Here is a 57,671-nt window from a genome sequence, read left to right as displayed (position 1 = left end):
TGATTGAATTGATTGTTTTTACATGATCGAAAATATTCTCGACTACAGTAAATGCCCATTCATCATGCCCATTTTTTGTTCCAAAATAGGTGAATAGATTCCCCTCCTGATAGTCATTCATGGTGTATTTCGAGAGCTTATTTTCAAACTCAGGAGCAATAACAAGGATGTTATTTTCTTCTGCAAGATCAATCCAAGCTTCTAGGTAATCATCTGCATTCCTTCCTCCTCCGTGCATAACAAAAACTATCTTGTCCTGATCTTTCCAGCCTTCTGGTTTGTAAGTCCAAACTCTGATTGATTTCTTTTTGGAATCTTTGTAGGTATATATTACAAATGAATCTTTCTCGGTTTTTAATGGATTAGCAGCAGTGACTTCTGGACCTTTTGGAATAACATAGACGTATATGTATCCCGAAACAGAAATAAATAAGAACAGACACACAAAGTAGAATAGCGTCTTTTTAAAGACCGTATAAACTTTATTCATAGGTGTTGCTGAGTTATTGAAAGATTGATAGTTGTATAGTTAAAAGATTTACTCTTTAACTTCCGTCTTTTTGATTGAAGACTACCTCGCTAAAAGATTACCCGTTAAAAATCAACTTAAAAGTTGTCCCTTCACCCTGAGTGGATCGCACTTGAATATTGCCTTTGTGACGTCGCATAATCTGTTTGGATAAACTCAAACCAATTCCAGACCCCTTGGATTTGGTAGTAAAGAAGGGAATGAAAATCTTGGAGAGTGCTTCCTCTTCGATCCCTTTACCAGTGTCAGCCACTTCAAGTATTATTTTCCCAGCTTCATCAATAAATGCCCTTAGGATTATTCTCCTCACTTCAGAATCTTCTACAGCCTGAATAGCATTCTGAGTAAGGTTGATCAGCACTTGCTCGATCTGAGTTTGATCGCCAAATAGGATGAGTTCTTTAGGGTTAATTTCTTTGATCAATTCTATTTGATGTGTTTCTATCTGGTTTTGTAATAAAACCTCTAACTGGTGGAAAAGCTTTGCGATAGCAATACTGCTGAACTTTGGAGCAGGAATATGCGCCAAACTTCTAAAGTCAGATACGAAGCTGATTAGTCCTTGACTACGCTTTTCTATCGTACTAATTCCCATCAAATAATCTTCCATTTCTGAAGGAGTGATTTGCTCCACCTGTTCGATTTTGCTTTCCATTTCACCTTGGATTGTTCCTGCCAAAGAAGAAATAGGAGCGATGGAATTCATGATCTCATGAGTTAGGATTTTGACCAAATTTTGCCAAGCTTCCATTTCTTTTTCTTCGAGTTCAGATTGGATATTCTGAAGGGAAACCAATTTGAATTTCTCCCCACGCATCAAAAGTTCGATGACATAAACAGAAAGCTGCATGATGCCATCAGGATGTGCGATCTTGATCAATTCACTTCCTCCAGTACGGAGATTATTGATGGCCAGGTGTAGTTCTTTATTTATTCCTTCGATTTCACCAATATTCTTCAATTCCTCTACATCAAGTATTCGCTTGGCTGCAGTATTCACTATTTGGATTCCACCATTTTCACCAAAGGTGATCAAACCTATGCTCAGGTGTTTGAACACGGACCGGAAATACTGATAGTTTGCTTCTTTCTCAGCTTGATCTTCTTTAAGCTTTGCGAGAATCGCATTGAATTCTATATGCAAGTCATCCGTTTCTGTCCCATCAAACTTCACAGGATAGAGTTGGGAGTATTTATCCTGCTTGATGTTGTCGAGGAAAACACGCACTTTCTTGAAGGATCCTTCTGAATAACGGAGCAAATAGATAATTTGAAATACGACCAAAACGAGAAGTAGGGAAATCATAAAGACTCCCCAACTATCGATCATAGCGTAGGCAAGAAGAAAAAGAGAAGCTGCTAGAAAGGCGATTCTCCCAAGTAAGCCAACTTTATAGTCCATATTTTTCCAGCCTTCTATACAAGGATGCTCTGGTCAAACCAAGTTCCTTAGCTGCTTTAGAAATGTTACCGCCATTTTTGTCAATAGCTCGCTGAATGGTTGTTTTCTCCATGTCGTCGAGATTCAATGTGACTGAAGTTGGAGCTTTGTCAGAAGCTGGCTTGGCAGAAAGGAAGAAGAAATCTCTTGAATCCAAAGTGTCACCTTCAGCCATAATGATGGCACGTTCGATTGCGTGCTGAAGTTCACGGATATTTCCAGGCCATCCGTAATGCTGCAAAAGGTCCATACCAGCGGTAGTAAAGCCAGTGAAGTTTTTGCGGTATTTCTGACTGTAACTTTTTAGGAAGTGATTGGCCAAAATAGGAATGTCATCCTGACGCTCGCGAAGTGGTGGTAAGAAAATCTCTACCGTGTTGATTCTATATAATAAATCCTGGCGGAATGCATTTTCAGAAGTGTTCTCGTGAATAGGCATATTGGTAGCACAGATCAGACGAATGTCAACAGGAATGGCTTTGTTGGTACCTATTCTAGTCACCTCTCTTCGCTGCAAAACAGTTAGAAGCTTGGATTGAAGCGGCAATGATAAGTTTCCGATTTCATCCAAAAATAAGGACCCTTGATCAGCAACTTCAAACCTACCAGCACGATCATCTTTGGCGTCCGTAAAAGCTCCTTTTTTATGTCCAAAAAGTTCTGATTCAAATAGGGTTTCGGTGATGGCACCCATATCTACGCCTACAAAAATCTCATCCTTACGAAGAGATCTATCGTGAATTGCTCTAGCAATCAGTTCTTTACCTGTTCCGTTTTCTCCCAGTATCAAGACATTTGCATCAGTCTGAGCCACTTTATCAATAATCGAAAAGATATTCTTCATTGAAGCACTTTGGCCGATGATGTCGGTGTAAGGCTTCTTCATGTCCGTCTGCATCTGTTTTTGCTTTTTCTGCAGCTTGTCTACTTCGTTGTAGCTTTCTTTGAGCCGGATAGCAGCTGATAGGGTAGCGATCAACTTCTCATTTTGCCAAGGCTTTAATATAAAATCTGTCGCTCCTTCTTTTAGCGCTTGCACAGCCATTTCCACATCTCCGAACGCTGTAATCAGGATGACTACAGCTTTTGGATCTATCTCTTTGATTTGCTTCAGCCAGTGGAAACCTTCCTTTCCTGAGGTTGTGTCTTCACGGAAGTTCATGTCCAACAGGATCACATCGTAATTATTGTTGTTGACCAAAAAAGGAATTCTACGTGGATCCTTTTCTATCATGACTTCTTTGGCGTGCTTCTTTAAAAGCATTTTGGCGGCAAATAATAAGTCTTCGTTATCGTCGATGATAAGAATCTTGCCTAAATCTTGAGTTTCCATGGTTAATCGTTTGGTCTTTAGTATGGCAAAATGATGCCAACCCTAATATAAGGCAATAGGATGGGTTTTTGAGGGAGAAGTGTCCAAAAGTGTACGCTTTTATACTAAAATCGGACATTAGTGTCGGATTTTCTCCCTTAATAGATTTTTGTAACTTTGTCCTTTACTAAAAAATAAGACTATGCAAGCTAAAAAAGGGGATGCAGTTCAAGTGCATTACACTGGAAAATTAGAAGATGGAAGCGTATTTGATTCTTCAGCAAATCGCGAACCGCTAGGATTTACCTTAGGCGACGGAAATATGATTAAAGGCTTTGACACTGCAGTTGACGGCATGAAGTTGGGCGAAAAAGTTACTGTAACAATTCCAGCTGCTGAAGCTTATGGCGAGCGCAGAGATGATATGATGATTGATGTGCCTATCGCACAAGTGCCGGCTGATATCAAGCCTGAAATCGGACTCTCTTTGACTCTTCAGGGAGGAAATGGTCAGCCTATGCCAGTAACTGTTGTTGGTGTTGATGCTGAGAAAATCACTCTGGATGCAAATCACCAGTTGGCAGGAAAAGATTTGATCTTTGATATTGAGTTGGTAAAAGTCAACTAATAGCTCTCAATTGACAAAGTGCTAAAGGCCATTTCAGCAATGAAATGGCCTTTTTTTGATATTTCTTTTAACTAAAGAAGGCTCGGAGATTTTCAAATAGCACGTGACGTAGTGCAGTCCTGCTTCTTGTGCAGCTGAACTTTGATGATTTTTGAACATGTTGAATTCTGAATGTTGAATAAAGTATGATGCAGTAACAAGAAACCGCTTTACTTTAATGACTTTATCCAGTCGGGAGTAGGATAAAGGCTAATTTTGTTTTTTGAAATTACAGCTAATCTTTCTTGACCGATTTGAAGGTAAATACCTTCTGGACTATCCAATTGAGCTAAGGTCAATGTTTCGTTGGTAGATAAGGATATTGCCATCAGTTTATCATCAGCGATCCAAAGAAGATGCTCGTTGTAATAGCAAAGTTTATTGACGTCTGTTACTTCTAATTTTCGCATCAGATTCCCTTGATTATCAAAAATATAAATACCGGTATCTGGCACATTCATAAACAATCGATTCTTGAATTCTCGGATTTCAGAGACATTCAAATCGCTTGAGTTCACAATCAAATTAAGAGGCTGAGATTGAATGATCTGATTTCTCAAATAATCCAATGACTTCAAATTCAGATCTGATTCATCCCAAACCCAGACCACATTATTGTTTCCTAGCGTAGATGCTTTGGCTAAGTTAATATCTGCCAGTAGAAATCCTTTTTCTGCCAAAGGATTCAGAAATCTATCCAAAATCCTATACTCTTGAAGATCCTCAGAAAAGCTAAAAATGTTAACTGTCCAGCCTGCTTCTAATTGAGCTAATCTTCCTTGGCGAGCTGGTGAAAATAGGTTGAGTTGCTTGCCTTCTTGGCTGAACAGGTAAATATCTCCTGAAGTGTTGCTGGCAAATAGTTGATCCTTAGTGTCAAAGGAAATTAAGTCAAGGTTGTCAACTGCGATTTCAACTAGAGGAGATCCAAGTGAATTAGGACTTTGAGCCTTTCCAAAAAATGGAAATACATACAGGATCAAAATGAAAAGAGATCTCATCCTTTGAAGGTAGTAAGCTTTGCTTCTTGACCATCAAATGACAGGAATGTGTTTTGGGTAACCCATTCTCCAAGATTAAAATAAGTGGAATTGGATCCTACAGCTAATTCCAATGGCAAATGGCGATGACCAAAAATGTAGTAGTCATGATGCTTTTTTTGTTCAAGTTCCTTGCAATATGTCCAAAGCCATTCCCCGTCTCCCAGAAAGCGATTTTCATCTTTTTTATTATTTGTGATCCGACTATGTCCTGACCATCCTTTTGCTAGTTTGACTCCTAGATCGGGATGAAACCATCTGAATAGCCATTTTGCAACAGGATTCGTAAAAACTCGCTTAAGGATTTTATAAGAATTGTCTCCAGGGCCAAGTCCATCACCGTGTCCAACAAGGATTGATTTTCCTTCTATTTTTAGCTCAATAGGATGCGTGTAAACTGGTATTCCCAACTCTACGGTAAAATAGTCTTTCATCCATAAATCGTGATTTCCTGTAAAAAAAATTATAGGAATACCACGTTCTCTGAGTTGATGAATCTTTGAAATAAATGGAATAAAACCCTTAGGGATTACCTGCCCATATTCGAACCAAAAATCGAAGATATCTCCCACCAAAAAGATAGCAGCAGCATCTTCAGCTATCTTATCTAACCAGCCTATAATCCGTTTTTCGCGCACTTTACTTTCAGCATCATTGGGCGCTCCAAGATGAAAATCTGATGCGAAATAAACTTTTTTTCCATTCAGTGGAAAATCCAACGGGGGTAATTGCATGACTAAAGATAAACGGGAGGAAACTAAATAGAAAAAGCCCCGATTAATTCGGGGCTTATTTTATATGATTCGATTATCAGAATTTGGCTCCGGAATAGGATCTACAAGAGGATCTGAAGATTCAGGATTGCTCTCCTCGTCCTTAGAAATTAAATCTGGCTCCTTAGGCAAATCTTTTTTATTGGTGAACGCCTGATACGTGGTTTCTTTATCAAAAGGTCTCTTTCCAATCAATCGCTCCAAATCAGCTTGGAATAGAATTTCTTTTTCCAATAGCTCTTTAGCCAAGATTTCAAGTTCTTTGATTCTATGAGTAAGCAATTCCTTAGTTCTGTCATAAGCCGACTGAATCAATTTTCTAACCTCCTCATCGATTACTTCAGCAGTAGTTTCGGAGTAAGGCTTGGTCATTTTGTAACCGTCACCTTTTGAATCATAGAACGAAACGTTACCGATTTTATCATTCATACCGTAAACAGAAACGATGGAGTAAGCCAGCTTAGTCACTCGTTCCAAATCACTTAAAGCACCAGTTGAGATCTTTTTGAAGATTATTTCTTCAGCTGCACGACCACCTAGTGTCATACACATCTCATCCATCAACTGCTCTGTTTGATATAAAAACTGCTCCTTTGGCAGGTATTGTGCATAGCCTAAAGCAGCAACTCCACGAGGAACAATACTTACCTTAACCAATGGATCAGCGTGCTCCAAGAACCAGCCAGCTACTGCGTGACCTGCTTCGTGGAAGGCTACAATTTTCTTCTCCTCAGGAGATATTATCTTATTTTTCTTCTCCAAACCACCGATCACTCGGTCAACGGCATCTTGGAAATCCTGCATATCCACTGCAGATTTATTTCTTCTAGCTGCAATAAGAGCTGCCTCATTACATACGTTAGCGATTTCAGCACCAGCAAATCCTGGAGTTTGAGCGGCACATTTCTTTGGATCTACATCGTCTGCCGTTTTGATAGGCTTCAAGTGTACTTTGAAAATAGCTTCTCTTCCTACTATATCTGGCTTGTCAATAGAAATCTGTCTATCAAAGCGACCTGGTCTTAGCAATGCGCTATCCAAAACATCTGGTCTGTTGGTCGCAGCAACTACGATAACCCCAGTATCAGTGCCGAAACCATCCATTTCCACCAAAAGGGAGTTAAGCGTATTCTCTCTCTCGTCGTTAGAGCCTGGCATTTGTCCTTTACCTCTGGATCTACCAATGGCATCAATCTCATCAATAAAGATGATACACGGGGCCTTTTCTTTAGCTTGCTTAAACAAGTCACGAACTCGGGCAGCACCTACACCTACAAACATTTCTACGAAATCTGAACCTGATAAAGTAAAGAAAGGCACGCCAGCTTCACCGGCTACAGCTTTTGCAAGCAAGGTCTTACCAGTACCTGGAGGGCCTACAAGCAAGGCACCTTTAGGTATTTTACCGCCTAGTTTTGTGAATTTTCCTGGATTTTGAAGGAATTCAACGATTTCCTGAACTTCTTCTTTTGCTTCGTCTAGTCCTGCCACATTGTCAAAAGTGATTTTGACTTTGTTTTCAGCATCAAATAATTGGGCTTTGGATTTGCCTACGTTAAAGATTTGTCCACCTGGACCAGATGGTCCAGCCATGCGGCGCATCATAAACCAGAAAAGCACAAATAATAAAATCAGGAATCCAAAGCTGCTGAAATAGCTACCCCAGTTTTCTTCGGTAGCAACAGATAGCTCTATGCGGTTTTCTTGCGGAACTTCTTCCTTAAGTATATCGAAATCCTGTGCAAATTTATCTACAGATGCTACTTCAAATGAATAGTGAGGCCCTTGTGGATTGAAAAAAGTTGAATTAGACTCCAATTCAGTCTTATACTTATCCGTGGATAATGCGGAAGTTTTGAGAGTGACGTCTACACGTTCCATGTTTTTAACCATGGTTACTTTAGAGACATCTCCAGCTAGGTACATATCCTCAAATCTCTTTTGAGTAATATCTACAACTGCATTTCTATTTTGAATCCAAGTAAGACCAAGTAGGACTGCGACTGCAGCTATAATCAGCCAAAGCTGAAAATTGGGCTTTTGAGGGGCCTTTGGAGTAAATTTTTTGTTTTTATTATTCTTAGTATCGCTCATTTCTTATAACGGTAATTTCATAAACTTAAGGTAAACGGAGGGTTAAGCTGAAAGTTCTTGATTTTTATCCAACTCGGGTGACTTTGGCGTCCCCCCAAAGGTCTTCTAATCCATAAAATGCTCTTTTATCTTTAAGGAAAATATGTGCCACAACGTTCACATAATCTACTAAAATCCACTGACGGCTACTTTTTCCCTCAGTTTTCCATGGATTTCCTTGGCCACTTTTAAATACTTGTTCTTCAATCGAATCCGCTATAGCGTCTAATTGTGTATCAGAATTGCCCGAGCATATAACAAAAAAATCAGTCACGGTGTTTTTGATATTTCTTAGATCCAATAAAACAATGTCTGAGGCTTTCTTTTCCTCCATTCCTTTGATGATTACTTTGCTCAGCTCTTCTGCTGTCATATTATTCATTTAATTTTGCAACGTCGCGTATAAAACATCCTTTTTAGACGAATTCAAAATTTATGTATAAAATTCTTGCCAATACGATTTTTTTAGGGAAAGATGTTCATTTCCTGCCAGAGTGTCACTCGACTAATGACATTGCTCTTAATTTGGTCAGGCAAAAGCGTGCCTTAGAAGGGAGCATTGTGATCTGTGACCACCAAAGCAAAGGCAAAGGTCAGCGAGGGAATAGTTGGAGCTCGCAAGCAGGACAGAATTTAACATTCTCCCTGATTCTTAGACCTGATTTCATGGATATAACCGAGCAGTTTTACCTAAATATGGCAATATCAAATAGTTTGAAACAAATGCTTCAAGATTATGTGCCCACTATAGAGGTAAAGTGGCCAAATGATTTGGTTGTTCCTGGGTATGGAAAAATAGGTGGGATTTTGATCGAAAATACATTTTCTGGCAAGGAATGGGAATTTGCTGTAGTTGGAATTGGGCTCAATGTCAATCAGGTTGATTTTGAATCTAATAGAGCTTCTTCGATTAAATTGATCACAGGTAGCGAGATTAATTTAGAAGAATTGTTTCGGCTTTTGATTACTCAAATTGAGCAAGGGTATATACAATTGAAGAAAGGGAAGTGGAAAGAAATAAAACAGGAGTATCTGATGAACCTGTACCGAAAAGAAATTTGGGCTAATTATTCATCAAATGGAGAACAATTCGAAGGAAAAATTGTTGGAATATCTGCGGATGGGAAATTAAAAATAGAGTTAAAAAATGCTGAAATAGCGGTTTTTGGATTGAAAGAGATCTCTTTCCTATAGTCCCTTAAAATTTTAGATTCCAAATATTAAGCGGTACCTTTGCGCAGGTTTTTAGTGAAATTAATACGTTAACTATCAATAATATGTCAGAAATAAAATCTGAAAAATTCGTTCAATACAAGGTTAAAGACATTTCCTTGGCAGAGTATGGAAGAAAAGAAATTAAACTTGCTGAGGCTGAAATGCCAGGTTTAATGTCTTTGCGTGAAGAATATGGTGCATCTCAGCCGCTTAAAGGTGCTAGAATCGCAGGTTGTCTTCACATGACTATTCAGACTGCTGTATTGATCGAAACTTTAGTTGCTCTTGGGGCTGAAGTTACTTGGTCTTCTTGTAACATTTTTTCTACTCAAGATCACGCTGCTGCTGCTATTGCTGCCGCAGGAATTTCAGTTTATGCTTGGAAAGGTTTGAATGAAAAAGATTTTGATTGGTGTATTGAGCAAACCTTGTTTTTCGGTGAAGATCGCAAGCCATTGAATATGATTTTGGATGATGGTGGAGACTTGACAAACATGGTGTTGGATCAATATCCTGAGCTAGTACCTGGTATCAAAGGTCTTTCTGAAGAGACTACCACCGGAGTGCACAGACTTTACGAAAGAATGAAAAAAGGTACTCTTCCAATGCCTGCTATCAACGTGAACGATTCTGTTACCAAATCTAAATTTGACAACAAATACGGATGTAAAGAATCATTGGTTGATGCAATAAGAAGAGCAACTGATGTGATGATGGCTGGTAAAGTAGCTGTAGTGGGTGGATATGGTGATGTAGGAAAAGGTTCTGCTGCGTCTCTTCGAGGAGCTGGGGCTCGTGTAATCGTTACTGAGATAGATCCAATCTGTGCGCTTCAGGCAGCAATGGATGGCTACGCTGTAAAGAAAATGACAGATGCTGTGAAAGAAGCAGATATCGTGGTCACCGCCACTGGTAATAAAAACATTATCACTGAGGAGCATTTCAGATCAATGAGAGATAAGACTATCGTTTGTAACATCGGTCACTTCGACAATGAAATCGATATGGCTTGGTTGAATGGTACTTACGGGGATACTAAAATCGAGATTAAACCTCAGGTGGATCTTTATAACATTGATGGAAATGAAATCATTGTTTTAGCTGAAGGTCGCTTAGTGAACTTGGGTTGTGCAACTGGTCATCCATCTTTCGTGATGTCAAACTCTTTCACAAACCAAACTTTAGCCCAACTTGAACTTTGGAATAATACGGACGCCTATAAGCCTGGAGTTTATGTATTGCCAAAGCATTTGGATGAAAAAGTTGCTGCTTTACACCTTTCAAAATTAGGTGTTGATTTAGAAGTGCTTTCTCAAGATCAAGCAGAATACATAGGTGTAACTGTTGAAGGTCCATTTAAGCCTGACTACTACAGATATTAATAGACGTACAAGTCAAAATAAAGCCCTGAATAATATCAGGGCTTTTTTTGTGCTTATTTATTTTGGGTTCAAAAGTAACTTTCTTCCGTCGGGTAATTTGGTGTTTGCTGCTACTTTGCAACTATCCATCAATTCATAGGTTGTTAAATAAGATACTTCAGAATTTCCTCCTCTGGAAACAAACCAGTCCTCGACACCAGCTGCAGGAAGAATTTCATTTTCCTGTAAGCAAGTGACAAAGCGGTTTGTGGGGCTGTTAATAGCTATTTCGAATTCTCTACCCACCGGATTTGTACCCTTTATACTTCCAATTGAGCTGATACTGGCCAAGGTATCCTTAATGTAGGTTTTTGTGTGGGTGAATTTTCCGGAGAATTCTGTGCTAAGCTTGGTGTCAGTAGTTTCAATTAGATCAGTAAATTCTTCCTTAATCTGGTTGAATCTGTCAGAGGAAAAGGATCTAGTACCCTCTATTTTTTTTGTACCGAAGTAATATTCATCATAAGTTAAAGTCCATCGGTTTAAAAGGCTACTTGAAGAGTTTTCAAAATTGATGGTCAGTTTTCCGCTTCTCCCGTATTCTCCTGATTGAATACAAGTAGTGCTAGCCATAAAATGTAAGGTTACCTCTTTGGCTTCTTGGTTCAAAAGAATTGCTGGACAGCTAGGTAAATTGAGGGAATCAACTAATTGATATTCCTCCCAAGATATCAGTGCGAAATACAAGCTTTCATTCCAGTCCTTAGAGATGCTGAACAATTGAGATGCTTCCGTCGCCAAATCGGTCTGGATTACTTTTTCTTCATCTTCTGCACAACTCATCAAAATTGGAACTAGCAGAATCAGACCGAAAATAAATCTTCTCATTGAATGGTGATTAAAAATATTAGAGTTGGTTTAATCTTCGTCCTTCAATTACCAAGCCGAAATAACTATCTTGGAGTTCGACGATAAACCACAAATTTATGATTTTAGCAGAAGGAATGCTTAAACCGGGAGCATTGAAAGGCAAAAATATTATTATAACTGGCGGAGGAACAGGACTTGGTAGATCCATGGGAGAGTATTTTTTAGAACTGGGGGCCAATCTGGTAATCACTTCTAGAAAGCTTGATGTACTGAAAGAAACTGCTCAAGAAATGATGGCTGCAAAAGGAGGGAAGGTGATCCCGCTGGCATGTGATGTGAGGGAAATTGAACAAGTGGAAGCTATGTGGCTAGATGCTACTGAGCAATTAGGGCAAATTCATGTTGTATTGAACAACGCTGCTGGCAATTTCATCAGTCCTACAGAGCGGCTTTCAACTAATGCTTTTAATACTGTTTTGGACATTGTATTGAAAGGTACTTCCCAAGTGACTCTTACAGCGGGTAAAGATTGGATCGCAAAAAAGCAGTCTGGTACATTTCTAAATATTGTCACTACATATGCTTGGACAGGTTCAGGTTATGTTGTTCCATCTGCTGCAGCCAAGGCGGGAGTACTAGCTATGACACGTTCTTTGGCTGTAGAGTGGGCAAAATATGGTATTCGATCTAATGCCATCGCTCCAGGTCCATTCCCTACCGAAGGAGCATGGAGTCGTTTACTTCCGGGAGATTTGGTTAAGAAATTTGACCCCGCTAAGAAAGTGCCTGTCGGAAGAGTTGGGGAGCATCAGGAGTTAGCTAATCTAGCTGCTTATTTAGTTTCTGATTATTCCAGCTATGTAAATGGTGAAGTAATGACTATCGATGGTGGGGAATGGCTGAAAGGTGCAGGCGAGTTTAATAATCTCGATCAAATACCTGAAGAAATGTGGGATATGATGGAAGCCTCAAGAGGAAAAAAGTAATGAGCCCCAAAGTGATTTGGGGCTATTTAAAAGCAAAATGGAAGATCAGGAAACTTTAAGTTCCTGGTCTTTTTTGGTTAAAATGGAGAAGAATTTGCCTCATTTGATAAATCATTTTCGATGGACTTATTTTTTTGAACAGATTCCTTGATGCTTTTTTTGAGCGACTGATCCAATAATTTTGTTTCTTTTTTAATGAGCTGCACAAGCCTTTTAGATTCATCGTTTTGAGGCTCACTATCCAGTATTTCAAGTATGCCTAGAATATTTGCTACTCGTGCGCGGAGCGTATGAGACTGTTCAAATGCAAGTTCTTTCAAGAAGTAGTGGTGCTCTTTAAGCCAGATTTCCTGTTTTTTTCGATCTGTAATATCCAAAATGCAGCCTAAAATTTTGGTGGGGTGACCAGTAGTTGACCATTCAATAGTCTTACCAAACCCTAAAGCCCAAATAGTCTGATTTGATTTTTGGTTGATCCTGAATTCCTTTTTGAAAGGAATATTACCCGCAGTCTTAAAATGATTACCTAAATCAATTAATAAGTTTGGGAAGTCCTCGGGATGAATATGTTTTTGCCATGAAATAGGAGTACTTCCCATCAATTCATCTTGGGTGTAGCCGAGCATTTGCCCCAGACCTTGGCTTATTTTATCTCCTTTTTTGGACACATCAAATTCCCAAAAACCAAGTAGTTTATCCTCTAAAATGCTGTCAATAATTTCTTTTCCCTCATTGGTAGCGCTATCAAAGAAATCTCCTAAACCTAAATTGTAAGGCATAGGTTGGGAAACTGGATGACCTATCCCCAAGCAAGTGCCAAAATCTTCACTTATAAAAAAGAATTCCCATTTTGTATCAACCAAGTCGCCTCTAGGATGTACAATTTTTTGAAGGTCAACAATAAAAGATTGATGAGAGTTTTTCCAAGCTTTTATTCTCTGGTTCTCATATTTCCCCCAATTAGATGCAACAAAGCAATCAGAAAAATAGATTGGTTTTTCTTTATTGTCGAAAAAAGTCGGTATTGGACCAATGCCAGAATCCGATGTAATGACCCGCCCAGTCTTGTCCAAGGTAACTTGAAGAAAGTACTCGGATACTATAGCTAGCTGACTGAGGCCTTTAATGGCATCGTAATCGTTCATCTTGTAAATTTAAAGAATCCTCAGGTTATAAACTTCAAAATACAAATATATTTATATGAAATACATAAAAATACATTTATTCATCCAAAAACGTTAAAAAGGTTACTTAGTGTCCTGTTTTTCAAACATAGTTTCAAGCGCCCCTAAATGGGGTAAAGTGGATAAATATAGTAGCAGAGATTCAATTGATTTTTCTAGTTTTACAGAAAATGCTAAATATTTATTAGATCATTGATTGATGATTTCCATTTTGTATTCATTTCTTTATATTTAATATTAATTTTTAACTAAACTATACAGTTCGTATGATAAGGAAAATTTGTTTTGGGGCCATATTGATCTTCTTAGGTCATCTAGCTCAAGCCCAAGAGAAAAAAATGGATACCACAGCATTAATGATTTTGGATAAAATGAGTGGTATGTTTGGTGAGTTGGGTTCAGTAGGATTTACCTCGAAAGTTTCAAAGGACGTTGCTTATGCTGATGATTTTTTTATAAAAGAATTTAGTTCAAGTACTGTGAAATTTGTTGGTCCTGATAAGTTTTATGTTCGTGTGACAGGCGAAAAAAGGGAAGACCTATATTCTTACAATGGATCTCAGGTCATTTATTATTCTTTTGCCAATAATATATATACTGTTGCTGATGCTCCTAGTAATTTAATAGAAACAATAGATTGGCTATATCAAGATTTTGGTGTGGAACTCACCACGGCAGATCTCTTTTATCCGACTTTTTCCAAGGATTTTGTAGATGAAATGGATTATATCGAGTTTATGGGTGTCACTCATATCGATAATCAGCGGGCATTTCATATTGGTGCGGCGAATGAGCATGTCACCATCCAACTATGGATCTCTGACGATGGGTTTTACCTTCCGATGAAAACAGTTCTAACGTATTTAGATGGAGCTCAATCTCATCAGCATGAGACAGATTTTTCAAATTGGGAATTAAATACTGTTTACCCTGAATCTATGTTTGATTTTTTGCCGCCTCCAGGAGCAAGACAGATTACATGGATTAAAAAGGATTAAATCATAAAATCGAACGAAATGAAAACATATAAAATAAAATTAGTAGCACTAGCTATTGGGATTTTTGCCTTGCTTGTTTTGCCAGATATGGCAGAGGCACAGCGCATGAGAGGAGCAGCCGCAGGAAGAGGTGGTGCTAGACCCACTACAACTCGTCAGGCACCTTCTAGGACACCGAGTAGAACGGTTTCCCGACCTACACAATCTAGACAAACCAGCCGTCCGGCAGTAAATAAGGCCTCAAACTCCAGTTCAAGATCCACTGTAAATGGCGGATCAAGTCGAGTGACTAATAAAACTACGAACAACAGTAAAGTTGCCAATATCAAGGATAATAAAGTTGGGAATAACTCAGGAAATAATATTGGAAATAAGGCGAATATTGGGAATAAGGTGAACATTGATAATAGTAAGGATGTGAACATCAATGTCAATAATAGCAGGAACAATATCAATGTAAGGAATAATCGAAACGTTGGATATCGTCCGCCTTATCGACCTTATCCACGACCACCCGTGATCTGGGGAGGTTTTGGTTTCTCTTGCTTTAGACCTTACTATTACCATCCTTTCAGGCCATTTTATTGGGGGCCAATGTGGCATCCCTGGGGTTTCTTCATCGCTACTTTAGCAACTACAGCGATCATAGTGTCTGTGGAAAATCAAAAATATCACTACGATGAAGGTGTTTTCTATGAAGAAGCTGATGGTGGCTATGTTGTTGTGGAAGCTCCTCAAGGTGCTACGGTGAAAGTTATTCCAAGTGATGCGCAAACGGTAGAAGTCAGCCCTACTGTGAATAATTATTATTATGGAGGTACTTACTATGAGAAAGAAAATGGAGAATATACCGTAGTGGCTCCACCTGCAGGTGCTACTGTGGATCAACTTCCAGAAGGTGCTGAAGAAGTCAAGATTGGTGATCAGACTTATGTGAAATACGGTGACACTTACTATTTGCCAGTACAGGTAGATGGCAAAGATGCTTATGAAATCGCTCAAGTTGAAGAACAGTAGATCAACTCTCTATTAACCAACAAAAAAGGCCGCAGTTCGCGGCCTTTTTTGTTGGTTAATAGTGGTCAATTATTCTTCGTCTTGAGTAACTTCTGAAACCGGTCTGAAATTACCTTCAGGTAATTGATCTGCCACTTCGTCCCGCTCAAAAGGGAAAACTTCTATAATTGGGCTCTCTACAATATCTGGAACTCTAAAGCTTACGAGCATATTTCCTAAGCTTTCCTGAATTCTATCGTAGGCTTCTTTTACATCGTTTGCGGTTACAATCATATATTGAGTGACTTTTTTCTCTTTTCCACTCTCACCATCTGCCACCATATAGGATATTTTACATTTATGCCAAATGTCAGCATCCTCATAAAAGAATACATCTACTATATTGCTTTTGCTGATACCTGTGACTTGAAAGTCTCCCCTAATCTGAGATGCTAGCCTATCATAAAGAATTGCTTCTGCTTCTGTAAAAGATACCGCATCTACTAAATATGCCTCAGAAATATTCTTAAGCAAACCCTGCTCATTCTCCTTTGCATATTTTACTTTGCATAAAAACCAAGTTCTCATAATTCTTTCTATTTGAGCTTCGAAGGTAAAATATATCCTTTGAAGCGCAAGGGTGTTTTCGGCAAAAGCAACAGCTTGTATGCGCTAGAGTTTAGTAACTCCTTGATTTTCAATTCAATTTATTTGTTAGAATATATAGTCTTCACAGACCAGAATTGGATTGACGAAAAGATTGTGGAGAGTTAAAGAAAAGCAGTAAATTATCGCAAAACCAATTACATGCGAGATAAAATCTGGTACAGTTTTCCAGTCCAATTATTTTTACTTCACCTGAGAAAAAATCTAGGGCTTGTACTCATCTGGTTGGTACTGATGGGGGTGATAATGGAATACTTCGGTGTGATGCTGGGGATTCCATTTCTATTTCTAGATCCTGAATATTTGCATCAAGTGTCTTGGGTGAGTTATTTTTTAATGGGAGTTGGATTTGCTGTTTTGACTATGGCATTTCATATGTCCACCTACATTATGGACGGAAGCCATTTCCAGTTTTTAGCAATTTTGAGCAAGCCATTTATTCATTATTGTGTGAATAATGGAATAATTCCACTCATTTTTTATTTGGTATATATTTTAAGATTTATAAGTTTCCAACTTGGAAATGACCTTCCAAATGATTGGGAAGTATTGTATTATTTTCTTGGTTTTGTGGGGGGGAGTGTCATCACATATGCTGTAATATTTGGATATTTCGCTTTTACAAATAAGGATTTCTTTATTCTTTTTGCTGGGACTGTAGACAAACGACTTCGAAAGGTAAGATTGACACGGGCAAATGTAATTAGCCAGTATAAAGAGCTTAAAACTCAAAATTACAAGGTTCTCTACTATTTAAATCTTCACCTTAGGCCTGAAAAGGTGAGACCGGATATTTCAAGATTTGAGGGTACAAAGTTGCTAAGGGTATTTGATCAGAATCATCTAAACCTCTTTGTAATCCAAGTATTCCTGATCCTCTTTGTCCTATTTTTAGGGTTTTTCAAGGAGAATCAGTATCTCCAATTACCGGCAGCTATGAGTGCCACGCTCCTGTTTGCCATATTAGTAATGCTGGTCGGAGCAGTTAGTTTTTGGCTGAGAAGATGGGCTTCATTTGCTGTGGTGGCTTTCCTCATTCTGGCAAATTATTTCAGTAATTTCAATTTTTTAAATCGCCCACACGAAGCATACGGGTTAGATTATTCAAAGCCTCCAGTTACTTACAGCCTTGCCCATATGGATAGTCTTTTGAGTCCTGAACTGGTAAAAGAGGATAAAAATAATGTACTGAATATTCTCAATAATTGGAAAGCAAAATTTCCTAATGAAAGAAAGCCTAAAATGGTGATGGTAGCATCAAGTGGAGGGGGGCAGCGTTCAGCTTTATGGACTGTAAAAGTTCTACAGAGTATATATGCAATAGATGAGGGAGAGGTTTTAAAGCATACTGAGTTATTTACTGGGGCTTCAGGTGGTGTCTTGGGCCAAGCATTTTTTAGAGAGGTTTATCTTAGATCATTAACTGACTCTTCAGTATATCCTCTAGATGAAAAGTACCTAGATCAAATATCAGCTGATAATCTTAATCCAATTATTTTTACACTGCTCGTTAATGACTTGTTGATTCGAAATCAAAATTTCAATTACAATGGTCGCAAGTACCTAAAGGATAGGGGTTTTGCCTTTGAAAATCAATTAAACCAAAATACTGAAGGAATCCTGGATAAGCCAATCTCTGAATATAGGGATCCGGAATTTACCGGGAGTATTCCATTACTTCCCGTTACTACTTTAATAACAAACGATGGAAGAAAACTTGTGATTTCTCCACATTCCATGTCATTTTTTGGAACATCGATGCTAGGTAAATTTGGTTTGGATGAGAAGAAGCAGTCGATAGATTTTCTTCGTTACTTCCAAGATCATGACTCGAAGAATTTAAGATTTCTCACTGCTTTAAGGATGAGTGCAACCTTTCCTTTTATCACCCCAAACATAGAACTTCCTTCGCATCCAGCGATGGAAACAATGGACACTGGTTTGTCTGATAACTTTGGGATTCAGGATGCGCTACGCTTTATGTACGTTTTCCAATCATGGATTAAAGAGAATACAGGAGGAGTAGTTTTAGTGACTATTAGGGATTCTGAGAAAATCACAGAGATAGCTCCGAGCTTTCCCCCTAGAATTTTTGAGAAGGTATTTACTCCTTTGAAAAACATATATGCGAATTGGGATAATGTGCAGACGATTCAGAATGAAGTGCTTTTCAATTATATGGTAGAGTCAATGCCTTTTAACCTGGAGAAAATAGAATTTGAATATGCTCCAGAAAAAGTACAAGTGGAAGAATTGACAGAAAGTCAGGAAACCATGCAGCGTGCATCTTTGAATTGGAGATTGACAGCAAGAGAGAAGAAATCTATCTTGGAAAGTATTTATACGCTTAAAAACCAAAGGTCTCTTAGTAGGTTAAAAGAGCTTTTTACCAGAACTCAGCTAGAATTGGCAGATAGTGTGGTCGTCAATAAGATGGCTTCTCAATAAGCAAGTCCCCACTTTTTGTATATAAAGTGCATCAACCATGCTGGACCAATCAGCAAAAACTGAAGGTCTTTCAAGAATGTGGGTTTTTTACCTTCAATCTTATGTCCATAAAACTGCATGATCCAGGCCAAAATAAACAACCCAAGGCTAATCATCCATAGTTTCCCTGGAAAATACAGATTTATAAAATTGGCTAATGCTAAACACACGGCAGAAAATAGAAACATTCCTAAGGTAAGCGGTATAGAAAGCATGAGGTAATATATCAAGACAAGGGTCAACACCACCGTCGCCCAATTGGCAAAATTTTCAAGGAATGGAAGGAGATTAGGTAGTGGATCCGAGGGAATACTAAATATAAGCCCGACAATACTGAAAAAAATAGCAGGCACGCAAACCCAGTGAATAAGCTTATTGGTCATGTTTTGATGACTCTGACCATACTCGTGGAATAACTCATCGATTTTTCTCATGGTATTTTGGGATTATATCGCTTAGATTGAATTAAAATACTAAATCTATTTTAATTCCTTTTTTCTTAAAATCGAAATGTTCAGTTATTGGGAGAAAAAACACTTTCTTGAGTACGACCTCATAGTAGTAGGATCTGGCTTTGTTGGTCTTTCTACCGCTATCCATTTTAAAGCGAAACACCCCCGTTCAAATATTCTTGTATTGGAACGAGGTGTATTTCCTACTGGTGCAAGCACCAAAAATGCAGGATTTGCATGTTTTGGGAGTTTGACGGAGATATTGGATGATTTTTGGCACATGACCCAAGATGAGATTCTCGCGCTTGTAGAGCGTAGATATAGGGGCCTTATGGCCATCGAAAAGCAGTTTGGCGCTAAAAATCTTGGATATGTGCAGTCGAATGGATACGAACTTTTGGAGGAGAGCCAGAGCGAAGCGTTAGATCAGATGGGTGCTGTGAATAAAATTCTCAGGCCAATATTTAAAGAAGATGTTTTTTCGCTTGTGAAGAATCGCGAGAAAATGGGTTTTGCTGATCAAATCAATTACATAGTCAAAAATAAATTTGAAGGAGAACTTGACCCTGGGCTGTACATGACCTCCCTATGGAAATTGGCACAGGAACTAGGTGTACGAATATTAACAGGTATATCAGTTTGTGAAATTCTGAAAGATGAAGGAATAGTCTTGGCAGAAGATGGTGCAGGAGAAATCAATATGGAGTTTAAAGCCAATAAAATTGCTATTTGTACGAATGCCTTCACCAAGAAACTTTGGGCGGAGTCAGACATTCAACCTGGCAGAGGGTTGATCCTTTTGTCCGAACCTTTGGATTTTAAAATCCCATGGAAAGGTACCTTCCATATGGATAGAGGTTATGTCTATTTTCGTCAGATTGACGGAAGACTACTTCTAGGTGGAGCAAGGAATAAGGATTTTGAGGGTGAAAAAAGTACTGAATTTGAAGTAAATCCGAAAATAAAATCTCACTTGGAAAAATTGGCAACTGAGGTAATATTTCCTAGTAAAACTATTGCTTGGGATATGAAATGGACTGGAATAATGGCTTTTGGTAAAATTAAATCTCCTATTATTCAACAATTAGGTGTAAATACTGTTGCTGCGGTTCGTTTAGGCGGAATGGGTGTGGCGATTGGTTGGCAAGTTGGAAAGGAGCTTTCTGCCCTTTTGTCCAAGATGTAATTAATATTTTTTCATTAGATTCAACTCCTTAATCCACCAAATCCCTTTTAATGCAAGGCTTTAATCGTTCTCCAAAAGTTTTTGACGCACTAATCCCCCTGGTTTTTTTGATCGTCTTATTGGTTTTAAATATTCAGGTTTTCGGCACAGATGGTCTTTCAGGTTCCAATCAAATAGTACTTATTCTCTCTTCGATGGTCGCAGCTTTAGTAGCGATTTATCGTTTAGGGTTTAATTGGGAGACACTTCAGGATGGGATGATTAAAAGCATAAGTGCTGCTATGTCCAGTATTCTGATTTTGTTTTTGATAGGGGCATTGGCTGGCACGTGGCTATTGAGTGGGATTGTTCCGGCAATGATTTATTATGGACTTCAGATTTTAAGTCCCACAATTTTCTTGGTTGCAGCATGTATAGTTAGCGCCATTGTTTCTGTGGCTACTGGCAGTAGCTGGACTACAGTTGCCACGGTAGGGGTGGCTTTATTAGGGATTGGTAAAGCGTTGGGGTTTGAAGAGGGGGTTATAGCTGGAGCTATAATTTCTGGAGCTTATTTCGGAGATAAAATGTCCCCACTTTCAGATACTACCAATCTTGCACCAGCTATGGCTGGTACAGATTTGTTCACTCACATTCGTTACATGGCGAAAACCACAATTCCATCAATTACAATCACACTCATCATCTTTATTGTGATTGGATTGAATTATGAGGCCAGTGGAGATGTGAATAACGTGCAGGCTATTTCGAATGTTATTCTCGAGAAATTTAATATTACAGGTTGGCTGTTTATTGTTCCTGTAGTGGTAATTTTCATGATTATCAAAAAAATCCCGGCTATCCCGGCTTTATTGACTGGTGCCTTGTTGGGAGGGCTATTTGCAGTGATTTTTCAGCCAGAAATCATTCGACTGATTGCGGCAGAAAATGCTTCCTACGCCTATCAAAGCTTTAAGGCAGTGATGATGTCACTATACGGAGAAATCAGTATTTCGACTACAAATGATGTGGTAAATGAACTGCTGGTGACCAGCGGCATGGCAGGGATGATGTACACTATCTGGTTGATTATCGCAGCTATGGTATTTGGCGGAATAATGGAAGAAAGTGGTATGCTACGCGTTTTGGCAGAAGCTGTTATCCAAAAAGTCCACAGTATAGGGTCATTGATCGCATCGACTGTCGCCACTTGCGTATTCTTCAATATCACTACTTCAGATCAGTATTTGGCTATTTTGGTACCGGGAAGAATGTATGCAGATGTCTATAAGAAGAGAGGGTTGGCGCCTGAAAACCTCAGTAGAACTTTGGAGGATTCAGGGACTGTAACATCCGTTTTGGTGCCTTGGAATACGTGTGGAGCTACTCAAGCTTCAGTTTTAGGAGTTGCTACATTAACGTATGCTCCCTATTGTTTTTTTAATATTATTAGTCCTTTTATGACCATTCTATATGGCTATTTCAAAATAGGAATCACCTATTATGATGAAGTAGAAGAAGTAGAAGAAGAAAAGTTGGTATGATTCCATTAAAAATTACAAAAGAAGAGGTAAATAACCTTCCACTAGGACAGTTTGAGGGTGAGATGTTTTTAATCGATAAACTTGAAGATGTAGAGGAAGTCGCAGAATTTCTGGTTCAGCAACGCGTCCTCGGCTTTGATACAGAGACAAAACCAGCTTTTAAAAAGGGAGTAACAAATCAGGTTTCCTTATTGCAATTGTCAACCTCTACTCAAGCTTTTCTTTTTAGATTGAATGAAATAGGCTTTCCAGATTCTATTCGGAATATTCTGGAAAAAGAAAGTATTGTGAAAGTGGGAGCGGCTGTTCACGACGATATCAAAGGCTTAGCCAAATTGACAGATTCATTTTATGCAAACTCATTTTTTGACCTAAACGATGAGTTGAAAAGAGTTGGATTTATCAATATAGGAGTGAGAAATCTTTGTGCGATGGTATTAGGGATCCGCATTTCCAAGTCTGAACAAGTTTCTAACTGGGAGGCAGAAAAGTTGACTGTTAAGCAGCAGCGCTATGCCGCCACAGATGCCTGGGGATGTTTAGAAATATTCAAAAAGCTCAAAGCTGAAGGGTATTTAGACGAGTTGTTTAAATAACGGTTAACTCCAAATCTTTTATTTCCTCAAGTGAACTAATAATCAGCTCTTCTAATCCTTTTCTGAATTCTAACTTCATTTCGCAGCCTAAGGTCATTTCTTGAGACAGAATTTGAAGGTCATGGATTTTGATGAGTTTCATCACATCGTTCATCACGGGGTAGGGGAATTGAATGGAGACGGAAATTTTTACTCGCTCTTCGATAATTTCATTTGCTTCTATCGCTAAAGCAGCGGAGGTTTTGTAGGCCTGAATTAATCCTCCCATTCCCAGTTTTGTTCCGCCAAAATAGCGAACCACTACGATTAGAATGTTAGTTAAATTATTTGATCTGATTTGTCCCAAAATGGGATCTCCGGCAGAATGATTAGGCTCTCCATCATCATTTGCTCTAAATTGGTCTGCATCTTTACCCAGAGCCCAGGCAAAGCAATGATGCCGAGCGTCATAGTACTTTTTTCTTAGCTCTGCTAGGTGAGTTTTGATTTCTTCTTCATTTTTAACCGGAAATGAAAAATAGAAAAACTTACTACTTCTATCCTTATAAAGCCCTTCACTGCTTCTGCGCACGGTAAAAAATGTATCTTCGAATGTTGACTCGTCTCCGAGGTCTGACATGGATTTCATTAAGTTGATGTGCAGCGAATTTAGAAAATTAACAACTAGGTAACAGGTTATCCATTCGAATTAACTTACTTTTATCGGGAGGAAAAAAAGAAGAATGCCTGAATCTGTTACCGCAAAATCGCCTTATCTTTTCACTTTGCCAGGGAACTCCAAGGAAACTGGAAGTCTTTCCTTTTGGGAGAATTTGGATCTCTTTCCTGAAGGGATTCAGCGATGTTTTTGGATATACGGAGTGCAGGAAGGGGAGAGCCGAGGCAATCACGCTCATTGGCAAGAATCACAGGTAATTGTAGCAGTGGCAGGAAAGATATTTCTGGACATTCAGTCGGTACAAGGCGAGGTCTTTAAGTTCGAACTTAGCTCCCCGGAACAAGCTGTTTATATTCCTCCCTTACATTGGTTAGTTGCCAGATTTACATCCAACTCGGTATTACTTGGTATGTCAGATCAGGCTTTTTCAGAAGATGATTACATCAGAGACCTAGACTATTTTGGAAAGCTTCAAAAAGGGGACAAGTGATCTTCACGAACTAAGGGTTGTTTCCTCTTTGAATGAGGAAAAAGACTTTTTCTTAGGTAATACCCTAATTGGTGACTGTCAGGACCAACTTGATTTTATCTGGGAGAAAAAGAAAAAGACAAAAGCGCTAATCACTTTTGCAATCACTAAAACAGGTGAAGCAATTTCAATTCCCAAATCACCCTTTGGCGGTTTTTGGATAGTAGATAGCCTTAGTTCAGCCTCATTGGAATCTTTTATCTTTGCTGTTGTTGAGGATTTGCGCCATAGAGGAGTAAAATCAATAACTCTATCCCAAGCCCCAAAACCTTACGAGCCTCATACTGATTTGATAAATTATCTTTTAGGGAAGTGTGGTTTTGATCAAGCAAAAGTGCTTAGTCATCATTTTTTTATTGGGAAAAAGAAAATTAAAAAACAGACTCAAAAAGAATCTTCCAAGATTCAATCCAATCGAAAAAATGCAGACATTAAAGTCAGTCACTCGTCGATTTCCAACTTTGGGTTTTTAAAATACATCAAATCTTGGAACACTCAGAAAGGCTATGAGGTAACACTTGATGAAAACAGAATTGTGCAGCAAGTGTCTGAATATCCAAATCGATATTTTCTGATCACGTTAAGCAAAAATGGCCAAGCAATTGGCTATTCGCTGAGTGTAAAACTTACCGGAAATTCCTTGTATTATTTTTTGTCAGCGATCAATCCTCAAATTCCCGTGAAGAATGGAGGTGATTTGATACTAAATGAGCTTTTTCAGCTTGCTGTAGAGCAAAAAGTAGAGTTTGTAGACCTAGGTTCTTCAGATCTTGATGAAGAGGTCAATCATAAGTTGATGTTTTTTAAATCGCGCTTTTCAAATGATATAAGCAATAAAATCACCTGGGTGAAAACGATAAAGAATGTATAGGACTGATCAGGTTACAGTGATATGTATTGCTTTCAACCATGAAAAGTGGATTGAGAAGGCTTTGGTCAGTGTGCTCCTTCAAGATTATCAGCCGAAGAAATTGATTGTAGTGGATAATGGAAGTACTGATAAGACACCAGCCATAATTAGGGAATGGGTAACGAGTAATTCTGAGCAAATTCAAGTTACAGCAATATATAAGCATGAATCTATTCCTTATTGCAAGCTTTTTAATGAAGTTTTGAATCAGGTTGAAAGCCAGTTTGTAATTGACCTATCTGGAGATGATTTTTTGTATTCAAATCATCTTTCTGCCTCTATAGACAAATTAAAGTTGGTCCCGTCAGCCGCATTTGTATTTTCTGATGCTAAGATTTTAGATGAAAATGGAAAAGAAACTTCCTTTTATAATCTTGAGGATTATAGAGAATTAGAAAAGTTAACGCTAGAGAATAAAATGTATGAAACTCTTATCTGCAAAAATTATATCTCAGCTCCTACGGTAGTTTTTAATGCAGAAATTCTTAAAAAAGCTGGTGGCTATGATTCTGAGCTTTCTTATGAAGATTTTGATATTCAACTACGTTTAACTAGAGGTTTTCCTATCCTATTTTCAGATCACATAGGAGTTCTAAAAAGAAAGCATGAGAACTCGCTATCTGCTAGACAATATCAACGCTACCATTCCAAAATGCTTCCGAGTACACTCCGTGTTTGTGAGAAGATCAAGAAAATGAATAAAAATACGGAAGAGGATGAGGCGTTGAAGGCTAGGTTGTTTTATGAGCTAAAGCATGCGCTGTGGTCGGCGAATTTTGGATCCGCAAGAGGTTTTGCAAAACTTGCAGCTGAAATGAATTGTAAGGGGTTTGAATTTAGCTTATATAGACTGTGGATTTGGACTGGGTTAGATATCTCGTGGTTGTATATTAGGCTAACCTAATCAGCCGACTACCACTTCTATATAGGGTGTATTGCTAAAGTATTTTTTTCCTACATTCTTTATTTCTTCCGAAGTAAATTTCTTTAAAAATGCCAATTTCCGAGCATAATAATCGAAATCCATTCCTGAGTGATGAACAGCCTTGAACCTATCAATTAAGTCAAATGAAGTACTGAATTGCTTCAACATTTGTCCGATTAGATAGTTTCGAACCACTTCTAATTCCTGCCCATTGACTCCATCTTCAGTCAATTTTTTGATTTCGTGGTAAATCTCTTCAATCACATCTAAATAAAACTCTTTTTGAACATCGGCTGATATTACCCAATAATGAGCATCTCCAATTTCGGCTAATGATGAAAAAATGCCATAGGTATGACCTTTGTCCTCTCGTATATTTTTAACTAATCGGGAGCCGAAATACCCTCCTAAAATAGTGTTGAACACCGAGAGGGCAATGAAGTCAGGGTGCGTTTGGGGGATAGACCAATTTCCTATGCGAATACTGCTTTGTACAGACTTATCTCTTGGTTCTGTTACTGCCATTAAGGTGTTAATACTTGGCAAAAGTACGGATTCCACTACTTCCCGGTTTGGTAGGTCTCCTAGTAGTTTGCAAAGGCTCTCAAGTTCCTTTGAATCAAAATCCCCTGTAACAAAAATTTCTAAATCTTGCCATAACATATCGTTGTAGTAAGAAACCAAAAGATCTCTAGTGATGCTTTCAACATGGCTTTCGTTAACTTCAACACCATAGGGGTGATTAGCTCCAAAAAGGCATTTTCTGAATAATTGACTTGCTCTCGAAGCTGTTTTCTCCTTTTCTAATTTGATGCTGAGTTTTCTCTGAGACTGGCGTTTTTCCAGCATATCCTGCGGGAAAGTTGCCTCCATGAACAAGGATAAGAACTCTTTTAAAACAACGTTGAGATGTTTTTTGGTGGACAATAGACCCAAACCTTCATGAGAATAAGTTTGAATTGGGTGGACTTCAGAAGCATAAAAATCAAAAAACTCAGCTATTGCACCCGCGCTTTTAGTTTTTGTGCCTTCCTGTAACATCTGAAGAGTGAATGAGGAAACAAGGGTTTGCTCAAGCGGAAGTGATGCTCGCTGACCTTTGCAGAGTACATCAATTTTAGTTGCCTCCAAGCCTGGAGTGGGTACAAAAAAGAACTTAGCACCATTGGAAAGTTTAAGTTCCAAAGGTGGCAATAGTTCAAAATCCTCTGGAACGTTAAAATCCGGAGCCTTTGACCTGTCTAATAACATTATTAATTGGGGATATTATACATCAAAGAGAATCGTAATGTCTCTGCGAGTGGGTGATTTTGTTGTTGGGGTACCAGGTATGAAAAGTCAAATCCAAGCCTTTTTAAGTCGAAACCTACACCCATTGTGAAGTATTTTCTGCCGCCTTTATTTGGATTCTCATAAAAATATCCAGTACGTAATGCAAATTTATCGTCGTAGTTATATTCAACTCCAAAAGAAATCGTAATCTCCTGCATTTCTTCAGAAAATCCCCCTGGAGCATCTGCAAATGAGCCAAACATGCCTGAAATAAGCGGACGATTTGGGTCTTTACCGTTTCCAGGTTCTATGATAAGATTTCCATTTTCATCTGTTTCCAAGGTCCCGTCTTCATTGGTAGCATAGATTGGTGGTGTAGGAACCAAAAGTTTATTGAGATCTAACGCAAAAGTCAAAGTATTCACAGCGTCAAGGTCTATGGAATAAGCAGTTCCTACTTTCAAGTTGGTAGGAATGTAATCTAAATCATCAGCTGAATTATAGGTGATTTTAGGGCCAATATTTGTGATGCTAAGTCCCCAAGAGAAGTTTGCGTCTTTAGCTCCAGCGAAAATTGGTTTAGAATAATAAAGGCCAACATCTGTTCCGACGCTAATACCTGGTTTAGCTTCATTTCCGCCTACTGAAGAGATATTACCAGAAAGATTTGAGTAGATAAATCGAGCTGAAATACCTAAACCTAGGTAAGAAGAAAGCTTTCTAGAATAGGTTCCACCAATTGCAATATCTCTTGGGTTAAACTCACCCAATGGATTACCTCGTCCATCAGTCAATTGTATGTCACCCATATTGAAGTAACGTAAGTCAAATCCAAATGCTGAAACCTCATCAATTCTAAAATATCCGGTCAAGTAACTTAAAGACATGTCATTGACAAGTTTTCCAAGCCATGGCGAATAGGAAAGTGAAAAGCCCATTTGATCTTCTACAAAAGCAAGTTGGCCTGCATTCCAATGAGCTGAACTAGCATCCGGCGATAGGGCTACACCAGCATCCCCCATTCCAGAATGTCTAGAGTCTGGAGCAAAATTCAAAAAAGGAACAGCCGTAGTTATCACTCTTCGATCAGGATCCTGACCAGAAATGATAGTGCTGTTCTGTGCATACACAGATAAAGTAGCCAGGGTAAAAACTGCAATAAGTAGGTTTTTCCTTTTATTAGTGGCTATTTTTTTCATTGAATTAATATTTGTCCGCTTACTGAATCTACAGAATTATCAAGTTCTGATTGTAGCGTTAGTTTGTAAATATAAGTTCCTTTTGCTGGATATTTGGTTTGGTTTTGGAAAAAAAACCAAACCAAATCATCTAGTTTAGCATTGGCCTTGACTAAACGTTCACTTTCTATAAATAGTGTCTTGCCATCCGTTTGGAAAACGGCAAGGGTAAGAATTAAATTTTCACCCGGTTGATTATGTTCAAGTTCAAAACGACTCTCAATAACTGCTGGGTTGGGATAAGTTTTGTGACTAAGTATTCTTAATTTATCACTTCCCTCTACAATAATCTCCTGATTCAATACACTCCCGTTTCCTAAGTTATCCCATGCGCGGATAGTTACCAAATTCTTTCCTTCTTTTAACCCTTCCAATACAAACGTCACTTTACCGAATTTGTATGTGTCATTTTCTGAGGTGAAATATCTATTTAATAGTTCGGGGTCATCATCATTTATTTGAACTGTTAGATTTTCAGATGGTAGAAAACCTGAAATATTTATACCACTGGAGTCTGAAAAAGTTGCTTCCATTTTTATTGTTTTGGAAGGGAATATATAAGGCGATTCTACTTTTCCTCCAAAAGTAGCTGCTATAATTGGCCCTTCTGTATCCAAAGGCGGATTGCTTGTAATACCTCCAATCAATATTTGGCTAAATCCAAAAGCCTCCCAGTTTTGATTCGTACTTTCTCCATAAATTTGGACTTTTCCTTCTCCAAATTCTAAATCTATATTTTTAGGGATAATCATAGTACCATTGATTATTCCAGCTACTATTTTACCCTTGCCTTTGAAAATCAAATTTTCTGATACTTCAAAATCTATCGGATTACTCTCGTCACCCAAGGTTTTTTCCGTGCTAGGTTTGTCATGCAATTCAATCGTGTATTCACCTTCAAACGAAGTAGAAATACCGCCTGTATTTGGATTAATTACTTCTGCTTCAAAAGCTACTTCATGAAGAGCGGAAAGTGTGTCTAGGATAGTTTGATTTTGGGGGTTTTTAAAAGAAGTAAACTCAATTCGAAACTCTGGACTAGCCAGTTTCATACTTGGATCGGCTAAAAGGCTAAAATTTCTGTTTAGCGATCCATTTAAACTTTTGTTTTTAGTATTTCTAAATATGCTCCCCAGATCTTGATAGTGCTCATTTTCCAGTTTAAAAACCTCCTTAAAAAAGGCGGCATTTAATGAAAAGTTCACACTACTAAATACGGGTCTGCCTGTGGTCAAAAGTCCAATAGCACCTTTATTCGCAAAAGTCAAAAGTTCCTCAGCGGCAGATCTCAAGAAGGGACTATCATGCCTTCCAAATTCGCAGGTGGCTGTAACCCATAATGCCAGTTTTTCCTGTTTTGCCCAGTTTGAAATATCCGATGTTAGAAATACTTCTTCAGCAGTTAAAGTAGTTTCATTGCCATGACCAATGAAATTGAGGAGCAAAGTTCCTTTTTCGAGGGTTTCTTCTAAAGCGATTTTTGCCTGTGGAGAAGACTGTCTTTCTCCTGTTTTCTCTTGGGCAAATCGGTCTAGATATAATTTCTGTCTTCTGAAGTCTTGATGATTCTCTTTTAAATAGGATGCATGCGCCTCTGAGTCTCGTAAGTGGATATTGTTATCGCCATCGTCTGCGAAGAAGGTTACTGTTTTTTTCCAGTCCCCCGCGATTGGATTACTTTCGTAATTGATGATTTTATCTACTACGATTTTGGCTTCTTGCGCATTGATTACTGGTAATCTTCCAATACCAATTTGCATAAGTTCGTCTCCTTCCTTGGTTTCTTCCCATTTTCCTTGACCAAATTCAATGAGTGAGAAATAATCGTCAGAGCTAAATGTGGATAGAGGATCCAAACTATTCCTGCTGGTGTAGATAGGAACTAGGTTAGGTCTACCACCCAAAATCCCTTTGTAGTCAAATGTTCCTTTTCCTAAAATCAGGACATTTTGGAGTTTACCACCTTGGTGATAATGCCAGGCTATAAAATTTCGAATGGCATTTAAATCAGGATTACCATAGCCGAATGAATCGTAGATTTCATCTAAGAAGGCTACTTCCGTGTATATACCCATTCCAAGTTTATGGAGGCTCAGTTTATTGGCTGAATTACTCAGGATTTTAGGAGCGATTATAAGAAGATCTGGCCACGCGGATTGGGTTCGAAGAGTAGTTTTAGCCGGTTCTATATCTGAGATGACTTTTACTTTATTTTCATCAAAGACAATTAATTTCTGTCCAGTAACTATACTTCCAGTACTCAAATCAATTGCTTTTGGATTATAAAAATCTCCAACCTCCCAGACTGATAAGCCAGCCAAGCCTGACAGTGAAATTGTAGACTCTTGATTCATAGAATAAACCCCTTCATCCAAAGAATCACTTGAGTTTGGAACTCCAATTCCTATGTATTCAAAATAACCCGCATCATTTGAACTGGAGGCCTGGAAAGAAACTCTCAATCTCTCCACCTTTCTGTCCAAAGGTGAAAAACTCTCATTTACCCATACTTCTTCTCCCTTAATTGCGTAGGTGTTGGAAGGGATTCCCGCAAGTGAATTCTCAGAGATAATCAAATCATCTACAGCTAAACTGATCTGTGAAGCCGAACTCGAACTCCCCATCAATTTGGCAGATAGCTTCCATTCGGCATTAGAATTTGATTGCAATGGAAAAGAATATCCACGAGTTATTCCAGGTGCAATCGCTCGAGAGTACCATGTTCTACCAGAGTTCAGAATATTGTTTTCATCTTCTTTGAGCCAATTCCATTGGTATAGAATAGTTGGATTTAGGGTGCCTGATTTTCCGGGAATTGTCGCTATTCTTTTTGGCTTAGGTGTTGTTCCGATGAGAAAACTTATCGAATCAGAAAATGTATTGTGTAGATATTCAATTCCTTCCTCAATGTGAGCGTAACTATGGGGAGATGGAAGATAGAAGTACAGATGATCATCTTTTTCCAATAAAGGTATTTCTTGCAATGTTAAATTTTCAGGCTTTAATAGTTGTGGTAACATACCCGGGTAACCATAAATGGCTATTTCGCTCAGGGAATTGGCTCCTAAACTTTGAGCCTGAGTTGCACTTAGTCTGTAAATACCTTCCTCGGCAACTTTGAATTTGTAAAATGAATTTTGACCAAAAGCCAATCCAGTCAACAAAATGTTGATAATCAGAGTGAATAGTAGCTTGTGGCAAGTGCAGAACATTCTAGCGAGAAGCGTTTTCTACTACTGACAATCCTAAATAGGCTAAAATCACAATAGGTATGCCCGCCAATCCAAAGATTAAAATCATGGATGCCCCAATAGCTAAAAGCGCGTATCTGAACTTGTTTTGGGTTAGGGAATATGATTTGAATTTCAAAGCTATCAGGGGAAGCTCCAAAAGAAGAAGTATTGAAAAGACCCATGCTATTCCTATAAGGAACAATGGCGAAGTAAGCCAAGTACCAACTTTAGGCCATTGAATTGCAAAATATGGCAAAGTGCTTATAAACAATGCATTTGCTGGAGTAGGTAGACCAATGAATTTATCAGTTTGCCTAGTGTCTAGGTTGAACTTTGCCAATCGAAGTGCTGAGAACAAGGGTACGATCAACGTCACGTATGGGAGCCATTCAATAGATGTGCTGACTTTAGTCATTTGAAAAAAAATTGCCCCTGGAAGAACCCCAAATGAAATCAAGTCAGCTAGTGAGTCAAGTTGTTTTCCTAATTCTCCTTGAACGTGTAATAGCCTTGCAGCAAAACCATCAAAAAAATCGAAAACTGCTGCTAGAATAATAAAATAGGCCCCTGAAACGATATTTCCATTAATCACCCAAATAATCCCTATTACTCCGGACAGTAAATTGAGAAGTGTTATTGTATTTGGGATATGAGATTTAATTTTCAAGGTCTTGCATTTTTACCCACGAATGGGTTGTGAGTTTTTTCGAATCCAATGGTTGTCTCTGGACCATGCCCTGGATAGATCACTGTTTCGTCCGGAAGGGAGAATAGTTCGGATTTTATTTTGCTCAATAATAATTCATGATTTCCTCCAGGTAGGTCTGTTCTTCCAATGCTACCTCTAAATAACGTATCGCCTGCAATGCATTGATTAGAGGCTTTATGGTAAAAAACCACATGACCTGGTGCATGACCCGGCACAAAGATGATTTTCAGAACCTCATCGCCAACTTTAATTTCATCTCCTTCTACGAGAAACCCATCGGCTTGGCTACTTTCATAGCCTACAAATCCATAATTCGGTGCATAAACTTCCACGGCTTTTAAAACAGAAGCTTCTTCTCTATGAATAAAGAGATCGACCCCAAATGTTTTTTTTGCCCACGCGTTACCCAAGACATGATCCACATGGCAATGCGTATTTAAAAGTTGGGTAATTCGAATCTTTTTCTCAGTCACAAAATCAAGCAGTTCTTTTCGCTCAGCTAAATCAAAACACCCTGGGTCTATTAATGTTCCATTGCCTTTTTCATCATAAAGCAAATAGGTGTTTTCTTGAAAAGGGTTGAAGGTAAAAGACTTAATATATAGCATGGGAAATGTATGTGAGAATTGAGACAAAATAAGGAATTAAACCTTTATTTTGGGTTATGAAAATTGATTTTTTGCTCATTGGACAAGGACTTGCAGGAACAGCACTTGCCTATAGACTGAAGCAAGCTGGTAAGAAAATTAAGATAATTGATCAGCCTGGAGCTAATAATTCCAGTAGAGTTGCTGCGGGGCTTTTCAATCCAGTAACCGGAAGAAAAATGGTCAAAACCTGGAAAGCAGATTTGCTATTTCCCAGAATCAAACCCTATTATCGGGAATTGGAAGAAATTACTGGCCACAAGTTCCTTATTGAAAAAGCAATTTACCGGCCTTTTTTGAGTATAGAGGAGCAAAATGAGTGGATGGGGCACAGTGCTGACCCAGCTTTTGAGGCTTATCTGGAAAAGATATATCAAGAAAGTCAATCAGAATATTTGAAAGATCCTTATGGCGGGGTGATGCTTCGCAATTCAGGTTGGCTGAATATCAATAATCTACTTGATGCAATGTCTACGTATTTTAGAGAGGAATTAATTTTAGAAACATTTAATGAGTCTATACTCTTGCAGGATGGAGGGTTTTGGGTTTATCGGGATATCGAAGCAAAAGCCGTTGTTTATTGCAATGGGCTTGGTGCGATGGGCTCCCGGTTTTTCAGTTTTCTTCCTTTTGCCCCAGTCAAAGGAGAAATTTTGGAAGTGAAGCAAGAGTTTTCGCCGAATTATGTTGTTAATAGAGGCGTTTTTAGGGTTCATCTAGGTAATAATATACATCGTGTAGGCTCTACTTATACTAAACATGATTTGGACGTAGGGCCGACAAATGAAGCTAAAGGAGAACTTCTGGGTAAATTGAAGGAGTTGGTCAAGATGCCTGTGGATGAAATTACCAGCCATAAGACAGGAATTAGGCCAGCAACTAGGGATAGAAAACCATTTTTGGGAAAACATCCTACCGAGGTAGGCGTTTACATATTCAATGGATTTGGAGCCAAAGGAGTGTCACTAATTCCCTATTTTAGTGATATAATGGCTGACCACCTTCTAAATGATAAGGCAATTGACCACGAAGTGGACATAGCTCGGTATTTTAATTATATTTAAAGACATCTTTCAGCAAATAGAATGCGATATCACCTTTTCCGAATTTTAGTTTTTGCTGGGTTATGGTTGAATTCATTTATTGCCCTGGCCCAATTTGATCAGGAGCGTTTTGGGAAAAACAGAATTCAGCACCAGCAGTTTGAATGGTATTTTTATTCCTCAAATAACTTTGAGGTATATTACTATGATAGAGGTGGCGCGAATGCCAAAATGGCCATTGATTTTCTGGAAAGTGAGTTTAATCGCCTGACTCAGATGATTGGCTATGTGGCATATACCAAGCCAAAAATCTATATATACAATTCTCCAGAGGAGCTTTTGCAAAGCAACATCAACTTAAACAAGGAGGAATATAGTGAGCAAGGACAAACGAACTTCAATAGACTGCTAGCGGAAGTAGCTTACAAAGGAGAGGTTGATGAATTTAAGGATGATTTGCTCTATGGCACTGTAAAGGTTATTATCGAAGAGATGCTTTATGGTTCATCAGTCTCTGATGCTTTCCAATCCAACCTGACCAATAGCTTCCCAGAGTGGTATGTAGATGGGGTAGCTCTATATTTAGCTAAAGGCTGGAGTCGTGAGATGGATGACTTTGTGAGACATTATTTTGAGGAAGAAGAAACGCCAAAAATCCTCAAATTGAAAGAAAAAGAAGCTGCTTTGGTGGGCCAATCAGTGTGGAATTATATAGCAGAAAGATATGGAAGAAGGTATGTTTCCAGTATTCTTAATCTTTCGAGAATAAATAGAAACGAGGAAAACAGTATAGCCAACACGGTAGGGTTAAATTATAAAACGTTCACCGAAGATTGGAAAAAGTACTACTTGGATATAAACAAGCAGGTTTCGTCGACTTTCAAAGACCCTAATAGAAGCGCTGCAGTAGCTGAAACATCCCCAAGATTTATAGGGGCGATCAATGATATAAAGTTTAGCCCTGACGGATTGAACTTGGCTTATGTGATCAATAATGGAGGGAAATATAAGGTTCAAATAAGAGAGATAAGCTCTGGTCGCGAACAGACAATTTTCGCTGGAGGAACATCCCTTCAAGATCAGGAAGCAAATTTCACTTCCCCAATAATAGCTTGGAGAGATTCCGCAAATATTGCAATTGCATCTTTCAAAAGAGGTTTTACTACACTTAGATTGAGATCAATTGATGGCTCCAATCAGGATAAGATTTTCTTAAGAAATATCACTCAGATCCTAAGCCTTGATTTCAATAGCACAGGGAAGAACATGGTGCTTTCAGCCATTTCTAATGGGAAATCTGATATTTATACCTTAAATACCAGAGGTGCTGGCAAAAGGTTAACCAATGATTCCTTTGATGAATTAACACCTGTGTTTTTGAATGATTCAACTATAATTTATTCCTCCAATGCGACCAGTTTGCCGGATTCGTTAATGGGGAAAAACCTCGAGTTATCATCCTTGCCAGATTATTATAATCTTTACATGGTACAGGTCACCGACACGGTAATCACTAAGCAGCTTACTAATTCCAATAGTAAAAATATTAGACCAAGGAAAATTAATAGTAATGCTATCGTTTACTTAAGCGATTTAAGTGGAATCAATAACCTGATGCGCATGAGTATAGGAAATCAGGTGTCTAATCAGATTTCTGCGTTCAATAAGAGTATTGAAGCCTTCGATATAAACAGTAGAATGAATAGGATGGCTTATTCTGTCCGAGATGGGAGGGAGAGTTTTCTAGTAGTTGAAGGGTTCTCTAGTTCTGATCAGTTTACTCCGAGTACTCCAAGAATACAGCTCGAACAAGCTAAGAGTCTTAATGAAAGAATGGCAGCGAGAAGATTATTAGAGGAAAAGCAAGCCAGTGAAAATCAATCGATAAATCCGCAGCAAGACAGTAAACAATTAATGCAACCTGCGATCAAGCTGGATACCATACCGAAGAATTCTACCTCTTCAATTGATCTTAAGCGCTTAAATTTTGAGTCTAAAAATGGTATCAATACTGATAATTATAGCTTTGATACTTTACCAACTAACCTTGGCACCCAGCCAGTAGTTGCTGGTGCTTCAGAATCTAAAACGAATTTGTTAGAATCGTTTAGGAAAGAAAGTCTAAGAAAAAGAGTGACTGGACCTAGGCAAATGGAGCCTCAGTTTTTTATAAATAGTATCAATACCCGTTTTGTGGTAGATCCTTTAAGAGGGTTTGGAATTGGAATGACTGGTAAAATGACTGATTTACTTGATAACCATGTGTTCCAAGGTGGGGTAATGACCACGCTTGATTTCAGGTCTGGTGGTGATATATTCTTTGAATATGAGTATTTGAAAAGCAGGGTAGACTTTAAAGGAAGATTTGATCGTAGGACAATCAGGGTTTCTGAAGGTGATATTACTATTCAGAAATATGTGTTGACTAAAGCGGAACTGGGTTTTTCTTACCCTTTAAATGCAAATGCAAGAGTCTCTTTATCACCTTTCGTAGCCAAAACACAGTATTTCAATCTTAATCCAGATTCCTTAATTATCAGTCAAAGTCCCGAGCAGAATAGACTAGATGTAAATTATTTAGGAGGAAAAGCGGAATTCGTTTATGATCGTACCCAGCCACTAGGATTGTATTCTCAACGAGGTTTTAAAGGTAAAATAGGCTATACTCAATATCAATCCTTTAATAATAAGGACCGCTCCTTTGGGAATTTCTATCTTGATTTGAGAGAATACAGAGCTATTCACAAGAACATTGTTATTGCAGCAAGACTTTATGCAGGGTCCTTTATGGGAAATAATCCGCAAACTTATATGCTTGGAGGAATGGATAATTGGCTGTTTAATGACTTTTATCGCCCACCTTCCAATCGTCCAGAGTCTTCTCCCATCAGAAACCCTACCGGTGTAGAAAATTCTAATATCCTTTTCGCTGATTTTGTAGATTTGAGAGGATATGATTATGATGAAATTCGCGGTAGAAACATGGTCACTTTCACTGCTGAATTAAGAATACCTGTATTCTCGTATTTGACTAGGGGAAACATCACTTCGAATTTCATTCGTAATTTCCAGCTGATTGGGTTCTATGACATAGGCTCAGCTTGGAATGATGCAGCACCATGGGAGCGTGTGAATGATCAAAACACCGAAGTAATTAACACAGAAGGATCCCCTTTTACGATTACCCTAAATAACTTCAATAATCCTTGGCTTCAGAGCTACGGGGCCGGATTAAGAACAGTTTTACTCAACTACTATGTTAAATTTGACGTAGCGAGACCAATTAGAAATTATGAAGCCGAAGATTTAAAGTTCTATGTAACTTTGGGCTTCAATTTCTAACAACAAACTTTATTATGATCAAATCAATGACCGGCTTCGGAAACGCCGGATTTGAAGATGAGCGAATGGTGATCCAAGTAGAAGTTCGCTCGCTCAATTCAAAATTTTTGGATCTTTCAATCCGCAGTCCAAGACAGTTTAATGATAAAGAGCTAGAAATTAGAAATCTGGTTCAATCTATTTTGGACAGAGGTAAAGTGAGTATTTCGATTGATTTTCAATCCAAAGGATCGGCAGAAATGCCAGTGAGTATTAATGAGGATTTGTTTAACCTCTTTTATCAAAAATATAAGGGGCTTGCAGAAAGTGTAAATGATGATTCTCAAGACATTTTCAAGCTTGCTCTTCAGTCTCCAACGGTAATTACTCAGATAACAGGTGAGCAAAGAGATGATCAAGCGGATTGGGAGGAAATAAAAAAAGTCCTGATTACAGCATTAAATAAATGTGATTCATTTCGTCAGGATGAAGGCAACTCTCTGGAAGAAAAGCTTCAGAGCAATATTAAAGCAATAGACGCTGGATTATCAATCATTCAGGAAAATGAAGGTAACCGCAAGGCTAGAATCAAGCAAAAGATTAGAAATCATTTTAACGAATGGCTAGACGAAAATTCTTTTGATGCCAACAGGTTTGAGCAAGAACTGATTTATTATTTTGAAAAGCTAGACATTACAGAAGAAATCGTTCGTTTGGACACACACTTGAAATATTTTGCCAAGTGCCTTACTGAAGAAACAAATCAAGGTAAAAAACTTGGATTTATTTCGCAGGAAATTGGAAGAGAGATCAATACCATCGGGTCAAAGGCAAATGACGCTGAAATGCAAAAACATGTGATTCTAATGAAAGATGAACTCGAAAAAATTAAAGAGCAATCTTTGAATGTATTATAAGAAAAAAGGGGCTTAGAGCCCCTTTTTCTTGCATGAGTATTTTGTCTAATTAAGTCTAAATCGAATAGGCATAGTCATTCTAGATCTTACCACTCTTCCACCTATCCTGCCAGGAGTCCAGTTAGGGGAGTTTTCAATAACTTCCTTAGCTATTTCATCACAACCGCCACCGATTGTTCTGACTAGCTCTATGTCCTGTATTGATCCATCTGTGTTTACCACAAAGCGTACGATAACCATACCCTGTATATTCATTCTTTTGGCTTGAGCTGGATATTTCAAGTTTTTGTTGAGGTAGGTATACCAAGCCTCCATACCTCCATTAAACATTGGTTGAACATCCACAAAGTTTTCGATGACATCTACGTCTTCTGTATTTGGCGGAGCAGATAGTTCTACTTCAGGAATGTTTGTGTGTTCATTTGTAAATATATCCAATTTAAGATCTTTGATATTATCTATCTTAATCTCGTTAGGGATAGTATTTACCTCAATAGGAGCAGGAGGAGGTGGTGGTGGAGGGTTTTGGATTGTTTGTGGGATATCAATTTCATCCCAATCATCTTTCATTGCATCAAATGTTTTGATTATTCCCTGATCCTTGGCCTTCCATTCAAAAGCTACCAATACTGCTCCTAGACTAATTGCAAGGCCTAGATTAAATAAAGTTCCTGACCATCTTCTGAGGTCCAACTTTGGATTTTTTTTGTTTTCCATGAGTGTATTATTAGAGGTTAGAAAAAAACTACTCTAATAAATTACACTACATAACTCCTTGATACTAATCTTCTAACACTATTTAACTAAGCTAAAAGTTGTTAAGGATAGAGCAAAAAAAAGACCCGATTTCTCGGGTCTCTACTTATTACTTAAGGATTAGCTTAATTTAAATCTAATCGGTAGTCTCATACGAGTACGTACTGGGCGACCACGTTGCTTACCTGGAGTCCATTTAGGTGCTGCACTTACTACTTTTACGGCTTCTTCGTCGCATCCTCCACCGATTCCTCTCAAAACTTCAACATCTTGAATTGAACCATCAGTATTTACAACGAAAACCACAATTACAGTACCTTCTGTACCCATTCTCCTAGCTTGAGTAGGGTATTTTAGATTTTTGGATAGGTATTGATTCCATCCTGCCATTCCCCCTGGAGGCTCAGGCTGAGTTTCTACCACATCAAAGATTTGATCTACTTTTTCCTCTACTGGAGCTTCAGCGATCACTACCTCTTTAATTACAGTAGTTTCCTTCACATCTACATCGAAGTTAACTTCAATTTTTTCTTCGATTTCTACCTCATCAGGAATCTCTTCGATGATAGGCTGCTCTACTGGTGGTGGCGGTGGTGGTGGTGGCTGCTCTGTGATTGGAATATCTAGCAATTCTTCGAAGTTATCAGTTACTTGACCTAGGTCTTTCAATGAACCATCGTCAAATGACTTCCATTCGAAGGCAGCAAGGGTAGCACCTACAGCTACTGCCAAACCTAAGTTCAGGAACATTCCTGACTTTCTGGTTAAATCAGCGCTGGGAGTTTTTTTTGCTTCCATTATACGTTTGGTTTATTAAGGTTAAATTTTTGTTCTTTTTCAGACTAACAATTGTAATAATTAATAGGCACTATTCCAAGCCAATCTTGGTGGTAGGAATCTTAAAATATGCTAATAAACCTGCTAACCCACCTATTTCGTTGACAATCATGTCCATATAATCGAACGATCGGAACGGGATATACAGTTGAGCACATTCTAAAACTATTCCAGCGGCTACACCGAAAATCAAATAGTTTGTTAATACTCTTCCTTGTAAGCCAGTAACTATAGATCGTTTAATACCAACACCACACCAAAGAAAGCTGAGCAGACCAAAGCAAACAAAATGAACCAACTTATCCTCAGCTTGAAATGAAGGTTCTGGAAAGTTGTTTCCTGGAGTAAGCATAGCTACTGCTATGAATATTAGCCAAACTAAAGCAATTCCTAATCTCAAACCAGATGACTTATTCTCCAACTAACTCAGCATATGCTGATGCGGATAATAAATCAGCAGGAAGCTCACCCGTTATTTTCACTTTGATCATCCATCCTTGTTCGTATGGAGACTCATTCACTAGTTCTGGAGCATCTTCCAATTCTGGATTTACTTCCAAAATTTCACCTGCCACTGGCATGAATAAATCTGAAACTGTCTTAACAGCTTCTACGGAGCCAAAAACCTCATTGGTGTCCAATGTATCGCCCAATGTTTCAACTTCTACATACACAATGTCACCTAGTTCACCAGCGGCAAATTCAGTGATTCCAATAGTTGCAACATCACCATCAATTTTAACCCACTCGTGGTCTTTGGTGTACTTTAGTTCTTGAGGAAAATCCATTTTTTAAATAGTTAATATGGGAGTCAAAATTAATAGGAATCGGTCAAGGATAAAATCTATTGGCCTAAATTAAATCGAAGTTGTCCGCCAAATGCTGTAGAAGTTCGCTTGTAGGCGGTAGTTACTCTAGGGTCGTTGATAGTTCTATCAAAATATAGGGTGAGATTTAGATTTTGGTTGATCAAATAAGAAATTGTTGGTCTGATAGAAATGTTCAAATTTCCACTTGTCACCGTACTTCCTTCTTCGATTTTTCTCTGAATCTGTGTTGTACTTACCACTTTAGAATCTAATTTGAATTGAACATCATTTTTCAATACAGATTGCCTTCCTTGAAATTTGAAAGGAATTTTCAATCCTGCCTTGGTATAGCCTAGGGTCAATCCAAAGTCATTGCTTTTCTGTTCAGTCACTTGGGAGTTGGAGAAGTTCAAACCTAATGTGCGTTCCTTATTATAATTTACAGCAATATTTAACCTGTCTTTGGTCAACAGATCTAATCCAACTAAAGGTGCAAAGCGCTCAGTTAAAACGACCTGATTTAATACATAAATTGGAATATACTGTCCCTCATCATTCACTTCCGTTGGTCTTGGAATATTTTGAAGTGTATTGTAAAGCTCAAGTCCTTGTTGATATTGGAGCGAATTTGAGAAATTGCTGGCATCATAAGTAGAAGTATACATGTGTGTGATATTTATACTGCTGAAGATATCGCTCAACCCTTTCAGCCTAGAAAGTCCCCGATAATCCAATCGCCAGTTAGGAAGCGGCGTTTTTGGAAATGGATTCATGTTGGATTCAGATGCATCTTTTCCTCTATAGGCAGCCAAGAAGGCAGGTATTAATACATCTTGGCCATTGATGGAATACTCACCACCGCCTCCGGCTGTTTCTAGCCTGTTTTTAATAATTTCTCTATTTTTCTCAAACTCTGTGAACAACGGTGAAACATTATCAAAACCATCTTTACTAAAGCTGGTGCCTATCATAATTGTAGTTATGCTGTACGCGCCGAGTCGATTGGGGCTTATTGACTCATAGACTCCAGGGTTATCCATAGAATTTCTGAATATTTCCTGGTAATCACCTACCTCTCGCTTTGTGGCATTTAGGGTGATTTTAAAGTCTTGGAATGGTTCTATGATACTACCAAACTTCATATTTACGACACTACTTTGCCTGAAAGTCTGAGTTAGTTCACTGCTTGGGGCCATGATTCCCGCTTGTGCAAATTCATTTCGAATAGTTGGATCTTGACTACCAAACAGGAATGCTAATCCAGGATTGTCAAATGCACGGTCCATTCCTAAAAGTCCGGTATTTGGCATATAACCAGGTAGGAAAGTGCCCTCGATTTTCCCGTAATTAAAGGTGACCTCCTTTACCATCATAAGCGTTTTCAGCAGCCTATTTGTGAATGGAGTTCCAATGGTATCTTCTGCCTGGGTTTCATTCCTGCCAGGAATACTCGGTCGTTTAGGCGCATTTAGCGCAGCTAGTTTTTTGTTTTTATTATAAAGTCTTATGAGATCAAATTTACCATTAAGTGTTTGGTCCCTTGTGTTTTGGATGGAATTTCCTAAGGTGTCTTTCTGCCCTATGGCCCCAGTCAGCCAAGTATAAGTTGTAATGTATTTATAATCAGCTTTGATCCAGTCGGTAAATGGAATTTTGTCAAGCGGTAAAGTGTAGTTGAGATTTATACTGTGGTTATAGTTTGTACGTCTGCCAAATCTCCATGCATTGTATCTAACTGAATCAGATTTCTGTTCTGTATCCAAATCTCCTTGAGGTTCGTCTACCACTGCCATTACACTACCTGTATAATCAACACGAAGATTTTTGGTTAAATCCCAATTCAGCGAATAGAACCTATTCATGAAAAAGCTTTTCTGGAAAAGAGGGTCTACCCCAGAAGTGTTCAGCTGATCATTTCTGTACTGCGAACGCAAATGCTTACGGTCAATGTCTAATCTGGCTAAGATTAGGGTAGGGGATAAATTTAAATTGAAGTCCTTGATTAATTGTAAATATTTAGAATCTAAGAATCCAGCGTTTTTAAATGGCTCAAAAGTTAAAGCTTTGGGTTGGAAGCTGTAAGTGACGTTGCCACGATATGTTTTGTAAGTATAATCCTGAATCTGTGCATTGGTTTGGTTCATTATGCCAAATGCATATGAAAAAGATAAATTGCTCAAGTCGTAAAAATGATTTTCTGAATCTGGGTTAGATTTTAGTTTTCTAACGTTATTGAAACTGATGTTTTTCCGGTTGATTTGGTCTAGCGCTATTTTTCGATAGGCTTCTTTTTGGTCCTGCGTTTCAAATTTTTGCAATGCTACTTCAAAAGGAACGTCTGGATTCAAGGGATCATACTCTGGTTTGGTCGTACTATTTTCTATGGAGAAATACATAGGAATACTTACTCCTATTGCCTCTGGTAAAAGTTTATGAATATCCACATTAGTTGAGATATCATACTGAGTAGTCGCCTGTCTAGCACGTTGAGATAATCTAGTTTCCAGACCACCAAAACCTATTGAGTTGTGCCGAATAGATCCTGTCACTACAGCCACGTCAGCGATTTTTACATTCATTAGAGCATTTGCAGCCCAGCCATTGGATTTGGTTGCACCCGTAACTCTAAGCTCATTGGCCCAGATACAAATACTACGGCTTCCTCCGCCATTTGTGCCAGGGTTTCTAACTCCAATCATAGAGGATTGTGATTGATTCAACTCTGGCCGTCCTACCACTGTTACAGTATACCTTCCGACTTGTTGGGAGAAAGGTATATTTAGAGGCACGTGCTGATTATCACGGGCTACTTTTACCCCTACAATTTCCTGAATTGCAATATCAATTTCGTTTTCTGCTGGCCAAATAAGTTCAGGGTCTCTGGTCCCTTTTGGAGTAATAACAAGAGGTACTTCTATCTCGTAATAGTTATCTGTATTATCTGTACCTAGCCGCAGGAATGCTGTGATTTCTCCGTCCATGGCATCTTCGCTGTCAGCGTGAAGGAACATTTTTATTCGCTCAAACTGTACCAAATCCAAGGTTACGTTTTTAAACACTGCTCGTGCATCTCTGGCTCCAAGGTCCTCCACACAAACTCGAAGTGATTGTTCGTTCAGTCTTCTTTCTACCGTGGAAGTGTTGTCACGGTCTCTGTAGATTCCAGGAGGTAGCACATAAGGGCTTTCTGTAGAACTTCCCTGACTATTTTCCTCTATGCCGACGACGTCTACTGTCACATTCGAATTGTCAGGTTCAGGTATTTCAAAAAGACCCCTTTCGAAGAGTGATTCCTGAAAAACTCTCCACTGACTACCGACCATTCGGAAGTTAGCCATACGAAGTACTACAGGTTGCTCAAAATCTGTCAAATAGGTCCTGAACCAACGTATAGATTTGAAACCAGTTATATCGCCTTCAACGCGGTCTGGTTGGCGGACAGGAATACGGAATAAGTACCAGTCTACAGATTCACCATTGACATTGGCAGTGGTTTTATCAACAATGTTGTTTTGGCCTACTACCAAGCTTCCAGGTTTGAGATCCATCTCATAAGAGTAATAGTTCTCCAGTTCGTTGATAGTATTATCCGTATTAAGGTCCTCATTGTCCGGCGTGTTAGATCCGGAAGGAGTGTAGGGGAGGTTTTGGTTGGCAGATACTGGCGTGTTACCTTCCATGCCATTAAATTTCTTATAGCGTTCTAGAATCTTAGTATCATTTTGATCAAAAGATTCATCAAGGTAATATTCGAATAAATCCCCGGAGACATCCTGCAAAATTTCGTTTCTGGCGTTCGCAGATACATTTAGGCGGTTTAGGAATCTGCTACGGAAAAAATCTGCTTCATCTTCATTTTTCAAACCATCCAAACCAACGTCTTGATTTTGTCGGGAGGTCTCCGAATTATCAAAAGCAGGAAGTAGGTATTGCTCACGAGTGATTCTCCCCCATTCATTTTGGCCTGTTTCAGCTGGATCTCCATCCGCTGGAAGCCCATTTTCAAACGCATGTCGGCCATCTTTCAAGATGTCTTCAGAGATATCTCCTAAATTGATAAAAAGCTTACCGCCTGTGGTATTGTTTTGATTGAATTTTCCGTCCAACACTCTACCATTTTCTCCCTCTATAAATGGATCTAAAAGCCAGAATTCTATGTATTCTATGTTTGTTCGGTCAAAATCAACTTCAGTAGTGATCGCTCTAGTTACTCCACCAAAATTCTTCTTTGGATCTGGAAGTAGTCCATCTTGAGTGAGGTTTGTATTGTAATTATACATACCACGTTCACTAGGGAAGTAGGCTAATTCAAATAGAGGCTCAGGTGTTACAATTACATCTCGATCTTGCTGAGGGAATATTTCTTGGGGGAGAACGCGTCTTACATAATGATTTCTCCTATCTTCCCGAGTAATGTTGGAGGGGACACCAGGCCCACTTTCTCGATAGAAAATATTATCAATATTGTACCAAGCGACTCTGGCTCGTCTGTAGGCAGCACCAAGGTTGTCTTCTGTTTGATTACTCAAATCAAATCTATTGTCAAATGTCTGTGGTACAGATGATAATTTCCAATTTTGATTTGCAGCCCCGCCAAGATTATAAGGTGTAATCGCTGCTTCAAAATCATCTATGTATGATGCCTGCTCACCATTCACACGATTGGAAGTTCCCGGGATAAGATGGGCAAATTCCCCACTTATATTTACCAAAGATGTTTCTTTGGTGTCTGTAAATGGTAGTGCATCCGCCATTTTGGTAAGCCAGCGGGATTCGTCACTGAAATTCCCATCCAAACCCCATAGGCTATTTCTTAAAGTCTCACTTCCTGTAGCTATCCGTGTAACGTTCGGTCTTTCGTTTAGGTAAAGGAATGTGCCTCCTAAGTTAAATTTGTCGCTGAATAAGTAGTCGAGGCGGGTTCCAAGCAAGCTTCGTGTTTGGAATGACACTAAATCAGCTTTCTCAAAACTGACATTGATCTGTTTGCCTGATTGAAGTATTGCATCATTGATAATCACAAGTCTTCCAACATTGTAATCAATAGTGTAATCTACCCCTTCAGTTAGTGGGATGTTTCCTGCCTGGACTATCACAGATCCAGGTGAAATGTTAAGTCCGGGAAGCTGAATCTCACTTGCAGAACCGGCCGTCAATCGGCCTTTGATAAAGTATTTGTTTAGCCTAGTTACGAGCTCCGCATCTGCTTGAGTAGTTTTGTATAGCGTATCATATACATATTTCTCTTTCAGAACTACCTCCCCTGGCTGGAAATACTTTTCAAGATTAGACCCGAAAGGCTCCAAGACTGGAAATACCAAAAGCCCTCGATTGGTTAGAATGGTGAGACCCTCGACAAAGTCAAAATTCCCATCCGGGGCAGGGTCATTTTGTGGATTCAGATTGTCGAGTCCAGTTAAACGAATTAGTGGTTTGTCCTTAACGTCTGCTCCTTCTAATAGTGAGGGGTTGTCAAGTCCAGTTCTATCGTCTCTATAAATTACCTGTAGCTGAAAACCATCACGTGTGATTTGATTGGCATTCAAGCTATAGACATTCTTCATCATGAGATCCCAAGTTGGGACACGCGTATTGATTCTCGCAGGTCGAAGCAATTTCATGAAAATCAGTTCATCTTCTTGCCTGGTTTGATAGTCCTCTGTTAGCTCTCCTACTTTATACACTTGACCATTGTAGGTGTATTCGTAAGAAACAGCCAATACTTCATCATTTTGAAGTCTTCTAAAAAGTGATAAATACCCAAGCTGAGGATTGAAAAAATACTCTGTAGGGTCTAATTTCCGTGCACCATTTATTTGTTCAAAATCGACGCCTTTTCTTAATCCTAAGCTATTTTCTATAGCACGAGATCCTGTGTCAAAGGGGCGAAAAGCTGGATTTCTCGAAATATTTGAATAAAGAAGGTTTGCAGAGTTGCTCGCTGGGGCCGAAGGTGTACCAGTGCCGATATTCGGATTTGTGGGATTGTATATTACATTTCCTTCGCCAAGATCCATAAATGCTGCGAAATTCCGGAGCGTTTCAGTATTTGCCGCACGGTTCATTATGTAAACCTCGATTCTTGTCACATTCACCCCGGAAAGCACCTGTGGAAGTCCTCTGAGCCAACGCTCATAATTGTCACGAAAGAAGTGTGCAATAAAGAAGTGTCGATTATCGTCGTATTTGGAAGCTTGAATGTCAAAGGATCTTCCTTGGCCATTGGCATCTATGGTCAAATTATCTCTGCGGCCACGCTGAGTAGAAGCTACCGCTGTGACTCCCAATTTACCAAACTGAAGTTGTGTCTTAACTCCAAAAAGATTTTGGGCACCTTGAATCAGGCGATTTTGGACAGGCATACTCACGTTCCCTATTTCAATGGACTGGATGATATCTTCTTCAAATCCATCAAATTCCAGTTTCATTTGGTTCTGAAAATCAAATGAATTATTGGAATCAAAGTTGGCGCCGATTTTAACTTTTTCTCCCAAAGAACCATTTACCGCCATTTGGATCTGCTGGTCAAAATTGAATCCGCCATTTTGCTGCTGCCTAATGGGTAGAGTAGGATTATCTACTCTTCGAAAGATTGCTCCGAAGTCTAGATTGACATAGCCTGAGGGCACAATATTGATTTCACTCCCTCCAAAAAGTCGGTCAAATGAAGGGCTTACTGTGAGCGGAGGAATTAATCCTCTTCCTTCTACTGCACTTTCTCCATCGCCACCCCGTGAACGGCTTCGCCAATAATCCTGCCTGACTTTATATTCTTGAATCTTAGAAAATTGCTCGAAATCGTATTCTTGCTCATTCCCTACACGGACTGTATCAATCTGTTCAACCACATTGTACCGAAGTGCAGAGTCAATTTTCACTTCTACATTTTGGGTAATAGGACTAGCCTGTAAAAATGGTATTTGGGACTGTAGGAAAGGATTCCGCGTTGGGAATAGAGGATTTGTCCTCAGGTTTTGCCAAAGCAAATACGAGGGGGTTAGTCTCCTTCGATTCAATGAATCAATCCGGGACTGAACGCTGTCAGGATTGGTTTGTTGAGCCTCAGAAGTGGAATAGGCGAGTAGAAGACCAAATAGGATGAATAATTCAGGCCAACTACCGAGAAACCTCCTCCCGAAAAAAGTCAGTACACTCAAAAAGGTCAATACAACTTAATATTATGATGTCTTTAAAGATGCTTTAATTAAATCTTCTAACGAAATTTCTCCAGTGGTTTTTTTCAGCACAGCAGCTATATTTTTCTCAGCAGCTGCTTTTGGAAAACCTAGCGTAATGAGTGCTTGTAACGCTTCTTCGCGGATTTTATTGCTGGATTTCAAAAATCCTAATGAGGTAGATGAAGCATCAGTTCCACCTTTTCCTACCTTGTCTTTAAGTTCTAATATGATACGTTGCGCGGTTTTTGCACCTATCCCTTTAACATGCTGGATGGTAGCTACATCCCCCGCCAAAATTGCCTGCTCTATTTCTAGGGAGCTAAGTGATGAAAGAATCATGAGGCCTGTACTTGGACCTACTCCATTAATTGAGAGCAATAATAAAAATAGTCGCTTTTCATCCTCTTTTTTGAATCCAAAAAGGGTATGAGCATCTTCTTTGATATGAAGGAAGGTGAGGAGCTTAATCTGCTCCTCATCCTTGATTTCTGTATAGGTTTGAAGGGATATTTTGACATGATATCCAATCCCGTTCACATCAATAATGACATAAGTGGGGTCTTTGTATACCAGTTTTCCACTTAGATAATCGATCATAAGCTACTGCTGGATTGTGCATCTACTACTGCCACAGCTACCATGTTAACAATCTCACGTATTGAACTTCCCAGCTGTAGGATATGTACAGGTTTGTTCATACCGAGCAGAATAGGACCAATCGCTTCAGAGTTTCCAAGTTCAGCTAAAAGCTTGTAGGCAATGTTACCTGAACTTAAATCAGGGAAAATTAGCGTGTTTGCTCTTTTGTGTATGAGTTTGGAGAATGGATACATTTCACGTTGGATATCTTCATTAATCGCAACATTGGCCTGCATTTCTCCTTCGATGACTAAGTCTGGATATTTTTTCTGAGCTATGGCTGTCGCCTTTGCCATTTTTCCCGGTATATCTCCTTTGGCAGATCCAAAGTTGGAATAAGAAAGGACTGCTATTCGAGGTTCCATGTTGAAAAATCTCACAGCATCTGCCGTCAGACCGATAATCTCAACCAATTCTTCAGCAGTAGGATTGAGATTTACCGTTGCGTCAGCAAAGAAATACGGGCCCTTCGGCGTATTCATTATATACATACCCGCCACACGATTCACACCAGGTTTTACACCGATAGTTTGCAGTGATGGCAAGATGGTTTTTGGATAATCACGCGTAAGACCTGAGATAAAAGCATCTGCAGCTCCAGATTCTACCATTAATGCCCCGAAGTAATTTCTCTGAGTAACAAGTCTCGCTGCATCTCCCACAGTCATTCCCTTTCTATTTCGCTTTTGAAAGAGCATTTCAGCGAATTTGATCAGCATCTCCTTTTCCTCCATAGGATCTATGATGGTTACATTGCTCAGATCTAAGGAATTATCGGCTATAAGTGATAAGATTTTTTCTCTATTGCCTAGGAGTATAGGTTCACCAATTTTTTCGTCACGGATGATTTGAGCTGCTTTGAGTATTTTCCTGTTATCTGCTTCCGCAAATACAACGCGCTTAGGATCTTTTTTTGCTCTTGCGATTACCACAGACATCAATCGTTGATCAATGCCGATTCGCTCTTGAAGCTCAAGCTCGTAAGCGTCCCAGTCCTTGATAGGATATTTAGCAACACCGGTTTCCATAGCAGCTTTTGCTACAGCTGGAGCAATCGTAGTAATCAATCGTGGATCTAGTGGCTTTGGTATCAGGTATAATCGTCCAAAACCCAGTTTATCTTCTCCGTAAGCTTTGTTTACAATATCTGGAACAGGTTCTTTCGCCAATTTTGCGATAGCGTGAGCTGCTGCCAATTTCATGGATTCATTGATAGCTGTAGCTCTCACGTCTAATGCTCCCCTGAATATGTAAGGAAATCCTAATACGTTATTCACTTGGTTTGGATGATCAGAACGTCCGGTTGCCATGATTAGGTCGGGACGAGTAGCCACAGCCAGCTCATAGGAAATTTCGGGATCTGGATTTGCTAAAGCGAAAACGATCGGATTTGGGGCCATCAGCTTCAATTGATCCTGAGAAACAATATTTCCTGCAGAAAGGCCTAAGAAAACATCCGCGTCTTTCAAGGCATCAGAAAGAGTATTTAGGTCTCTATCCGTGGCAAATTCTTTTCTAATTTCATCCAGATCAGTTCTATCTGATCTCAAGATTCCGACGATGTCACATAAAACTATATTTTCCTTTTTAATACCTAAAGAAATATAGAATCGAGTACAGGAAATTGCCGCAGCTCCAGCACCGTTTACCACCAATTTGATTGTTGAGATATCTTTCTCTACAATTTCCAGTGCATTAAGTAAAGCTGCTCCAGAGATAATTGCTGTGCCATGCTGATCATCATGCATGACAGGGATTTTCATTTCCCGCTTAAGTTCAGTTTCTATTTCAAAGCATTCAGGTGCTTTGATGTCTTCCAGATTAATCCCGCCAAAAGTTGGTTCAAGAGACTTGATTATTTGGATTAACTTTTTGGGGTCTTTTTCATTGATCTCAATGTCGAAAACGTCTATTCCTGCAAATTTCTTGAAAAGAACACCTTTTCCCTCCATCACAGGCTTCGATGCTTCGGGACCTATATCTCCAAGTCCAAGAACGGCTGTACCGTTTGAAATAACACCTACCAAATTGCCTTTGGCAGTGTATTTATAGACGTTTTCAACATCCGCTTCGATTTCTTTGCAGGGTTCTGCAACTCCCGGCGAATAAGCCAGCGCAAGATCCATCTGGCTAGAAAGTGGTTTTGTGGGGTTTACTTCAATTTTGCCAGGCGAGCCTTGCGTATGATAATTTAGTGCGTCTTCCTTGCGGATTTTGATTGCCATAAAAGCTAGTATAATTTGGGTTTTAGGCCCCTTGGTCCTCCTTCCAACTCACATTAGTGTTCAGAAGAATAGTCTCTATTTCTCTGAGGGCATCTCTGTGTATTTCATTAGGATAAAATACGAACCCTTCAATGTAATAAAGTTTTCCTTTTTTCTGATCAATCATGAGGTAACCAAGATAGGATCCACCCATACTTGTGTTGTTGGTTTTCCAAGCGCCTCTTATTTCTGTGGTAAAATTATCATTAATCACCATGTTTCTAAAAGCAGGCGGAATTTGTTTTTCAGAAACCACATAGGAAGTTGTGTCTTCTGGATCTCCAAAAATGTGTTGTTTTGTAATTGAGTCTCTGAGTTTGAGGATGTTTGCTGGGAAAGTTTGCTCTTCCGAAGTATAATCGGTCTCGTAGAAAAATAAACTTATATCAGCTCGATTTCCACTTGGGGTAATCTGTCTCACCCATAGAAAATCATCTTCTGATTTCGCTACCTGATAGGAGGCAGGTACATTGATCTCAATTCCAAGGTTCTCTCTCGCTTCCACTGCGGCGGCAGAATTTTTTCTAGCAAGTATGATTTTTTCCAATCTTCCTCTTTCTCTTACTTCAAAAAGATTCTGAAGTCTACTTCCGTTTTTCTTTAAATTCTCTACTAATTGTTCCTCTGTATTGCCAAACAAGTAAAGTACTTCTTGGCCAATAGCATATTCATCCTCCATTCGCAATGAATAAATGTTAGGATCATTCATTGCCTTTTCTTTTGATTCCTTGGAAAACTGTGCATTGATCACCTGACTAGCGGATCCTTTGTCGTCGAAAGTTGTGACGTATACTAAGTTGGTGGACATTTTGAGCATGCGTGTCATGGCTCTAGGGTCTACTGTGTTTACTTTGAACTTTGCTTCTGATCGAATCATTCCTGGGATGTCGGATTCGAAAATTTCTTTCAGTTGATCTCCAACTGGGCCAGCCCATTTTACTGAGTCTATTACTAAGATAATTTCCCCTATGGAGCCTCTTGCTTTTGGCTTAGAGCTGTCTGCTCCTGTTCCCTCAGATTCACAGGAAGTAAATACAATGCCCATGATTAGGGCTATGAGAATGGATGAAATGGTCTTCATTTTTGGTCGTTTGATTCTTGGATAGGTCAAATTAAGTACATCGTAACATTTATCCTTATTTAGGATTGAATATTACCATTACTTAAAAAAAATTAACAAACTATAGGAAAATCTGGCGCGAATTAGCCGATAATAAGTTTCTGACCTGGCTTAATGTTATTTGAATTCAGATTGTTCAGACGCTTAATCTGGTCCACGGTAAGGCCTTCATGTTTTCTTGAAATAATCCAAAGTGAATCTCCGGGCTGAACAATGTATGTGGTTTGTCCTGAGGCATTTGTTTGTGTCGTAGCAATGTTTCCAGACATTCCTGAATTTATTCTTAAAGTCTGTCCAACACGAATCAGATTTGAAGAAAGATTATTCCACGATTTTAATTGAGTTACGGTGACTCCGTGCCGCTGAGCAATGGAACCTAAAACATCACCTGATCTAACTTTATATACTGTGCCATTTTGCCTGATGTCTTGAGCTAGCGCTTCCACAGATTGAACCTTTACGTTAGAAGCTAGCAGCACAGTCGGAGCATTATTCAGCGAATCATTTAACCATGCAAGGTTTTCTTTGATATAAGGGGCTTTGGTTCGAGGAATTCGAAGAGCCATGTTCTTATTGCTTTCTGGTATCCTGCTATTCTTAATCGCGGGGTTTAAAGTTTTTAAGTCTGCTACACAGAGATTTGTTAATTCGGCAAGCTTATCTAAGCTTAGTGCTCTATCAAAACGGATTTTCTCATATTCCACTACATAGGTAGGGTCTTCTGGATAAAAATTATGCTCTTCTAGGTGATTTAAAATATATAACATTGCTTGTACCTGAGGTACGTAGCTGCGGGTTTCTCGAGGTAAATAGTTATAAATCCCCCAAAAAGTTTTCTTTCCACCAGATCTACGGATTGCTTTTCTCACGTTGCCAGGCCCACAATTGTATGCAGCCATTGCTACTTCCCAATCACCAAACATTCGATAAAGTGATTTTAAATATTTCGCAGCTGCTTCGGTAGAAAGTTCTGGATCCATTCTGTCATCTACCTCATTGTTGGTGTTCATTCCGTACATTCTGCCAGTCGCTGGCATAAACTGCCAAAGACCCATAGCACCTACTCGAGATCGGATCTGAGGATCAAGCCCAGATTCAATGATTGATAAATATTTGATTTCCAAAGGCATATCATGTTTTCGCATCATTTCATCAAACATTGGAAAAAACAACTCTTTACGAGCCAAGACCATTTTGGTGTAGTCTCTATTTCTTACAGTGAAGTATTGGATGAAAGAAAAAATACGATCATTCAGCTCAAATGCCATTTCATGATCCATCGCTCTTACTCTACGATCGATGTCATCATAAGTGAAATCTGGAATGTATTCGTAATGGTAATTAGGTAAAACCTCCTCATCGAGTAGGGGAGCAGCGGCAATAGATTCATCATCCTGAGAATATGCTTTGGACAGTGGAATCATACATGTGATAAGCGCAAGTGTGAAAATTCTGAACAAAGGGTTTTTCATAGGGATAATGGGTTTTAGGACGTCAATTCTGTTAAATAATTACTAAAAGCATAGAGCTCTGCCTCTTTAAAAGAGTTACAAATCACCTGCAAACCAATCGGCATTCCATTCTCATCTTTCCCATTAGGAAGAGAAATGGCTGGGACTCCAGACACTGAAGCTTGCACTGTAAAGAGATCTTCCAAATACATTGCTACCGGATCACCACTATGCTCACCAAACTTAAACGCTGTAGATGGCGTAGTCGGCATAATAATATAGTCAAAATCATTTAAAAGATTTTCAGTAAAGTCTTTTATTAATCTTCTGACTTTCTGCGCTTTAGTGAAATACGCATCGTAATAGCTGGCACTTAGCACAAACGTACCCAGCATAATTCTTCGCTTTACTTCCTCTCCAAATCCTTCACTTCTAGTCAGCTTATACATGCTTTCCAAGTTATGAGCATTGGGAGTTCTGTATCCATACTTTACCCCGTCAAACCTTGATAGATTGGAGCTTGCTTCTGCAGTAGTAAGAATATAATAAGTCGGTAGGATGAAATCAAGTAAGGGGAATTCTACTTCCTCTACCGTATGACCTTCGGATTTTAATTTATCTAAGACTGCCAACGTATTAGTTTTGATCTTAGGCTGAAGTGCTTGAGACTCGATGGTTTCTTTAAGAAAGGCTACTTTAGCTTTTTTATCAAAGTGTAAAAGTTGACTATATGGTAAAACAGGTTTTCTAGATGAAGTACTATCGTATTCATCATGACCGGCCATAATTTCCATGACCATTGCATTATCTTTTACTGTTCTAGAAAAAACCCCAATGCAGTCAAACGAGGAGGCATAGGCAATCAAGCCCCATCGAGAAACCCTTGAATAGGTAGGTTTCATTCCAATCACTCCTGTAAATGCCGCCGGTTGCCTTACAGAACCACCTGTGTCAGTTCCTAAAGAAATGGTGCAGAGATTTGCTTGAACAGCCACTGCTGATCCTCCAGAGGAACCTCCAGGGACGCGTGATTCATCTGTTGCATTCAATACCTTTCCATGGGCAGAATTTTCATTCGAACTTCCCATTCCAAATTCATCACAATTGAGTCTGCCGATAACAATAGCGTCTTGGTCTAGCAGTCGTTGGATAGCTGTGGTGGTGAATTGGGATTCAAAACCATTTAGAATTTTGGAAGAGGCGTTGGATTCGTGGCCAGAATAGCAGAGTACATCTTTGATACCGATGACCATTCCGGCAAGTTTACCAGCATTTCCATTAGCTAATTTCTGATCAATAAGATCAGCTTGGGCTAAAGCGGATTGCTCATAAACTTCGACGAAGGCGTTTAAATGCGCCTTCGTCTCAATGTTTTTTAAATAATATTGGACTATCGCGCGACAGTCACTTTCCTTCTTTTCGAGCGATTTTTTAATTTCGTCGAATGAGATGAATTTTTCCAATTTCCTTGGCTTAAGAGATTACTTTTTCTTGTCGTCTTTCAGACCTTCCTCTAGGTCGTTCTGAATGTCCTTGGTAGCATCTTTAAATTCTCTGATACCACGTCCAAGGCCACGAGCCAATTCAGGTATTCTTTTAGCACCAAACAATAGAAGGACGACCAATACGATCAATACGATCGAGCCACCGCCCATGTTTTGAATGAAACCTAATGTAGTCATGATGGTGTGTGTTTAAGGGTAAATGTGGATACAAAGATATAATTGTGATCCGCTTACACAAAGTTCAGCGTCAAGCAATCTATCTTTTTTATGAATATACGCAATTAAGTTCTACTTGGATGTTAGCCATGTTGAAGGATTCATCACAGAGAGACCTTTCCAAGTTTGGAAATGTACTTCTGCTTCCCCGCCAGGACCTGTAGCAACTTGTCCAATTACGTCTTTTGCACTTACAGTCTGACCTGTTTTTACAGTAATGGTTTTCAACTTACTATACATGGTATAATACTCACCATGTTTTATGATCACTGTACCGCCAAAACCAGGCATAGTTGTGATTTTAGTTACTGTGCCATCAAATACAGCCCTTACATTAGAATTAGGCTGGGTGCGGATGTCTATCCCATCACTTTCCATGGTGATTCCTTTAAGAGTAGGGTGTGGATAGGTACCATATCCCTGCGATACAAAACCTGTTTCTACTGGCCAAGGAAGCCTGCCTTGATTCCCAGCAAATGATTTTGACAAAGCAGCGACCTCTGGGGTCATCGGCATGCTACTGCCAGTCGATTTGGTAGCAGTGCTATTTTCTTTTTTAGCGGCTGCTTCAGCGCGGCGTATCTCATCTTCGATCACCTGCTTGATCATTTTGTTTAGTTGATCCTGTTGTTTTTTAGTTGCAGTGATCTGTTTTTTAATGTCTTGCTCTTTTGAGGTAAGCGTGTTCACAAGGCCTTGCTGAGTACGCTTCATCTTGTCAAGTTCTGCTCGTTCTTTTTGCTCTTCTGCAAGCACTTTTTCTTTTTCAGCTTTTTTATTATCCAATAAGGCCCGCTGATCTATAAGTTCTAAGCTTAATTTTTCAATTTGAGCGGCCTGTTGTTTCCGGCTATCTGTGTATTGTTTCAAATACATCAATCTAGAATAGAGCTGATTGAAATTTGCTGAACTGAAAACAAAAGAAACGATAGAAAGTCCTCTATTGAGCTTTGAGGCATTATAAATCATTCTACCATATTCAGCTTTTAAATCTTTCAGCTGTACTTCCAGGCTCTCTATTTTGTCTTCCGTCTCACTTATCTCCTGGTTGATCAGCTTCACTTCTCGATCAAGGGTATTAACTAAACGAGTTTGGGTTTGAAACTGACGCGTTACTGCATTAAGCTCTCCTATGGAATTTTTCTTTGTTGCAGTAGTTTGCTTCAAGATTTTATCAAATTCCAATAGCCTAGCCTGTACTTCTGCTTTCTGCTTTTCTAATTCTTCCCGTGTTTTTTTCGTTTGGGCTGATAGATCTACAGCTGTAAAAAACATCAATCCAATCAGAATGCTAAATGGAATTAGAAAGTTGCGATACATGCAATTCAAAATTTGAAAGGAAAGCTAAGAGGTGCTGAGAAAGGATCAACAGAGGTCCATTCTACATTAATAATGGTGTTTTGTCCACCTTCTGGTAGTTGATAGGCTAGTTTGTAGAGAACTTCAAACGGAAAAGGTTTTGCGTCTATGTCCTGGAAAGTGGAATAGCTGGCAAGCAATGATCCACGATCATCGAGCGAATTACTAACTAACTCTGAGACTTTTCTGTAATTGACATCAACTTTGGAAAAGTACCTTACTTTATCTCGAACTTGAGTAAGCTCAAATGATTTACCTACTCGTACCAATCTGTCTTTGTAATCCACTTGATGAGGCGGATTCGCAAAAAGCACGTTTTGGAAAATATCCAAAGATAATTTCAAACCGTAAACTGCTTCAAATTCGGTGAAAGTTAAGTTGACGTCTTCCTTTCCAATTCTATCTTTAATCTGAATTTTATCCTGAGTGATCAGTCCTCTCACAGCTTCCATGCCCATTCCAGGAGAAATGATAAACCAGAGAACTGAATCCTTTTTTGAACGGAGGTTTAAACTTCCTCGAGTGATTTTCCCGGATTCTTCCTCTATCACTACTTTGGCTTTAGCACTCAGGTAGTCATATTCAGTATAAATAGGGGAGAAGTCTTCCATTTTTCCATCTGCCTGATAGACAATCGTTTTTTTGGAGCAGGAGAAAAGAAGGCCTAAGCCGATGACGAGCACAAATCCTGCAAAAAGTTTATTCATGGTATTTTCCTTCTTTAATTTTCTGTGAAAGTTTGTCAGAGGCCTCAGGACTTCCTTCGGCTTTTTTCCAATAACTCAAGGCTTCATTCTTTTTACCAAGATGAAATAAAATATCTCCGTAATGCTCAAGCATGACACCACTTGGCTGTGTTTCATGCATCAGCGCTAAGTCCATATATTTCTTAGCACCTTCGTAATCTTTCATCTGAAAAAGAACCCATGCATGTGTATCAAGGAAAGTGCCATTATCTGGAAATCTGCGAACAACTTTATCAGACATTGATTTTGCCTTCTCCAAATTCTTCTTTTCCAACGATAGGAAATAGGAATAATTATTTAAGACCTGCTCGTCATTTGGGTTGAGCTCCAGTGCTTTATCAAAATTTCGGAATGCCTCTTCTTTTTCTCCCAAGTTGTACAGAGAATTACCAAGAGAACCGAAGGCTACCTGATCTAGCTGAGGGTTTTTATTAGCGTTTAATTCGATTGCTTTGTTCAGTGACACGACAGCTTCTTCATCTTGCTTTTGAGCGGATTTTACTACACCATCATAAAACCAGAATTCTGGATTTTGCGGGAATTCATCTACAGCTAAAACCGTAAATTTTTCAAGTTCATCGAAGTCAGCATTTTCACCGAAAGACCCTAGAATCACTTGCTCCAGTAATTTGGAATTCTTCGGATTGATCAAAAGTGACTTTTTGAAATATTCTATCCCTTCTTCATTCTTTTGATCTAGCATCCGCCGCTGACCCAATGCAGCGTAGATTTCCGCATTTTCAAGCGTAGATTTAGCGATTAAAGTTTCCAAACTATCTAGGAGTTTCTCTCTTTCCTCAGTTTTAATTTCAGTGAGAATACTAGAAAATGCCTGGGATTTAACCTCTGGATCAAGATCGCTACTGGCAAAAGCAGAATACAGATAGTGGTTAGACTGTTCGATATCACCAATATCCTTTAGGAGCGTATGCGCTGCCATTTGTAATTCCGGTTGATTTGGATACTTCTTGATC

Annotated in this window: 47 protein-coding genes (2 of these 47 cut by a window edge); 16 read left to right on the top strand and 31 right to left on the bottom strand. The window is 39.0% G+C overall.

Going from position 1 to position 57,671, the window contains the following annotated elements:
• The 3 genes from QOL76_RS10405 to QOL76_RS10395 form a co-directional block, all read right to left on the bottom strand.
• Positions 1 to 490, bottom strand: the 5' portion of a protein-coding gene (locus QOL76_RS10405; RefSeq protein WP_283412895.1) for an alpha/beta hydrolase family protein. Its footprint begins 452 nt before the window's first position; 490 of the gene's 942 nt are visible here — the first part of the coding sequence; its start codon is at positions 488 to 490; the stop codon falls past the left edge of the window.
• 97 nt (positions 491 to 587) lie between these two features.
• Entirely contained in the window at positions 588 to 1,931 is a 1,344-nt protein-coding gene (locus QOL76_RS10400; RefSeq protein WP_283412894.1) for a sensor histidine kinase, read from the bottom strand.
• Entirely contained in the window at positions 1,921 to 3,303 is a 1,383-nt protein-coding gene (locus QOL76_RS10395) for a sigma-54-dependent transcriptional regulator (RefSeq protein WP_283412893.1), read from the bottom strand. The genes QOL76_RS10400 and QOL76_RS10395 overlap by 11 nt, the downstream gene beginning before the upstream one ends.
• 181 nt (positions 3,304 to 3,484) lie before the next feature.
• Here QOL76_RS10395 and QOL76_RS10390 point away from each other — a divergent pair, with 181 nt between their 5' ends.
• Entirely contained in the window at positions 3,485 to 3,910 is a 426-nt protein-coding gene (locus tag QOL76_RS10390) for an FKBP-type peptidyl-prolyl cis-trans isomerase (protein ID WP_283412892.1), read from the top strand.
• A 209-nt stretch (positions 3,911 to 4,119) separates the two neighbouring features.
• On the opposite strand, the gene QOL76_RS10385 is transcribed toward QOL76_RS10390, so the two are convergent.
• The 4 genes from QOL76_RS10385 to rsfS all read right to left on the bottom strand — a co-directional run bounded on the left by QOL76_RS10385 (position 4,120) and on the right by rsfS (position 8,268).
• Complete coding sequence (locus tag QOL76_RS10385; RefSeq protein WP_283412891.1) at positions 4,120 to 4,950, bottom strand: hypothetical protein; 831 nt, start codon at positions 4,948 to 4,950, stop codon at positions 4,120 to 4,122.
• A complete protein-coding gene (locus QOL76_RS10380) occupies positions 4,947 to 5,723 on the bottom strand; it encodes a UDP-2,3-diacylglucosamine diphosphatase (protein WP_283412890.1) in 777 nt (258 codons plus the stop codon). The genes QOL76_RS10385 and QOL76_RS10380 overlap by 4 nt, the downstream gene beginning before the upstream one ends.
• A 60-nt stretch (positions 5,724 to 5,783) precedes the next feature.
• Entirely contained in the window at positions 5,784 to 7,856 is a 2,073-nt protein-coding gene (gene ftsH / locus QOL76_RS10375) for an ATP-dependent zinc metalloprotease FtsH (protein ID WP_283412889.1), read from the bottom strand.
• Between the two features lie 64 nt (positions 7,857 to 7,920).
• On the bottom strand, positions 7,921 to 8,268 hold the full coding sequence (gene rsfS, locus QOL76_RS10370) for a ribosome silencing factor (protein ID WP_283412888.1): 348 nt from the start codon (positions 8,266 to 8,268) through the stop codon (positions 7,921 to 7,923).
• 62 nt (positions 8,269 to 8,330) lie between these two features.
• On the opposite strand from rsfS, the gene QOL76_RS10365 reads away from it, so the two are divergent.
• Together QOL76_RS10365 and ahcY are read left to right on the top strand one after the other, a co-directional pair.
• Positions 8,331 to 9,089, top strand: a complete 759-nt coding sequence (locus QOL76_RS10365) for a biotin--[acetyl-CoA-carboxylase] ligase (RefSeq protein ID WP_283412887.1) — start codon at positions 8,331 to 8,333, stop codon at positions 9,087 to 9,089.
• 83 nt (positions 9,090 to 9,172) lie between these two features.
• A complete protein-coding gene (gene ahcY / locus QOL76_RS10360) occupies positions 9,173 to 10,492 on the top strand; it encodes an adenosylhomocysteinase (protein ID WP_283412886.1) in 1,320 nt (439 codons plus the stop codon).
• A 57-nt stretch (positions 10,493 to 10,549) separates the two neighbouring features.
• Here ahcY and QOL76_RS10355 read toward each other — a convergent pair whose 3' ends face one another.
• A complete protein-coding gene (locus QOL76_RS10355; RefSeq protein WP_283412885.1) occupies positions 10,550 to 11,359 on the bottom strand; it encodes a hypothetical protein in 810 nt (269 codons plus the stop codon).
• Between the two features lie 98 nt (positions 11,360 to 11,457).
• On the opposite strand from QOL76_RS10355, the gene QOL76_RS10350 reads away from it, so the two are divergent.
• Complete coding sequence (locus tag QOL76_RS10350; RefSeq protein ID WP_283412884.1) at positions 11,458 to 12,327, top strand: SDR family oxidoreductase; 870 nt, start codon at positions 11,458 to 11,460, stop codon at positions 12,325 to 12,327.
• 77 nt (positions 12,328 to 12,404) lie between these two features.
• On the opposite strand, the gene QOL76_RS10345 is transcribed toward QOL76_RS10350, so the two are convergent.
• Positions 12,405 to 13,472: a PAS domain-containing protein gene (locus QOL76_RS10345; protein ID WP_283412883.1), complete on the bottom strand. Its 1,068-nt coding sequence runs from the start codon at positions 13,470 to 13,472 to the stop codon at positions 12,405 to 12,407.
• Positions 13,473 to 13,777: 305 nt separating this feature from the next.
• Between QOL76_RS10345 and QOL76_RS10340 the strand changes: the two genes are divergently transcribed.
• Both QOL76_RS10340 and QOL76_RS10335 read left to right on the top strand, forming a co-directional pair.
• Positions 13,778 to 14,509, top strand: a complete 732-nt coding sequence (locus QOL76_RS10340; protein WP_283412882.1) for a DUF2092 domain-containing protein — start codon at positions 13,778 to 13,780, stop codon at positions 14,507 to 14,509.
• Positions 14,510 to 14,527: 18 nt separating this feature from the next.
• Entirely contained in the window at positions 14,528 to 15,526 is a 999-nt protein-coding gene (locus QOL76_RS10335; protein ID WP_283412881.1) for a DUF6515 family protein, read from the top strand.
• A 69-nt stretch (positions 15,527 to 15,595) separates the two neighbouring features.
• Here the strand turns inward: QOL76_RS10335 and QOL76_RS10330 are convergent, their stop codons facing one another.
• Entirely contained in the window at positions 15,596 to 16,093 is a 498-nt protein-coding gene (locus tag QOL76_RS10330) for a DUF4494 domain-containing protein (protein ID WP_283412880.1), read from the bottom strand.
• Positions 16,094 to 16,312: 219 nt separating this feature from the next.
• Between QOL76_RS10330 and QOL76_RS10325 the strand changes: the two genes are divergently transcribed.
• Positions 16,313 to 18,619 carry a patatin-like phospholipase family protein gene (locus tag QOL76_RS10325; RefSeq protein WP_283412879.1) on the top strand — a complete coding sequence of 769 codons (2,307 nt, stop codon included), beginning with the start codon at positions 16,313 to 16,315 and terminating at the stop codon, positions 18,617 to 18,619.
• On the opposite strand, the gene QOL76_RS10320 is transcribed toward QOL76_RS10325, so the two are convergent.
• Entirely contained in the window at positions 18,613 to 19,092 is a 480-nt protein-coding gene (locus QOL76_RS10320; protein WP_283412878.1) for an Mpo1 family 2-hydroxy fatty acid dioxygenase, read from the bottom strand. The genes QOL76_RS10325 and QOL76_RS10320 overlap by 7 nt on opposite strands.
• A 76-nt stretch (positions 19,093 to 19,168) precedes the next feature.
• Between QOL76_RS10320 and QOL76_RS10315 the strand changes: the two genes are divergently transcribed.
• Genes QOL76_RS10315 through QOL76_RS10305 form a run of 3 tightly spaced genes read left to right on the top strand, consistent with a single transcriptional unit; the run spans position 19,169 to position 22,415 of the window.
• Complete coding sequence (locus tag QOL76_RS10315; protein WP_283412877.1) at positions 19,169 to 20,296, top strand: NAD(P)/FAD-dependent oxidoreductase; 1,128 nt, start codon at positions 19,169 to 19,171, stop codon at positions 20,294 to 20,296.
• 50 nt (positions 20,297 to 20,346) lie between these two features.
• Entirely contained in the window at positions 20,347 to 21,819 is a 1,473-nt protein-coding gene (nhaC, locus tag QOL76_RS10310; protein WP_283412876.1) for a Na+/H+ antiporter NhaC, read from the top strand.
• Positions 21,816 to 22,415, top strand: coding sequence for a 3'-5' exonuclease (locus QOL76_RS10305; RefSeq protein ID WP_283412875.1), 600 nt, complete (start codon positions 21,816 to 21,818; stop codon positions 22,413 to 22,415). The genes nhaC and QOL76_RS10305 overlap by 4 nt, the downstream gene beginning before the upstream one ends.
• On the opposite strand, the gene QOL76_RS10300 is transcribed toward QOL76_RS10305, so the two are convergent.
• Positions 22,408 to 23,034 carry an IMPACT family protein gene (locus QOL76_RS10300; RefSeq protein WP_283412874.1) on the bottom strand — a complete coding sequence of 209 codons (627 nt, stop codon included), beginning with the start codon at positions 23,032 to 23,034 and terminating at the stop codon, positions 22,408 to 22,410. The two genes, QOL76_RS10305 and QOL76_RS10300, sit on opposite strands and share 8 nt — an antisense overlap.
• Positions 23,035 to 23,137: 103 nt before the next feature.
• Here QOL76_RS10300 and QOL76_RS10295 point away from each other — a divergent pair, with 103 nt between their 5' ends.
• The 3 genes from QOL76_RS10295 to QOL76_RS10285 are packed head-to-tail and all read left to right on the top strand — an operon-like array spanning position 23,138 to position 25,416.
• The gene (locus QOL76_RS10295) at positions 23,138 to 23,563 is read left to right on the top strand and encodes a sugar 3,4-ketoisomerase (protein ID WP_283412873.1); all 426 of its coding nucleotides are present in this window, start codon (positions 23,138 to 23,140) and stop codon (positions 23,561 to 23,563) included.
• A complete protein-coding gene (locus QOL76_RS10290) occupies positions 23,535 to 24,473 on the top strand; it encodes a hypothetical protein (protein ID WP_283412872.1) in 939 nt (312 codons plus the stop codon). Before QOL76_RS10295 ends, QOL76_RS10290 begins: the two co-directional genes overlap by 29 nt.
• A complete protein-coding gene (locus QOL76_RS10285) occupies positions 24,466 to 25,416 on the top strand; it encodes a glycosyltransferase (protein ID WP_283412871.1) in 951 nt (316 codons plus the stop codon). The genes QOL76_RS10290 and QOL76_RS10285 overlap by 8 nt, the downstream gene beginning before the upstream one ends.
• Here QOL76_RS10285 and QOL76_RS10280 read toward each other — a convergent pair whose 3' ends face one another.
• From QOL76_RS10280 to QOL76_RS10260, 5 genes are read right to left on the bottom strand one after another with little or no spacing between them, the layout of a single operon-like run.
• Positions 25,417 to 26,688: a M16 family metallopeptidase gene (locus QOL76_RS10280; protein WP_283412870.1), complete on the bottom strand. Its 1,272-nt coding sequence runs from the start codon at positions 26,686 to 26,688 to the stop codon at positions 25,417 to 25,419.
• Between the two features lie 2 nt (positions 26,689 to 26,690).
• A complete protein-coding gene (gene porV / locus QOL76_RS10275; RefSeq protein ID WP_283412869.1) occupies positions 26,691 to 27,908 on the bottom strand; it encodes a type IX secretion system outer membrane channel protein PorV in 1,218 nt (405 codons plus the stop codon).
• A complete protein-coding gene (porU, locus tag QOL76_RS10270; RefSeq protein WP_283412868.1) occupies positions 27,905 to 31,159 on the bottom strand; it encodes a type IX secretion system sortase PorU in 3,255 nt (1,084 codons plus the stop codon). The genes porV and porU overlap by 4 nt, the downstream gene beginning before the upstream one ends.
• A 1-nt stretch (position 31,160) precedes the next feature.
• Positions 31,161 to 31,847, bottom strand: coding sequence for a CDP-diacylglycerol--serine O-phosphatidyltransferase (gene pssA, locus QOL76_RS10265; RefSeq protein WP_283412867.1), 687 nt, complete (start codon positions 31,845 to 31,847; stop codon positions 31,161 to 31,163).
• Positions 31,844 to 32,497 (bottom strand): MBL fold metallo-hydrolase, encoded by a 654-nt coding sequence (locus QOL76_RS10260; protein WP_283412866.1) that lies wholly within the window; start codon positions 32,495 to 32,497, stop codon positions 31,844 to 31,846. Before QOL76_RS10260 ends, pssA begins: the two co-directional genes overlap by 4 nt.
• A gap of 56 nt (positions 32,498 to 32,553) precedes the next feature.
• On the opposite strand from QOL76_RS10260, the gene QOL76_RS10255 reads away from it, so the two are divergent.
• Genes QOL76_RS10255 through QOL76_RS10245 form a run of 3 tightly spaced genes read left to right on the top strand, consistent with a single transcriptional unit; the run spans position 32,554 to position 37,817 of the window.
• Entirely contained in the window at positions 32,554 to 33,600 is a 1,047-nt protein-coding gene (locus QOL76_RS10255) for an NAD(P)/FAD-dependent oxidoreductase (protein ID WP_283412865.1), read from the top strand.
• 21 nt (positions 33,601 to 33,621) lie between these two features.
• Positions 33,622 to 36,921 (top strand): biopolymer transporter Tol, encoded by a 3,300-nt coding sequence (locus QOL76_RS10250; RefSeq protein WP_283412864.1) that lies wholly within the window; start codon positions 33,622 to 33,624, stop codon positions 36,919 to 36,921.
• Between the two features lie 14 nt (positions 36,922 to 36,935).
• Positions 36,936 to 37,817: a YicC/YloC family endoribonuclease gene (locus tag QOL76_RS10245; RefSeq protein WP_283412863.1), complete on the top strand. Its 882-nt coding sequence runs from the start codon at positions 36,936 to 36,938 to the stop codon at positions 37,815 to 37,817.
• A 45-nt stretch (positions 37,818 to 37,862) separates the two neighbouring features.
• Here QOL76_RS10245 and QOL76_RS10240 read toward each other — a convergent pair whose 3' ends face one another.
• The 14 genes from QOL76_RS10240 to QOL76_RS10175 all read right to left on the bottom strand — a co-directional run.
• Complete coding sequence (locus tag QOL76_RS10240; RefSeq protein WP_283412862.1) at positions 37,863 to 38,534, bottom strand: energy transducer TonB; 672 nt, start codon at positions 38,532 to 38,534, stop codon at positions 37,863 to 37,865.
• Between the two features lie 159 nt (positions 38,535 to 38,693).
• Positions 38,694 to 39,371, bottom strand: a complete 678-nt coding sequence (locus QOL76_RS10235; RefSeq protein ID WP_283412861.1) for an energy transducer TonB — start codon at positions 39,369 to 39,371, stop codon at positions 38,694 to 38,696.
• A 70-nt stretch (positions 39,372 to 39,441) separates the two neighbouring features.
• Positions 39,442 to 39,810 (bottom strand): VanZ family protein, encoded by a 369-nt coding sequence (locus QOL76_RS10230; protein WP_283412860.1) that lies wholly within the window; start codon positions 39,808 to 39,810, stop codon positions 39,442 to 39,444.
• A 10-nt stretch (positions 39,811 to 39,820) separates the two neighbouring features.
• Positions 39,821 to 40,198: a glycine cleavage system protein GcvH gene (gene gcvH / locus QOL76_RS10225; RefSeq protein ID WP_283412859.1), complete on the bottom strand. Its 378-nt coding sequence runs from the start codon at positions 40,196 to 40,198 to the stop codon at positions 39,821 to 39,823.
• Between the two features lie 56 nt (positions 40,199 to 40,254).
• Positions 40,255 to 47,376 (bottom strand): T9SS outer membrane translocon Sov/SprA, encoded by a 7,122-nt coding sequence (gene sov, locus QOL76_RS10220; protein ID WP_465251389.1) that lies wholly within the window; start codon positions 47,374 to 47,376, stop codon positions 40,255 to 40,257.
• A 21-nt stretch (positions 47,377 to 47,397) separates the two neighbouring features.
• The gene (ruvA, locus tag QOL76_RS10215; protein ID WP_283412858.1) at positions 47,398 to 47,994 is read right to left on the bottom strand and encodes a Holliday junction branch migration protein RuvA; all 597 of its coding nucleotides are present in this window, start codon (positions 47,992 to 47,994) and stop codon (positions 47,398 to 47,400) included.
• The gene (locus tag QOL76_RS10210; RefSeq protein WP_283412857.1) at positions 47,991 to 50,261 is read right to left on the bottom strand and encodes an NADP-dependent malic enzyme; all 2,271 of its coding nucleotides are present in this window, start codon (positions 50,259 to 50,261) and stop codon (positions 47,991 to 47,993) included. Before QOL76_RS10210 ends, ruvA begins: the two co-directional genes overlap by 4 nt.
• Positions 50,262 to 50,283: 22 nt before the next feature.
• A complete protein-coding gene (locus tag QOL76_RS10205; RefSeq protein WP_283412856.1) occupies positions 50,284 to 51,381 on the bottom strand; it encodes a DUF4837 family protein in 1,098 nt (365 codons plus the stop codon).
• A gap of 122 nt (positions 51,382 to 51,503) precedes the next feature.
• A complete protein-coding gene (locus QOL76_RS10200; RefSeq protein WP_283412855.1) occupies positions 51,504 to 52,892 on the bottom strand; it encodes a LysM peptidoglycan-binding domain-containing protein in 1,389 nt (462 codons plus the stop codon).
• Between the two features lie 14 nt (positions 52,893 to 52,906).
• A complete protein-coding gene (gene gatA, locus QOL76_RS10195) occupies positions 52,907 to 54,334 on the bottom strand; it encodes an Asp-tRNA(Asn)/Glu-tRNA(Gln) amidotransferase subunit GatA (RefSeq protein ID WP_283412854.1) in 1,428 nt (475 codons plus the stop codon).
• A gap of 18 nt (positions 54,335 to 54,352) precedes the next feature.
• Complete coding sequence (locus QOL76_RS10190) at positions 54,353 to 54,553, bottom strand: Sec-independent protein translocase subunit TatA/TatB (protein WP_111322719.1); 201 nt, start codon at positions 54,551 to 54,553, stop codon at positions 54,353 to 54,355.
• Positions 54,554 to 54,664: 111 nt separating this feature from the next.
• On the bottom strand, positions 54,665 to 55,912 hold the full coding sequence (locus tag QOL76_RS10185) for a murein hydrolase activator EnvC family protein (RefSeq protein ID WP_283412853.1): 1,248 nt from the start codon (positions 55,910 to 55,912) through the stop codon (positions 54,665 to 54,667).
• Positions 55,913 to 55,917: 5 nt separating this feature from the next.
• Positions 55,918 to 56,658, bottom strand: coding sequence for a lipoprotein insertase outer membrane protein LolB1 (gene lolB1, locus QOL76_RS10180; protein ID WP_283412852.1), 741 nt, complete (start codon positions 56,656 to 56,658; stop codon positions 55,918 to 55,920).
• Positions 56,651 to 57,671: the 3' portion of a tetratricopeptide repeat protein gene (locus QOL76_RS10175; RefSeq protein ID WP_283412851.1), read on the bottom strand. 707 nt of this gene lie beyond the right edge of the window; the window shows 1,021 of its 1,728 coding nt (coding positions 708-1,728); its start codon lies off the right edge, out of view — the gene reads right to left on this strand; its stop codon occupies positions 56,651 to 56,653. The genes lolB1 and QOL76_RS10175 overlap by 8 nt, the downstream gene beginning before the upstream one ends.

It is taken from the genome of Algoriphagus winogradskyi (assembly GCF_900182815.1).
GTDB classification, from domain to species: Bacteria; Bacteroidota; Bacteroidia; order Cytophagales; family Cyclobacteriaceae; genus Algoriphagus; species Algoriphagus winogradskyi.
Note: the sequence above shows the minus strand (reverse complement) of the source record. Positions and strands in the feature narration are given on the sequence as shown.

Coding starts and splice junctions, on each gene's coding strand:
- QOL76_RS10400 (WP_283412894.1), bottom strand. CDS start 1,931: ATGGACTATAAAGTTGGCTTACTTGGGAGAATCGCCTTTCTAGCAGCT.
- QOL76_RS10395 (WP_283412893.1), bottom strand. CDS start 3,303: ATGGAAACTCAAGATTTAGGCAAGATTCTTATCATCGACGATAACGAA.
- QOL76_RS10390 (WP_283412892.1), top strand. CDS start 3,485: ATGCAAGCTAAAAAAGGGGATGCAGTTCAAGTGCATTACACTGGAAAA.
- QOL76_RS10385 (WP_283412891.1), bottom strand. CDS start 4,950: ATGAGATCTCTTTTCATTTTGATCCTGTATGTATTTCCATTTTTTGGA.
- QOL76_RS10380 (WP_283412890.1), bottom strand. CDS start 5,723: ATGCAATTACCCCCGTTGGATTTTCCACTGAATGGAAAAAAAGTTTAT.
- ftsH (WP_283412889.1), bottom strand. CDS start 7,856: ATGAGCGATACTAAGAATAATAAAAACAAAAAATTTACTCCAAAGGCC.
- rsfS (WP_283412888.1), bottom strand. CDS start 8,268: ATGACAGCAGAAGAGCTGAGCAAAGTAATCATCAAAGGAATGGAGGAA.
- QOL76_RS10365 (WP_283412887.1), top strand. CDS start 8,331: ATGTATAAAATTCTTGCCAATACGATTTTTTTAGGGAAAGATGTTCAT.
- ahcY (WP_283412886.1), top strand. CDS start 9,173: ATGTCAGAAATAAAATCTGAAAAATTCGTTCAATACAAGGTTAAAGAC.
- QOL76_RS10355 (WP_283412885.1), bottom strand. CDS start 11,359: ATGAGAAGATTTATTTTCGGTCTGATTCTGCTAGTTCCAATTTTGATG.
- QOL76_RS10350 (WP_283412884.1), top strand. CDS start 11,458: ATGATTTTAGCAGAAGGAATGCTTAAACCGGGAGCATTGAAAGGCAAA.
- QOL76_RS10345 (WP_283412883.1), bottom strand. CDS start 13,472: ATGAACGATTACGATGCCATTAAAGGCCTCAGTCAGCTAGCTATAGTA.
- QOL76_RS10340 (WP_283412882.1), top strand. CDS start 13,778: ATGATAAGGAAAATTTGTTTTGGGGCCATATTGATCTTCTTAGGTCAT.
- QOL76_RS10335 (WP_283412881.1), top strand. CDS start 14,528: ATGAAAACATATAAAATAAAATTAGTAGCACTAGCTATTGGGATTTTT.
- QOL76_RS10330 (WP_283412880.1), bottom strand. CDS start 16,093: ATGAGAACTTGGTTTTTATGCAAAGTAAAATATGCAAAGGAGAATGAG.
- QOL76_RS10325 (WP_283412879.1), top strand. CDS start 16,313: ATGCGAGATAAAATCTGGTACAGTTTTCCAGTCCAATTATTTTTACTT.
- QOL76_RS10320 (WP_283412878.1), bottom strand. CDS start 19,092: ATGAGAAAAATCGATGAGTTATTCCACGAGTATGGTCAGAGTCATCAA.
- QOL76_RS10315 (WP_283412877.1), top strand. CDS start 19,169: ATGTTCAGTTATTGGGAGAAAAAACACTTTCTTGAGTACGACCTCATA.
- nhaC (WP_283412876.1), top strand. CDS start 20,347: ATGCAAGGCTTTAATCGTTCTCCAAAAGTTTTTGACGCACTAATCCCC.
- QOL76_RS10305 (WP_283412875.1), top strand. CDS start 21,816: ATGATTCCATTAAAAATTACAAAAGAAGAGGTAAATAACCTTCCACTA.
- QOL76_RS10300 (WP_283412874.1), bottom strand. CDS start 23,034: ATGTCAGACCTCGGAGACGAGTCAACATTCGAAGATACATTTTTTACC.
- QOL76_RS10295 (WP_283412873.1), top strand. CDS start 23,138: ATGCCTGAATCTGTTACCGCAAAATCGCCTTATCTTTTCACTTTGCCA.
- QOL76_RS10285 (WP_283412871.1), top strand. CDS start 24,466: ATGTATAGGACTGATCAGGTTACAGTGATATGTATTGCTTTCAACCAT.
- QOL76_RS10280 (WP_283412870.1), bottom strand. CDS start 26,688: ATGTTATTAGACAGGTCAAAGGCTCCGGATTTTAACGTTCCAGAGGAT.
- porV (WP_283412869.1), bottom strand. CDS start 27,908: ATGAAAAAAATAGCCACTAATAAAAGGAAAAACCTACTTATTGCAGTT.
- porU (WP_283412868.1), bottom strand. CDS start 31,159: ATGTTCTGCACTTGCCACAAGCTACTATTCACTCTGATTATCAACATT.
- QOL76_RS10260 (WP_283412866.1), bottom strand. CDS start 32,497: ATGCTATATATTAAGTCTTTTACCTTCAACCCTTTTCAAGAAAACACC.
- QOL76_RS10255 (WP_283412865.1), top strand. CDS start 32,554: ATGAAAATTGATTTTTTGCTCATTGGACAAGGACTTGCAGGAACAGCA.
- QOL76_RS10250 (WP_283412864.1), top strand. CDS start 33,622: ATGCGATATCACCTTTTCCGAATTTTAGTTTTTGCTGGGTTATGGTTG.
- QOL76_RS10245 (WP_283412863.1), top strand. CDS start 36,936: ATGATCAAATCAATGACCGGCTTCGGAAACGCCGGATTTGAAGATGAG.
- QOL76_RS10240 (WP_283412862.1), bottom strand. CDS start 38,534: ATGGAAAACAAAAAAAATCCAAAGTTGGACCTCAGAAGATGGTCAGGA.
- QOL76_RS10235 (WP_283412861.1), bottom strand. CDS start 39,371: ATGGAAGCAAAAAAAACTCCCAGCGCTGATTTAACCAGAAAGTCAGGA.
- gcvH (WP_283412859.1), bottom strand. CDS start 40,198: ATGGATTTTCCTCAAGAACTAAAGTACACCAAAGACCACGAGTGGGTT.
- ruvA (WP_283412858.1), bottom strand. CDS start 47,994: ATGATCGATTATCTAAGTGGAAAACTGGTATACAAAGACCCCACTTAT.
- QOL76_RS10210 (WP_283412857.1), bottom strand. CDS start 50,261: ATGGCAATCAAAATCCGCAAGGAAGACGCACTAAATTATCATACGCAA.
- QOL76_RS10205 (WP_283412856.1), bottom strand. CDS start 51,381: ATGAAGACCATTTCATCCATTCTCATAGCCCTAATCATGGGCATTGTA.
- QOL76_RS10200 (WP_283412855.1), bottom strand. CDS start 52,892: ATGAAAAACCCTTTGTTCAGAATTTTCACACTTGCGCTTATCACATGT.
- QOL76_RS10190 (WP_111322719.1), bottom strand. CDS start 54,553: ATGACTACATTAGGTTTCATTCAAAACATGGGCGGTGGCTCGATCGTA.
- QOL76_RS10185 (WP_283412853.1), bottom strand. CDS start 55,912: ATGTATCGCAACTTTCTAATTCCATTTAGCATTCTGATTGGATTGATG.
- lolB1 (WP_283412852.1), bottom strand. CDS start 56,658: ATGAATAAACTTTTTGCAGGATTTGTGCTCGTCATCGGCTTAGGCCTT.